Below are 57,239 nucleotides of genomic sequence, written 5' to 3'. Positions count from 1 at the left end.
AAAGATTCCAAAGATTCCAAAGATTCCAAAGATTCCAAAGATTCCAAAGATTCCAAAGATTCCAAAGATTCCAAAGATTCCAAAGATTCCAAAGATTCCAAAGATTCCAAAGATTCCAAAGATTCCAAAGAAACAATAGAGTAAATACTCTATTTCAACCTATATTTCTTCTTATTTTTAAATTACTTCTTTTATCATTAATTATGTTTAGTGGGTTCCACGTGGAACGTTTAATTGATTTTATGATCCAGAAATAAAAAAAGCAGGATTACTCCTGCTTTTTATCACTACACAACATTCTTAGTCAGTGAATGTTACTCGTGCAATTGCTTTTTTTCCTGACTGAATAATGAAAGTACCGTTTTCTTTTACAGAGAAACCTGCATCAACAGCATTCCAGTCAACTTTTACTGCACCGCGAGCTACCGCATCTTTTGCAGCTGCTGCATTTGGATTTAGGCCTGCTACACGTAAAATCGTGGCAATAAAGATTTCTCCACCAAACTCACCACGCGAAATAGTCACTTCAGGTGTATCTTCAGGTACTTCACCTTCTGTAATACGGTTACCAGCACTTTTATGAGCATTAGCAGCTGCTTCTGCATCATGGAAGCGTTCAACTAGCTCAAGCGCGAGAATACGTTTTACTTCCTGCGGATTACGACCTGCAGCAATTTCATCTAATAAAGCTTTGATCTCATCGAGAGATTTAAAACTTAATAAATCGAAATAGCGTTCGATTAAAGAGTCAGGCATTGATAATACTTTTTGGTACATTGCCCCTGGTGTATCAAATACACCAATATAGTTACCTAAAGATTTAGACATTTTATTTACGCCATCTAGACCTTCTAGAATCGGCACAGTGATACATACTTGTGATTCTTGGCCATAACGGCTTTGTAAGGTACGACCCATAAGTAAGTTAAAGGTCTGGTCTGTTCCGCCTAACTCAACGTCAGCTTCAAGTGCAATTGAGTCATAACCTTGAACTAGAGGATATAAAAACTCATGAATTGCAATCGGCTGATGGTTGCTATAACGCTTAGTAAAGTCATCACGCTCTAACATACGAGATACAGTTTGCTGGCTTGCTAATTGAATAAGGTCAGCAGCAGACTTTTGATTAAACCATTCTGAGTTAAAACGTACTTTTGTTTTATTTGGATCTAATATTTTGAAAACTTGTTCTTGATAAGTTTTAGCGTTAGCTTCTACTTGTTCACGTGACAACGGCGGACGAGTTGCACTTTTACCAGTTGGGTCACCGATCATCGCTGTATAGTCACCAATTAAGAAGGTAACTTCATGGCCCAAGTCTTGGAACGTTTTTAGTTTATTAATAAGAACCGTATGTCCTAAATGTAAATCTGGTGCTGTAGGGTCAAAACCAGCTTTAATTTTAAGAGGACGATTCTCTTTAAGCTTTTTCAGTAAATCTTCTTCTGAAATAATTTCGTGCGTGCCTCGTTGGATGAGGGCAAGCTGTTCTTCGGCGGGCAAGAAATTTGACATCACAAAACCTAAACACATCAGTTATTCAATTTGTGCGATATACTAACATTTTTCAGCGTCTTGCAGGGGAAGTTGCATATGAGCGCAATCTATATCGGCGTAATGACTGGCACTAGTATGGATGGTGTAGATATTGTTGCGGCTTCATTTGAGCCACTACAGCTTCATGCCACTCTTACAGTTCCATTCGAACCCGAGTTACGTGATGAGCTTATGGCATTAACTTTACCCGATGACAATGAAATTGACCGTATGGGTAAAGCTGATGTTGCTCTAGCCAAAATGATTGGTCACGGGATTAATAGCTTAATTGAAAAGCACCAATTAGACCGTAGTCAGATTAAAGCGATTGGTTCGCATGGGCAAACTATTCGTCATCGTCCAGAGCATGGCTTTACGTTACAAATTGGCGATCCAAACATCATTACTGAAATTACTCAGATTCCAGTTGTTTCAGATTTCCGTCGTAGAGATATGGCTGCAGGCGGACAAGGTGCTCCATTAGTTCCAGCTTTTCATCAGGCATTATTTCAACATCCAAGCATTCATCGTGTGATTTTGAATTTAGGTGGCATTGCCAATGTAAGTATGTTGCCTGCCAATAATCCTGACGGCGTATTTGGGTTTGATACTGGGCCTGCGAATATTTTGATGGATGCATGGTGTCATCGCCACACGGGTCATCCATATGATGAAAATGGTGATTGGGCTGCTTATGGTCATCCTATCCGCTCTTTACTCGATCGTCTCCATGCGCATGAGTATTTTTCTAAAGAACCACCTAAGAGCACAGGACGTGAAGACTTCAATATTGACTGGCTAGATGATCAGTTAATTGATTGGCGTAATGATTTAACTTACGATGAGTTAGAAGATACACCTGAAAATATCCAAGCAACTTTATTAAAGCTTACTGTGCGTGCCATTCAAAAAGCGATTTATCGCTCTGAGATGGAAACAGGTGAAGTATATGTATGTGGTGGTGGTGCTTATAACTCTTATTTGTTAGAGCAATTACGTTGGCGTTTACGTAAACATAATTGGTCTGTTCAACCTACAGATGTTTTAGGGCTCTCCCCTACTTGGGTGGAGGCTACCGCATTTGCATGGTTAGCTATGCGTTTTGTAAATGGTTTAAGTGGTAATTTGCCAGCGGTAACAGGTGCTTCGAATTTTAGAATTCTAGGTACGATCACGGCGGTATAAAACTATTAATTGATTTGATTCGTCAGATTCGACCTCATAGCACATTTACTGACCCGAAATGCTGTTATGTAAATGGACATAAAAACTCATGATAAATGCCGACAAAAATAATTTAAGGCATGTTGTTATGGATTTGACCAATCGTATTCATCAATACACTCGTGGGGCTTGGACATTCGATGTGATTGATTCAGGCCCTATAGATGGTCCACTCATTGTTTTATTGCATGGTTTTCCAGAAACTGCCCATAGTTGGGAGCAAACTTCTGAACTATTGCATCAGCATGGATTTAGAACGCTTGCGATTCATCAACGTGGTTATAGTTTAAATGCTAGGCCTCAAAGCCGATTTGAGTATTCTCTGAGTGAACTTGTAGAAGATGTGGCAAGCTTTATTAAGCAGATTGGTCAACCAGTTTATTTAATTGGGCACGACTGGGGTTCTGTAATTGCGTCTAGTGTAGCCATGAAGTATCCACAATATATTCAACATCTCACTTTAGTTTCTGTACCTCATCAAGCCGCATTTTTAAAAGCTTGTTTAAGCAGTAGACAACTTTTTAAATCTTATTATTTTGCAATTTTTCAGCTACCGATTCTGCCCGAACTTTTATTTAAAAAGATACCGAAATTAGGCCGTAAGTTTCTAAAGTCATCAGGCATGACTGAACAACAAATTGAAATATTCGAAACTGAATTTATAAAAGAAAATAGATTAACAACGGCGTTAAATTGGTATCGAGGATTTTTCTGGGATAAAGCTCGGAATTCGCTTAAAGCCATAGATGTTCCAACGTTGTTTATTTGGGGTAAGCATGATATTGCCGTTACAGAAAAAAGTGCGGAGCTAAACTCACATTATTTTAAAAATAGTTATGACGCAGTTTTTATGGATGCATCGCATTGGATTCCATATCAAAATGCACCAGAACTCGTGCAATATTTTTTAGAATCTGTCCGTGAAGAGTAAGGATATAGGCAATAAAAAAACCTCTCAAAATAGAGAGGTTTTTTAAATTTTAAATTTCTTTTAAATCGAGAATGAAGAACCACAACCACATGTTGTTGTTGCATTCGGGTTTTGTACGATAAAACGCGAACCTTCAAGGCCTTCTACATAGTCAACTACTGAACCAATAAGGTATTGGTAGCTAAGTGAGTCAACCAGCATTTTTACATCGCCATTTACGAATTCTGCGTCATCTTCATTTACGCTTTCAGCAAAATTGAAGCCATACGAAAACCCTGAACATCCACCACCTGTTACATATACACGTAACATGAGATCGTCATTCCCTTCACTATCACGGAGTTGGCGTACCTTATTGGCAGCATTATCTGTCAAAACTAGAGCTTGGGCATTCATGATGATGGTTCCTCGGATTTTGCTGTGCCTTTCAAAATAAAAAAGACCCTATATTGAGTATAGCATAATCAATATAGGGTCTGTCTTCGAAGTTTAAAGCGAATCTTGAGTATTTTTATCAAGATTATTTGTAATTCTCATCTTGTAAGCCGCATTCGAAGTTTTTCGCATCTTGTTTACAACGGAATTGCCATAATAGTTTCATCATCCGTTTATCATAAACACCACGCTTTGTAAGATTAATTCGTGATTCACGCATAAGCTTTTGATAGCCCGGTTTATCTGCAGCAGGAACATCCATCCAGTACTTTTGTGGAATATCCGCTTTCATTTTTCCTAAAATAGTAAAGGCACGTGGTAACTGGCCTGCCACCCATTCTCTAGACTTCTGACCAAATCCAGCTGGGAATTTATCTGGACGGATAATAATATTTCCAGTTACCTGTAAGATTGGATAGTTAACGATTGCTCCTTTCGTGCCTAAGCCTTTTTGTAGCTCTAAAGGTTTAAACGCTGCTGCTGGTGCACCAATAATATCGACCTGATGGTTATTAAATTTAGCGCCAAAGTTCGTCACATCTGCACTCACAGCCTGTGCTCCTACCTGCTGAACCATAATCTTTTGCGCTTCATCGTAATCTAGTACAGCAATTTTTTTACCTGCAGCTTTCGCTACTGTATTAATGCTGCGGTCGTTTACTAAAAGGTAAGCATCTCCTACGGGAATAACACCAACAACCTCATAGCGGCCATTAACCATATATTTACTAAAAGTAGGACTCGCTAAACCTTGCATGACTTTAACAGCAAGCTTGAGGTCAGGAATTGCACCAATAGCATCTAATGAACCAGTAAATGAGTTAAATTGGCGACCACGCATCCCTGATACGCTAATGCCGTCACATTTACCCGCTTTAAAATCTTCAGCAATTACTGCTTCATTCTGGTTTACTTTTAGTTCGATATCAGCTCCCCAGTTTTTAGCGGCAAGTTGATAATCTTTCATGAGTGCATAAACGTCGCCATTTTTTCCAACGAAGTCAAAAACACATAACGTTTGTTTAGCCTGAACTGCAAAAGAAACTGTGGTAAGTCCCATAGCAAGTAATAGCGTTTTGGAAAATTGCATATTCTTTGTTCCTTTCCTTGTGGAGTTTTTGTTTTTCGATACCAAGAAATTTCATACCGATCAGGTATGAGTCGGATAGGCTTCATATAAAAATCATGTTGGAATATTTTTATAGACCGAATTTGCTTTTATGATTTTACTTCCATGAAAAATAGATAGTGATTGACCTACCTATTAGCAATTATTTTTAATCACTCAAGTCCTTGATCCATTTTTATACCTTCATGTTTCCTTATGAAGTTTTTATCTAATTTAGCTTAACGTCTTTCTAACTATCCACAATGGCTGAATTGACAGCCTATATAAAGCAAAAAAGCCTAGAACTCAGTCTAGGCTTTTAAGATCAATATGAATTATTCACCAGCCATTGAACATTCAAAGTTAGCTTTGTCTACAGAACAACGTGCTTTTTTCAATACAGACATCATACCGGCATCGTAAATACCACGTTTCGTTAAGTCCATACGACCATCACGTAACATTTTTTGGTACTTAAGTTTGTCTTCAGCACTTAGGTTCATTTTGTATTTACCCGGAATCTGTGCTTCTAGGCGGTTAATCATTGCAAAGTTTTTAGGTAATTGTTTTACGAACCAATCACGAGATTTTTGACCAAAGCCCGCTGGGAATTTATCTGCACGTAATACAAGGTCAGCAGTTACGTGTAAAACTGGGAAGTTCCACATTACACCGTTTGCACCTAAACCTTTGTTTAGTTCTAATGGTTTGTATGCATAAGCAGGCGCACCTACCATATCTACCTGACCATTATTAAATTTAGCAGCAAAGTTTGAAATATCAGAAAGAACTGCCTGAGCACCTACACGCTGCACCATAATTTTTTGTGCATCGTCATAGCCTAATACGGCGAATTTTTTACCCGCAGCTTTTTCAACAGAGTTGATGTTTTTGTCACGTACGAAAATAAATGCTGAACCTAGCGGAGAGATACCAGCAACTTCGTATTTTTTACCACCAAGGTTAGTTGTCATTTTTGCAGCATTACGTGCATCTAATACATAGGTAATAGCACGCTGTGCGATTTGGTTGTTAGGAACACCACCAAGCGAGTCGATTGATCCTGCGAATTTGTTATATTGGCGTGCACGCATAGCAGTCATTGCTACAGCATCACATTTACCAGCTTTAAAATCATTATCTGCAACAGCCTCGTCCTGACGAGGAACTAAGTTAATTTCAGTACCCCAGCCTTTTGCAGCTAGAGCCCATTCTTCCATCATTTTATATGAGTCGCCTGCTTTTCCTAACAGGTCGAATACACACACGGTACTCGCTGCTTGTGCTGAAGCAGAAAAACCAACAACAGAAGCGGCAGCCATAGCAAGTACGATTTTTTTCATTTTCTTCATCCTTCCACGGAATAGATTTTTTGTTTGAAGTTTCCTTTCAAACACAGATATTAATCATGTTTTTTAGAAAAAAATAGAGCTTTTACTCAAATATTTTTATCTGATTGGATCATTGTTTGTTCTATTTAAATTATTTATTAGAAGTAAAAATCTCTAATTTTCCGTAAGTTACTTTTTATATTCACAATTTTCATACCCATATTCAGCTTTGAAATATGTGTAGCGATTTTGTGATTAAAAAACAAACTACTCATCATTGAGCGTACATTCAAAATTAGTCCGTTCAATCGTACAACGTGCACGTTTCAGCACACTCATCATGGTCGCATCATAGACACCATGCTTGGTTAATTTGAGCCGTCCTTCACGTAATATTTTTTGGTATTTCAACTTATCCTCAACTGAAAAATTTAATTTAATTCTAGGCGGTACCCCTGCTTCCAACTGTTTTACCATATTGAAGTTTTGCGGTAACTGTTTAATAAACCATTCACGCGACTTGATTCCAAAGTTGGCTGGAAATCTATCATTTCTTGTTATTAAATCCCCTGTAACGTTAACAACAGGAAAAGTGAACATCGCTCCATTCGTTCCTACGCCTTTACCAATTTCTAAGGGTTTATAAGCATAAGCAGGTGCAGCAATTGCTTCGACTTGGCCACTATTAAACTTTTTCACAAAATCGGTAATTTCCGATGGAATAGGATGTGCACCGACACTTTCAACCATAATTTTTTGAGCTGCGTCATACTGTAAAATAGCAAATTTAGTACCACGTACTTTTTCAATTGAGTTCAGGCTTTTATCTCTTACAAACAGATAAGCCAAACCAATCTGTACAATACCCACAACCTCGTAGTTTGTTCCATTTTGTGTAGTTACCATGCGATGTCTATTACGCTGATCTAAAACGTAACTAATCGCCTTTTGAGCAATTGCATTACTGGTCACACCACCAATCGCATCAATCGAACCTGCAAATTTATTATAATTTCTTGCTCGCATAGAGGTCATATAAGCTGCGTCACATTTTCCCTCTCGCAGTCTACGATCTACCAAAGCTTCATCTTGAAATGGAATTAAAGTAATGTCAGCTTGCCAACTTTTGGCTGCAAGCGCCCACTCTTCCATCATTTTGTAGGATTCACCTGATTTTCCCAATAAATCGAATACACATACATTTTGCCCAGCATGTGCTGTTCCCATAGCACAGCAAAATACTGTACCAATTATCCCCAATCCTTTTTTCATTTGACTTTCCTTAGTCTAGTTTTATTAGGAGTTCATTTATCAACCAAGTTTTAAATTGTTTTTATTTTAGCCATATTTTTTTAAAAGTGGTCTATCTCGTTAAAAATTTAGATATTTTCAGACGAATAGCTTAAATAGAGATAGGTTAAGCCATGCAATCCCAGCATTTATAAACTAAAACTGCTAAAACTTTGTCTTCACGGTCAGTTCTCTTTAAAATACAGCATCCCTAACTCACCTCGATAAAACAAGATGATTCAATTTGACCAAGTTTCTTTACGCCGCGGTGGACGTGTTCTATTTCAAAAAGCGTCTATGCAATTACACCCAGGTTGGAAGATTGGTCTGACTGGGGTCAATGGAGCAGGTAAATCAACTTTATTTGCAGCGTTACTTGGAAGTTTAAGCGCAGATGAAGGTTCACTTACCCGTCCTACAGGCTGGACTGTTGCGCATATGGCACAAGAAGTAAAAGCTTTGGATATGCCAGCAATTGATTTTGTTCTTTCAGGTGATGAAGAGTTTTGGGATATTCAAAATAAGCTTGCTCATCCAGATCAACTAAGTGACTTTGAGTTAGCTAAATTACATGGTCGTTTTGATGAGATTCATGGTTATTCAGCACCATCTAAAGCTGCGCAGCTCATGGCGGGCTTAGGTTTCCTAGAAAATCAATTGCGTTTAAACGTTGAGAGCTTCTCTGGTGGATGGCGTATGCGCTTAAACTTGGCACGTACCCTTATGAGCCGTTCCGATTTATTATTACTAGACGAACCAACCAACCACTTAGACTTAGATGCAATTTTGTGGTTAGAAGACTGGCTTAAAGCCTATGAAGGTACACTCATCCTCATTTCGCATGATCGCGACTTTTTAGATGCGATTACAGATCATATTCTCCATATTGAGAATCAGGAACTCACGCTTTATACGGGTAACTACTCAACATTTGAAACAACTCGAAGTGAACGTTTAGCACAACAACAACAAGCTTTTGAGAAGCAGCAAGAAACACGTGCTCACCTACAAAAATTTATTGACCGTTTCAAAGCAAAAGCCACTAAAGCTCGTCAGGCACAAAGTCGTATTAAACAACTTGAACGTATGCAACAACTCGCACCCGCTCATGTCGATACGCCGTTTACTTTTAGTTTCCGTGAACCGACAAAAATGAGTTCACCGTTGCTGACCTTAGACAATGCCAGCATAGGTTATGGCGATAAACAAATCGCTGAAAAAATTAGACTTCAAATTACACCAAACTCGCGTATTGGTTTACTCGGTATGAACGGCGCAGGTAAATCAACATTAATTAAGAGCTTGGTGGGTGATTTACCACTTTTAGCAGGTGAACGTAAAGCTTCCGAGCTGCTTAATATTGGTTACTTTGCACAGCACCAGATGGATGCTTTAGATGGTCACGCTAGCCCAATGTTACAGCTTGCCCGTATAGCAGATAAACAAATTAGTGAAGCCACTCTACGCTCTTTCTTAGGTAGTTTCGGCTTCAGTGGTGAACGCATGGATACACCATGTGAAAGCTTTTCTGGTGGAGAACGCGCTCGTTTGGCTCTGGCACTGATTGTATGGCAGCGTCCAAATGTTTTAATTCTCGATGAACCAACGAACCATTTAGATCTTGATATGCGACATGCACTGAGCATGGCTTTACAAGATTTTGAAGGTGCTGTCGTACTGGTTTCCCATGAACGTCAACTTATTGCCAGTGTGTGTGATGAGCTTCTTTTAGTACACGGCGGTAAATGTACCGAGTTTGAAGGTGATTTGCAGGATTATGCTAAATGGCTACGTGAAGCCCGTCAGCAACAAATTAATGCTCAAACTGCCGTAGCACAAAATAACTCGTCCTCTACCACTTCTGCCCCAGCTAAAATCGATAAAGAAGCACAGCGTAAAGAAGCCGCGCGTCGTCGTGAACAAACTCGACCTATTCGTAAAAATATTGAAAAAGCTGAATCTCAAATTGAAAAGCTACAGCCACAGCTTGCTAAGATTGAAGAAGCTTTAGCGGATAGCTCATTATATGAAGCTGCACATAAAGATGATTTGCTTAAGCTGATGAATGAACAAACTGAACTCAAAGCTAAACTTGAGCAATATGAAGAGCAACTTTTAGAACTCATGATGGAACTTGAGGAAATGGAAGCCTCTTTCGAGAACTAAGTTCTTGCCTGTGCTGGTATTTTTAAATAGCAGTACAGGCTTTTAGTTCAAATAACAGCTTTATTTGCGCTACTATATAAAAATGTGAATGACTTCGAATAATATTTCATTCAGCTGTTAAATTTTTGAGATAGATTCAAATTTGATAACATATAAAACTTAAGCTGCATCTTAAGGGTTGCCATACACAGATAATTTAACTAAATTCTGTAACTTCGTTTTTACCCTTGTTTAGTAGGTATTTAATTCGGGATCAGACAAACTGAATGAATTTTATTGATTTTATTACTAATTTTGAACATTTTTTACCTATTTTAATTCAGGAGTATGGCGCATGGGTCTATGCCATCCTCTTTTTGATTATTTTTTCTGAAACAGCTTTTGTATTTATGTTCTTTTTACCTGGGGACAGTTTACTTCTAACCGTTGGTGCTTTGTGTTCAGTGATTGAAATGATGCATCTAGGTTACATGATTACTTTGCTAACCGTAGCTGCAACGCTTGGCTATATTGTGAACTATTCTATCGGTCGTCATTTTGGTAATAGAATTTTTGAAGCAAAATCACGTTTTATTAAGAAAGAGTATTTAAATAAAACCAACCGTTATTTCTTACAACACGGCGGCAAAACTATTCTTCTGGCACGTTTTATTCCTTTTGCACGTTCTTTCGCACCATTAGCTGCGGGCTCTAGCAATATGAGTTATGGAAAATTTTTAATCTATAATGTCGCTGGAGCTATTTTGTGGATTTGTATTCTCTTAACAGCAGGATATTTATTTGGCCACGCGCTCATTCAGGTTACAGACTTAGTAGAAAATTAATCTTTTTAAATTTAGTACTTTAAATGAATAAAGGGAATGATTGAATCATTCCCTTTATTTTATTTAGATAAAAATGAAGTTATCTAAATTTCTTATGATTTTCATTACGGATATTAACTAAATTGATTGCTTCCGTTTTTGCTTGGTCTAATTGACCCTTATTTACCAAAACTGTAACACGATCAATCTCAGCAACTAACTGATCTAAACCTGCTTGATATTGCTTTACCTGTACATTTTCAGGCGGTAAACCCTCCAACTTATGAGGTAAAGATTTTTTTGAAGATAATGCTGCCTGACGCATAATCACAAGCTGCTGTTTTGCGTTATTGAGATCTTTCGCTTCAGCAAAGGCTTTTGTGCTCTTTGCTAAAGTTTTCATGTCGGCTTCCAAGTCAGCTGCAAATGCAGAATGACTCACTAAAGCCGCACATGAAATCAGCATACTTGCTAAAATTTTTTGACTCATCATCTTCTCTCCCTAGACTGATTTAGAATCTAGCTATCAATTAAGCATCAATATCTGCATTTAATGCATTTTCTTCAATGAAAGCACGACGTGGTTCAACGTCATCACCCATTAAGCATGAGAACATACGATCTGCTTCGATTGCATCATCAATAGTCACCTGTAACATATTACGGTTTTCAGGGTCCATTGTGGTTTCCCAAAGCTGTTCAGCATTCATCTCGCCCAGACCTTTATAGCGCTGAATCATCATTCCACGACGTGAGTCTTGCAAAATGTGCTGCCATACTTGATGGAAGTTAGCCACTTGAATACGACGATCACCTTTCTGTAAATATGCACCGTCTTCAATCAATTTGAACCAACTCTTCGAGTTCTTCAATAAACGAGCATATTCTGCTGAATTTAGTAAGCCAGCATCAAGTAAGTAAGCATGTGGTAAGTTATGAACATACACTGTCACACGTGGCCAATAATGCGCAGTTTTCTCACCCTGAGCATTTTCACGCTCAAAGGTTTCCAGTGTAATTTCTGGACGCAAACTTGGCTGTAGTCGTTGAATAGCTTCACGTACTTGATCAGCCCATTGTTGTACATAAGCTTGATCATGATTCTGGTCAGCTTTAAACGCTTCCATTTCAAGTAATGCATCAAGCAAGCTCGCTGGATAACGCAATGTTAAACGCTGTAGGCTCTTTTGTGAAACTTGATAGTCCTGAATCACTTTTGCTAATGCTTCGCCTGTAATCGCAGGTGCTTCAGCACTAATATGTAAAGCAAGCTCATCAATCGCATTTGAAATTAAGTATGTTTCTAATGCATCGTTATCTTTGATGTATTGTTCTTGCTTACCTTTTTTCAGCTTATACAAAGGTGGCTGTGCAATATAGATATGACCACGCTCAACCAACTCAGGCATTTGACGGAAGAAGAACGTTAACAACAAGGTACGGATGTGAGAACCATCGACATCGGCATCGGTCATGATGATAATTTTATGATAACGAAGCTTGTCAGGGTTATATTCTTCACGGCCAATACCACAGCCAAGTGCTGTAATTAATGTACCTACTTCCTGACTCGAAATCATTTTGTCAAAGCGAGCACGTTCAACGTTCAAGATCTTACCTTTCAAAGGTAAAATAGCCTGCATTTTACGGTTACGACCTTGCTTGGCACTACCACCCGCAGAGTCACCCTCGACAAGATATAATTCAGAAAGTGCTGGGTCTTTTTCCTGACAGTCAGCTAATTTACCTGGTAAACCAGCGATATCTAACGCGCTCTTACGGCGTGTCATTTCACGTGCCTTACGCGCTGCATCACGTGCACGAGCAGCGTCAATAATCTTTCCAGCAATCGATTTTGCAGCTTGCGGGTTTTCTAATAAGTAAGCAGAGAACTCTTTGTTCATTGCTTGCTCAACCGCTGGTTTTACTTCACTTGATACCAATTTTTCTTTCGTTTGAGACGAGAATTTTGGATCAGGAACTTTAACTGAAATAATCGCCGTTAAACCTTCACGCGCATCGTCACCAGTCACATTGACTTTCTCTTTCTTGAGAATGTTTTCATTTTCAAGATACTGGTTTAAGCCACGCGTTAAAGCTGCACGGAAACCTGCTAAGTGCGTACCACCATCTTTTTGCGGAATATTGTTTGTGAAACAACGAACATTTTCTTGATAACTTTCATTCCACTGCAATGCAACTTCTACACCAATACCACTTTCGGTATCTGCGGTGAAATGGAAGATCTCATTGAGATGAGTTTTACCTTCGTTAATGTATTTTACAAACTCAGATAAACCACCTTCGTAGTCATATACATGCTCAAGATTAATACGCTCATCACGTAAAACAATGCGCACACCCGCATTTAAGAAAGAAAGCTCACGTAAACGGCGCGCTAAAATCTCAACGTTAAAAATGGTTTGACTAAAAGTTAGTTCACTTGGCCAGAAACGTACAGTTGTACCACTACTATCCGTTTCACCAATCACACGTAAAGGATATTGCGGATCGCCGTGTTGATATTCTTGTTCATGAATTTGGCCAGCACGATTAATAATTAAATGCAATTTACTTGAAAGTGCGTTTACAACTGAAACACCTACCCCGTGTAAACCGCCTGAAACTTTATAGCTGTTGTCATCGAACTTACCACCTGCGTGCAGAATAGTAAGAATTACTTCGGCTGCAGAAACACCTTCTTCAGGGTGAATATCAGTTGGAATACCACGACCATTGTCTGAAACACTCACAGATTCATCTTCGTGAATCGTAACAATGATTTCATCACAGTGGCCAGCTAAGGCTTCATCGATTGCGTTATCGACAACCTCGAATACCATATGGTGTAAACCGGTACCGTCGTCTGTATCCCCAATATACATGCCCGGACGTTTACGAACTGCATCTAATCCACGTAATACTTTAATACTAGAGGAATCATAAGCCTTTTCATTGGTTTGTTCTGTTTGAGAGGCTGATTGAGACTCTGAACTCATGGTTTCTCCCTAGCAAATATAGGTTTATTCAAAGATGGGTAACATCAAAAAATTATGGTGAAGCAAGACTAACTTGACCGGATTCAACATTGAATAATTGATATGAAATGGACAGATCATGTAAGTGTTTTTTTACCGAAGCATGATCTAAAGTTGTCATAAAAACCTGGCTACCAAGTTGGCTTAATCGTTCAATTAAACGTTGTTGTGCGGTTAAGTCTAATTCTGCTGTCAGATCATCTAATAATACCACAGTTTCCTTATTACTCGCATGCAACATTGCAATTTGTGACAGTTTTAAAGCAATAATCAGGAGTTTTTTCTGACCTCTTGATAAAACATCATCTGCGTGTCCAAAGGGTGTTTTTAAGCGCAAATCAGCTCGATGTGGACCATACTCTGTATAACGTCTTTCAATGTCTTTTTGATGCTGATTTAACAAATCTTGCATGAGTCCCTGCTCAGTATGAAAACCTGGGCTATATTCCAGTTCAATCTCTAAATCAGGCAGCAATTGACTTAAGTCATTTTGAAAATAGACATTCCATTGTTCTACGATGCTTAAACGCTGAGAGTGTAAAATTTCACCATAATCACTCAACATTTTGTTCCACGGCTCTAAATCAGCCAAAGAAAGATTGCGTCTTGTTTTGAGTAAGGTATTTCGCTGTTTTAATGCACGGGAGTAGTATTGCCATGCAAAATAAAATTCAGGTTCCACGTGGAACATCAGCCAATCTAGAAGCTGACGTCTTGGCTTAGCGCCATGATCAATAATATCTGTACTTTGGGGGTCAATATGCTGTAAAGGAAGTAATTTGGCGAGCTGACCTTGTGTTGCCACCGTATCGCCATTCACTTTCATCAACTGCTCACCAGAAGCAAGTTTCTGCATACCAATTTTTTCAGTCACCGATTGGGCAAATACAATCGCGTCGTCAGCTTCATACTGAATATAATTCTTTGGAATATGTGTACGAAATGAACGACCTGTTGCAAGCAAATGAATTGCTTCCAGAATTGAAGTTTTTCCTGAACCGTTGGCGCCATAAAAAACATTAAACGGTTGCAAACCATGGAGTGCAACCGTTTTTAAATTACGCACACGTTCTATGTTTAAACGCGTAAGATGCATAGAATTAAACCAAATTAAACACGCATCGGCATAACAACGTAAGTCTGATCAGGGTGAGCTGGATCTTGTACCAATACTGATTGGTTCGCCTCAGTCATGCTCATGTTGACATCATCACCATCTAATACACCTAATACATCAAGTAAATATTGAGCATTAAATGACATTTCTAATGGTGAATTTTGATATTGGATTGCTAAATCTTCAATCGCTTCATCTTGTTCAGGGTTATTTGCACGCAGCTGCAAAGAATCTTGATTAAAGTTTAAGAAAACACCACGTAATTTTTCATTACTTAAAATTGCGACACGCTGTAATGATTGCTTAAATACATCATGACCAATCAAAACATGTTTATCACCACCACGTGGAATCACACGGCGGTAATCAGGGAATTTTCCGTCAATCAATTTCGTCGTAAAACGAACAGTAATATCACCTTGTTCTTTATCACGACTTGGCGTATTGATCGTTACATTTAATAATTCACGGCCAATAAGCAAGGTAAGTTGCTCATCTTCAATACTGAGTAAACGCTGTAATTCACCAACAGCTTTACGCGGCACAATTGCTTGTACTAATTGAGATGAACTAGAAGAAGCCAAAATTTCACAAAGAGCAAGACGGTGGCCATCAGTTGTTACTGCACGTAATTGATTTTCATCAATTTCTAACAAAGTACCTGTTAAATAAAAACGTACATCTTGTACAGCCATCGCAAAAGCAGTTTTTTCAAATAAACGCTTTAATTCACGTTGAGTCACCTGTACTTGCGTACCTTGGCTATTCTCAGTATTGAGTAACGGATAATCTTCAGCTGGCAGAGTACCTAATACAAAACGGCTATTACCAGACTTTAAAATACATCGTTGATCTTCAGTAATTTGTAAATCAATTAATGCAGCTGCAGGTAAAGATTTACAAATGTCCATCAACTTACGCGCAGGAACAGTTGTTTCACCTGCTTCAAGGCACGCCCCTTCTGATAAAGCAGTACTCGCCACCAGTTCAACTTCTAAATCCGAACCTGTAATGGTGAGTGCTTGACCATTAGTCTGAATTTTGACGTTTGAAAGAATATTCAAGGTATGACGACGTTCTACAGCACCGACAACATGCGATAAAACATTGAGTAAACTTTCTTTAGCGATTTTCAAACGCACGATTCATTCCTCTAGCAACTTGGAGCAAACATTTCATTTTTTAGCTGTGTACTATGCTGCACTTATGGAGACTTTGCAACAACGTCTTATGATTTCATTAACTCTGAAGAAGACGTAACAAGTTCTTATAATCTTCGTCAAAGATAGGATCTTCTTCCCGCAAACTAACCACTTTTTCACACGCATGCATTACGGTGCTATGGTCTCGTCCACCAAAAGCCATTCCAATTTCCGGAAAACTATCACCTGTCAATTCACGAGCAAGGCCCATCGCCAATTGACGTGGTCGTGCATAAATTCGTGTTCGCTTTGGACCAACTAATTCTTTTAACGGGATACGGAAATATTCACTCACCACGCGTTGTATATTTTCTACACTAATTGTACGTGCACGAATCGCCAATACATCTTTTAAAGACTCTCGTACGACATCAAGGTCAATCGGAGCACCTTTAAAACGTGAAATTGCAACCACTTTATTCAATGCACCTTCAAGTTCACGTACGTTCGCTACCACTTGTTGAGCAATAAATAATGCACAGTTTCTAGGTAAATCAACGCCACTATTTTCAGCTTTTTTAAGTAAAATTTCGATTCGTGTTTCAATATCTGGCGGTTCAACACCGACTGATAGTCCCCAAGAAAAACGAGAAACCAATCGAGGGTCAAGTTCTGTTAATTCTTTAGGATATCGGTCAGACGTTAAAATAATTTGTTTAGATTCATCAAGTAAGGCGTTAAATGTATAAAAGAATTCAACAAGACTAGCTTCTTTACCAGCCAAAAGGTGAATATCATCAACTAATAATAAATCTAGAGAACGACAATTTTTCTTAAATTCTTCAACCTTTCCTTTTTGTAAGGAACTCACAAAATCCTGTACAAAACTTTCCGAAGTCATATACATGACTCTCGCATTCGGCTTAGCTTGTAGCAATGCATTACCAACTGCTTGCATTAAGTGAGTTTTACCAAGGCCCGTTGGACCATATAAAAACAAAGGATTGTGTTGAGATGCACCTAATTGCGTTAAAACCTTCCTGCATGTTTCAGCAGCCATCTGGTTAGAACGGCCTTCAACAAATAAAGAAAATGTAAATTGTGGATTTAAAAGCTTCTTTTTTGATGTTTTAGGATTAACAACATTATTAGCAACAGCTTCTACTTCCTTTTTAACCTTAACAGGTTGAGCTACAGGAGCAGTCTGTAAAGCTGCTGTAGTAGTTGCAGGTTGCTCATTAGAAGACAAAATACTACCAGGACGGGAATCGACCAAGATTTCAACTTGACGTACTCGCCCTTCTGACAATTGTTCTGCCAATATAGAAATTAACTCTAAATGATTCTCTTGAATATAACGCGTCCAATAAGGATTAGGAGCATATAGACGTAGTATACCCTCCACTTCTTCAGCTACTAAAGGGCGAATCCACATCGCAAAGACGTTATCAGAGAGCTCTTGTCGCAAGCGAGTTAAGCAGTCTGTCCAAAGCATGTGTATCCCCTATGTCTGCGTTTTAAATTCAAATCATTTAAAGATTAACCCTTCCTGATAAGAAGGGGTCGCCATTCTACCCAAGTTATCCACATCTGTCATGACGATTTCAGTTGATTTTGTCTAAAAAGAAAACTCTTGTGAATAAATTTAAATTCAAAACCAATTGTGAATAACTTTTTGTATATCCTGTGGATAAATTAACACATAAACTTATCCACAATCTATGAAGTTAATAAAAACAGAGTTATCAACAACTCAAATATATGTTTTTTAAATTTAAAAATACGAAATCCACAGAAAAAGTCCACACTAATAAGAATAAATTTAAATTTTAAAATTTGAATTTATTTAATAGGGTCACATCAAATTGTGGATAACTAAAAAATGAATTTAAATTCAAATATACCAAACCAGAACCACTTTGACATCTTGGTTTGTTGATAAGTATGTAAATAAGGAGTGTATATCTTAAAAGTCTCAATAAAAATAAACAATTACTTTGTGCATAACTCTTAAGTAAGAAAAAGTAGCTAAATATAAACAGAAGGTAGGAAAGTAAAAATTTGACTTAAATACAAAACTTTCTCGGTTTTTCATTGACAGCGTAAACATTGCACAATAAAATCGCGGACCTTTATAGAAAGATCATTTTTGGGAGTTTCAATATGAAACGTACTTTCCAACCATCTGAATTAAAGCGTAAGCGCGTTCATGGTTTCCGTGCTCGTATGGCAACTAAAGCTGGTCGTCAAGTTTTAGCTCGTCGTCGTGCAAAAGGTCGTCATAGCTTAACTGTTTAATTACTGTTAGCTGACCAGACTTGGGTGTGATGGCACTTTACAGTTTTAGCACAGATCGTCGTGTACGCTGTGCTGCAGATTATAAAAGTGTATTTGATGGTGCGCTTTTTAAAGTGCATCAGCCCCATTTTTTATTTCTTGCAAAATTCACCGAACAGCCTAATAGCCGTTTGGGTATTGTCGTTGCTAAGAAAAAAGTGCGCCGTGCGCATGAAAGAAATCGAATAAAGCGTCTTGCCCGTGAGAGCTTTCGTCTTAATCAGCCGAAATTTGGGTTAGACATAGATGTTGTTGTAATGCCTAAAGTTGGTATTGAAACGATTACGAATGCTGAGCTATATCAACAATTAGATTTTGCTTGGCAAAAATTACAACGCTTGGCAAAAAAACATTCTAAAGTTGTCCCAACCTCGCAGAACTAAGAGATGACCAATGGTTCGTATTTTGCGTTGGTTGATTCGTCTGTATCAAATTGCGATTAGTCCGCTTCTTGGACCCCGTTGTCGTTATATTCCAACTTGTTCCCAATATGCGATAGAAGCATTACAAACTCATGGTGCAATTAAAGGCGTTTGGCTATCTTCTAAACGTATTTGCCGTTGTCATCCATGGGGAGGCTCCGGATATGATCCGGTACCGCCAAAAGCAATTCGTTTTATTTCGTTTCATCAAATAGATTCTCAAACGCATCATGTTGCTGTACCCTTTCGTGATCGTTTAATGAAGCAAAATCTCTCTAACCATTTGGGGTAATAGATATGCAACAATGGGCCAGGTTTGCAATTCTCGGGGCCATGTTTGTCACCGCATATTTGCTCATTTTGGCTTGGCAAAAAGATTATGGAAATGCTGCAACTGCACCGCAACAACAAGCGGCGGCTGTAAGTTCGCATGAAGTATCTGCTGATTTGCCAAATGCCAAAACTGCAACAGTGGCTTCCGATGTGCCACAAGCAAATATTGCGCAGTCACAAACCACAGATGCAACTGCACCTGTGAATCAACAGCTTATTTCAGTACAAACTGACCTTTACCATATTTGGATTAATCCAAAAGGTGGTGATATTGTTCGTATTGAATTACTCTCTCACGACAAAAGCAAAGACAGTAATCAACCTTTTGTTATGCTTGAAAATGATGCCAAGCGTACATATGTTGCTCAATCTGGCTTAATTGGTTTGAATGGACCAGACAGTAGTCGTGGTGGTCGTCCGTTATATGCGGTTGAAAAAACATCATATACTTTGGCTGATGCTAAAGGTGTACAAGATCAAAAGGGGCAAGCTGAAAAAGTTTTAAACGTTCCTATGGTATTTAAAACACCAGAAGGCGTTGAAATTATTAAAACTTTCACCTTTACTCAAGGTCAGTATCCGATTGTTGTAAGCCATCAAGTCATTAACCGTAGCCAACAAAATTGGCAAGGTCAGATGTTTGGACAATTAAAGCGCGATAACTCTGAGGATCCTGGTAAGTCTTCTCAAGGTATTTTCACACTAGGAACTTTCTTAGGTGGAGCATGGGGTACGCCTGATTCACACTATAACAAGCTTAAATTTGCTAATTTCTCAGAAGAAAAAGTAAATACTGAAGCTAAAGGTGGATGGGTTGCGATTGTTCAGCATTATTTCGTTAGTGCTTGGATTCCTGGAAATCTTAAACTGACCCAAGCAAATGGTCAGCCTTATGTTGCGAAGCTTGAATCTCGTCAGTCTGCGGATCATATGAATATTATTGGCTTTACGTCGCCAGTAATTAATGTTCCAGCTGGCACTTCAATGGAAGTAGATGCGAAGCTTTATTCAGGTCCAAAAGTACAATCTGAATTAAAAGATTTGGCTGTAGGTTTAAACCAGACTGTTGACTATGGTTGGTTATGGCCAATTGCCAAGTTGTTGTTCTTAGGTCTTCAATTCTTCCATAGCATTGTAGGCAACTGGGGATGGTCGATCATCTTGCTTACCATTATGGTGAAGATGATTTTGTGGCCTTTATCTTCAAAAAGTTATCGTTCTATGGCGAAAATGCGTGTGATTGCACCAGAAATGCAACGCATGAAAGAAGAGTTCGGTGAAGACCGTATGCGCTTCTCGCAAGAAATGATGGCACTTTATAAACGTGAACAAGTTAACCCCCTATCAGGTTGCTTACCATTATTGCTACAAATGCCAATTTTCCTTGCTTTGTACTGGGTACTCATGGAAAGTGTGGAATTGCGTCATGCGCCATGGTTAGGCTGGATTCAAGACTTGTCAGCAATGGATCCTTGGTTTATCTTGCCATTAATTATGGGTGCGACAATGTTTGCTCAGCAAATGTTGAACCCGCAACCTGCTGATCCAATGCAAGCGAAAGTATTCCGCATTATGCCGATTATGTTCACGGTATTTATGTTGTTCTTCCCTGCGGGTCTGGTGTTGTACTGGATTGTGAACAACAGTATTACTATTTTACAGCAGTCGTTTATTAACAAGAGTGTTGCGAAAAGTCGTCTAAACAAGACTGAATCAGCATCTTAAACGTTGAACTTTTGCTGAATCAATCCGCTTAAGATGGTAATCTTAAGCGGATTTTTCTTTGGCTGTATTTTTGGTTTTTTAGGTGAGTAATATGCAAAGTCAAACCACAATTGCCGCAATTGCAACGCCACCAGGGCGTGGTGGAGTGGGCGTGATTCGCTTATCTGGACCTAAGGCCTATGAAATTGCTCAAAAGTTGACGCAAAAAAACTTGCCTGAAGCACGTATGGCTGGTTTCAGTAAGTTTTATGATGTAGATGGAAGCATCATGGATGAAGGGATAGTGTTGTGCTTTCCAAATCCGCACTCCTTTACTGGTGAAGATGTTGTCGAGTTACAAGGTCACGGCGGTCCAGTTATTCAAAATGCTTTGCTTGGTCGTTTATTTGAGCTTGGTGCAATTGCTGCAAAAGCTGGTGAATTCTCCATGCGAGCTTTTGAAAATGGCAAAATGGACTTGGTACAAGCTGAAGCGATTGCGGATTTGATTGATGCGACTTCGCAAGCTGCGGCTCGTTCGGCAGTCCGTTCTTTACAAGGCGCATTTTCAACAAAAATTAATACAGTTTTAGAAAAACTGATCCATTTACGATTGCATGTAGAAGCTGCAATTGATTTTCCTGAAGAGGAAATTGATTTCCTAGCAGATGGTAAGATTTTAGCTTTACTGGAAGATGTTCAGCAGTCAGTACATGCAGTTCAAACATCTGCACGACAAGGACAACTTTTGCGTGAAGGTTTGCAAGTTGTGATTGCGGGTAAACCGAATGCGGGTAAATCGAGCTTGTTAAATGCACTTGCTGGTGTAGAGCGGGCTATTGTGACCGATATTGCTGGTACTACTCGCGATGTTTTGCATGAAAAAATTAGCTTAAATGGCTTACCAATCACTTTAACAGACACGGCTGGGCTTCGTGAAACGGGTGATGTGGTCGAAAAAGAAGGGATTCGCAGAGCAATCAAGGAAATTGAACAAGCCGATTTATTGTTGTTAGTTTACGACTTGAATCAAGGTGATGACCCATTACAACTCGCTCAAGAATATTTTGCTGAGCATATTGAACCGCGACGTTTAATGCTAATTGGTAATAAATGCGACTTAACCGGTCAATTAGCCGAAATCACTGATTTTCAGGGGTTCCGTCATATTACAGTTTCTGCAAAACAAGAGATGGGTGTACAAGGCCTCGTAGATGCGATTACAGCGCATGCAGGTTTTCACCCTGAGGAAGATACGTTTATTGCAAGAACACGCCATTTAGACGCAATGAAGCGCACACAGCTCTATCTTTCAGAAGCACGTGAGCAACTTGTTGTATTTAACGCTGGTGAGCTTGTTGCCGAGTCATTACGCCTTGCTCAAAATGCTTTAGGTGAAATTACAGGCGACTTTAGCGCTGACGACCTATTAGGCAAAATCTTTGGTTCTTTCTGTATTGGAAAATAATCCCAACTTTTAGTCATATTCAATTAGTTCTAATAGATTCTAAAGATAATATATAAAGCATTAAGTTATAGTGACTTAGTGCTTTTTTAATGCCTGTGAGTTATTCAATAGTGTCCAATGTGTTCATACAGTGCTATGATTTTTTTAGTCTCAATTTAGTCTTTTTTTGATTGAGACTAGGATTTATAAAAATTGAGACTAATTTTATGCCCATAGAAAACGGTTATACCTTTGGTACAGATCGAGAAGCTCTAAACCTGAAACCACAGGAAAAAGTCTACACAGCAAAGGACAAGACGAATAATGGATTATTCCTAGAGATTAGACCTACTGGGCGGAAAACATGGATATATCGCTACACATTCAACGGTAAACAAGAAAAGCTCACACTGGGACGCTATCCCGATTTATCGTTAAAAGATGCAAGACAGGTAAGAGATGAAGCAGCAAGCCAAGCTGCTAAAGGGATTTCCCCACATCAACAAAAAATCAAAGAAAAACAAGGGTATCTTGAAACAATACTATTTCGAGATTACGGCGAACGGTACACCAAAGAAGTGATACTAAAAGACCGTGCAAATCCTGAATCAATGCTGATGTATCTCAATAATGATATTTATCCCATGCTTGGGCATATCGCCATGAAAGACATTGGTATAGAGGGTATACGGCGCACAATATGGCGTAAAAAAGAACAGGGCTATGATGCAGCAGCCAATCAAGTACGGGGACTACTTAAACGAATGTTTGACTATGCTGTAACACTTGGATTAGTTCCACATAATCCAGTAATGGCAATTCCAACACGTCATGTATTCAAAGCCAAACCTAGAGACCGCTATTTGTCTACTGGAGAAATTCGAGCCTATTACACTACCCTACTCGATTCACGTATCTATAAGTCACGTAAATTAGGCTTGTTGCTGTCATTGCTAACCTTGTTGCGTAAATCTGAATTACTTGCAGCGAAATGGGAACACATTAACTTTGACACAAAGATATGGCTAATTCCTGAAACAAAAGCGGACAGTAAAACAGGTCATAGCCGTGAAATGCTTGTATATATGTCCACTCAAGTTGTTGAGATTCTTAAGGAACTCAAGACCATTGCAGGCGATGAGCCTTATGTTTTTGTTGGGCGTAAACGTGGTACACATATCAGCCACAATGCTTTTAATACAGCTCAAAAGGCAGCGTTAGCATTAACCGATATTCCTAACTTCACCATTCACGACCTACGCCGTACAGCAAGCACACATTTAAATGAACAAGGCTTTAACCGTGATGCCATAGAGAAATGTTTAAACCATACTGCAACTGGAGTACGTAGCGTATACAACAAGGCAGAGTATGCCAATGAACGAATCAAGATGATGCAGAAATGGAGTGACTTTATTTTTAGTCTGATCTATGAGCCGAATCTCATATTTTTTAATGAAGTAAAGCAGCGTAAAAGCAGTTAAAAATTTGATCAAAATTCAACTATTTGGAATTTTCGAATAGTTCAACAGTATATAGAACTGGAGTCATCAACGTGGCACAAAGTAAGAATAGAAAAATATCAGTTAATGAAATCAGCATCACCGTATCAACGGTAAATAATGATGATTATATCAACCTTACAGATATGGTTAAGGGTTTTGATGGTGGTGACCAGTTAATCTATAACTGGATGCGTAATCGAAATACTATAGAGTTTTTAGGTATTTGGGAGCAAATCAATAACTCTGATTTTAAAGGTATCGAATTCGAAACCTTTAAATCTCAGGCTGGGTTAAATAGCTTTAGTCTCACGCCTAAAAAGTGGATTGATGCAACAAATGCTATCGGCTTAGTTTCTAGGGCAGGACGTTACAACGGTGGCACATACGCCCATAAAGACATAGCTTTCGAGTTTGGTTCATGGCTAAGTCCTGAATTTAAACTGTACCTGATTAAAGAGTTTCAACGTCTTAAAGAACAGGAAGCCCAGCAGAATTCGATTGAATGGCAAGTTAAAAGAGAATTGGCAAAGGTCAATTATCATGTTCATACCGATGCCGTGCAGATGAACCTATTAACCAATGTACCAGCATCACAGCATGGTTTTATTTATGCGAGTGAAGCTGATTTATTTAATGTGGTGATGTTTGGGAAAACACATAAGGAATGGCAGCAACAGAACCCCAGTTTAAAAGGAAATCAGAGAGACCATGCCACAGTATTGGATAACGCCATTATTGCCAACTTGGAGCTACAGAACTCTTTGTTGATCAATCAAGGCTACCCACAGAGTGAACGCCTGACCATGTTAAAAGAATTAGAGAAAACTTTAAGAGAAAGTATGAGTAAATCCCCAGCCATGAAGCGTTTAGAGCAACAAGCAGAGTCGCCACAGATTGAGAAAAAGCCCTAAAAACTGGATGAATTTACAATTCTTTACAATTAGTTGAATGATCAAGATACATTAACTTTGATTAATAAAATGTTCAACAAAGTGAACAACTTATGTAAGCTAACTTACATTTTTTTGTTATACCTTATTTAATGAAGTCAAAGAGATAGGATGTGTCCGTTTACGTTCGCATTAATCCGTTTACGTCCGTTTTAAAACAGTGCGTTGATGATCTTGGACGACAAGATTTAACGCGATTGGCGTTACAAATTACTGCGAAGAAGTAGACATTTTTACTCAATTCTTGCATAGTTAACTTGTTCATTGAGTTGTAACAAATTCAAGACAGATCAATGAGTAATAAAAAAGAGCTGATGTACTGGAAATACATTAGCCCTTTGGTGACATAGATTAACTGGAAATTAATTCATGTCGATATTTTTAAACCGTCGTGACAGGCACAAACCTAAAGGAACTTTAGAAATGTAAACAGCTTAAAAACAAGTTTTATCGGAACTCCGATATAGGTAAGCGAACTTACCCTATAGGTAGAACTATAATGAACCAAAGGTTCAAAGTAAACAGTTTGTGTTAGTTTTTCCTAATTGATTGTATTTCTTTGAATGCATTGAACGCTAATAAAAGCCTATATCTATCTGATAAAACTTAGTTTAAAAACTTAAACATTCCTACCTTTCTATTTTTGTGTCTAGGCGAATCTCTAACGAGGTCGTTTAGATGACTACATCTAAAAATCAACAAATTGAAAATAACCGCTTAATCCGCCGTAAAGAGGTGCAAACCAAAACAGGATTAGGTGCTTCATCTATTTACGCCATGATGAAAAATGGTGAATTTCCCCAGTGCTTAAATTTATCTGAACGCCGTGTCGCTTGGATTGAGTCAGAGATTGATCAGTGGATTGCCAATCGTATTGCACAGCATAAAGCTACTAATGCAGTGATGGAGGCTTAACCATGAACCATCAAACCGCCGTACTAAATCACCTCAAGCAAGGCAAAACGCTTAGCCAAGCCGAAGCCATAGAGTTATGCGACTGTTACCGCCTTTCGGCTGTAATTGACCGATTAAGAAAGCAAGGTTATGACATCATGACCCATCACGAACCAAACCTGAACCATAGAGGCACACATGCACGTTATGAATTAAAAGAGGTGGCAGCATGAACGCCATAACCCATTTCGATTTTAAATCCAGTTCCGTTCGTATTGTTTTAGATGACAACGGCGAACCTTTGTTTTGTTTCCCTGATGTGTGCAAAGCATTAGATATTAAAAATACCCATACAAGCCGATTCAGCCTAAATGAAAAGGGTATACATTTCATGTACACCCCTACCAATGGCGGTATGCAAAAACTCACTTTTATCAGTGAAGAAAACCTTTACCGCATTGTATTCAGATCAACCAAACCCGAAGCCCTCAATTTCCAAAACTGGGTATTTGCAGAGGTATTGCCGTCACTCAGAAAGACAGGCACATATTCAGCAAGACAGACCGCTTATGAAGAACTGAACCGCCTTTGCATGGAAGAAAAAGTATCAAAGGATAAAGGCACGTTTCACAGCTTAGGTATGCACCGCCGTAAACGTGAAAAGCACTTAAATGCTATGCGTATCCAGACATGCAAAACAAACTTGCAGCTTACTTTTGAAGGGGTAAGTCATGAATAAACATGTAAACCCTGAGTTTTTCAAAGCGTTTGACCACTACAAAGCAATGCTGGCCCAGTATGGGGAACACCACCCCATTACAGAACAGGCATTCATTTTGACAATGCACTACACGCCTGAGCATATCAAAGAAGAAATGCACCAAAAGGCCAAAGAGCTAAACCTATTGCCACCAGTAAGCGGTTACACGGATGACGGCGAACCAATGTACCGCCTAGAGGATATTGCAAAGCATTTCGGCATTAGCTTTGAAGAAGCAGAACAGCAGTTATTAAAAATGATGGATAACCGCCAGCAAGTCGGATTATCAAATGACGGCGTTTTGATTGATTCAAATATCCATATTAACCGTGTGCAATGAGGGCTTTAACATGACCTTTGATAATCAAGAATACGCCTACGTTGTAGCAGAATTACGCCCTTGTACCGATACAGATGAATATACCGATCTAGTTATTGATAACGAGCATTATGCCATCCACCGCCTTGACCCTTGCAAGGATATGCAAACGGCGATGTACACCGCCATTGATATTGAGCGTACAGAGCCAAACCATAAGCACATCACTTTGCACCATGAAAGCCTGATGAAGCTAATACATGGCATACACGGCGAATATGAGCCACAGCCACAACGTGAAGTATTCAAGCTGCTGGAACAGGCTAAGGCACAGGGGTTAAAGCCATGCAAATGATTAAGTTGATGTCAGAAAAACCTTGTATTACCCCTATACAGATTCCAATAAAGTCTTGGGGTAATCTTGTGGCATTGTCATGTTTAGTAACGTTTTCACCGTCACCCCTTGCACTACGAAACTTTCGTAGTTATAGTTCCCTTGCTTTGAGCAAAATCTCAAAGTTAGCTTTGGTCGGCTATATTCTAAATGGCGCATACGGTCCGCTTCGGGCTTTTTTTATGCGTAATATCTCTATGCGTTCGCATGTTATGGCGAAGCTGGAGAGGGACACTTTCGAGTGTGCAGGTAACCATTTAGGCCTGTCGACCAACCCTTTTCAGCTTTGCCACCCTCACTTGGTCGTGAATGGTAAAGCTCCTCAACTAAATGGAGCGCATTCTCATGCCTAATCAAATCAAAAAAGCTTATAACCCATCTCTAGGCAGCACTAGTACCTTTTTTGTACCCCATCCAGAGGCAAATCATTTAAATGCTCAAGACGTTGCTTATGAATTGGTAGCAAGTGCAAAGGATATTTCGATTGCTACTTTCCAATGTTTTGAAGGTGGCAATAAATTAATGATAAAAGCGGAAATCGTAGCCAATCTTATTATTGAAATTCATACGAAATTGGAAATGATTGAAGCTATCTTGCCGATGGCATTTGATGGTGAAGAAGGTGGCCACAATGCTTGATTATGACCACCCCAAAGAACTAATAACACCCAAAGCCATTTTAAACGAATGCACACAGCTTGTATCGTTTAATGATGCCTATTCATCACATCCATTAATACAGCGTTTTGGCAGTCCATCACAGCCGATTTATGTTGATGATGGCAATGTGGATATAAACGGCGTTACCTATGCACAGCCTTTGATTGTGCCTATCTATGATGGGCAAATGGAGCTTGTTCAATGTGCAGTCATGCAAGATGGGCAGCGTGTGGCCGTCATACCTGATGGACTGGCTAGAGGCTTTGCAAGGTATGGCGATTTTGACCATGACAAGCCAGTCATTATCACGTACAGCCTAGAGGCATTCTTTAAGGTCGCACAGACTGGCTACGCCGTTGTTTTGGTTGTATTGCCTACACTATGCAATAAACGAATGACAGCACTCAAACCGTTTGATTTTGAGCAAATACAGTTTGTTATTCAGCAATTATCAATGTCAGGTTTTGACAGGTTGTATATGCCAGTCAGACCCGAACATATACAGCTTGAGCCATTTCAACAGCTTGAGCAAAACACGGCTGTAAAGTTGTTGAATCAGTATTTAAAAATAGATGAAAGTGAATTTCTGATTGAGTTATCAAAAGATGAATCAATAGCAGAAGTGACGGCATTTATTGATGAAGCAATAGACCTATTGCCCCAAAAAGAGAGATTGCCTAAAGGACATTTAGCTAAACCTTTCCGCTATGGTGATGGCGTATTTCATCTTTTAGAAGATGGCTTGTACTACATCGAACAGACCAAAGATGACGAGTATAAGCGTTATATCTCAAGTCCGATTCGAGTATTGGCACAAACAAGAGATACCACTAATAACGCTTGGGGACGTTTATTAGAATGGCATGATGCTGATGGTGTGAAGCACACACAAGCCTTGTCTATGGAGCTATTTCAATCCGATGGCGTGGAACTTCGCAAAGCCTTAGCTTATCAAGGCGTCATCATTGCACCCGATGGCAAAGCAAGGAACTTATTGCAAAGTTATTTGATGAGCTACCCAACTGAAACAAGGGCGTTATGTGTTGACCGTGTGGGATGGCATGACAATGTTTTTGTATTGCCAAATGAGCAGATCGGACAGCATGAAAATGGTGATTTAATCGTTTATCAAACGACACAGGGTATTGATAGCAACTATCAAAGCAAGGGCACATTAGAACAATGGCAAAGTAATATTTCTAAACCTATTGCCAGTCATTCAAAATTAGTCGTTGCATTGAGTTCGGCTTTTGCAGGGCAATTACTTGCACCTTTAGAACAACAAACAGGTGCAGGCGTACACTTCAAGGGGCAATCATCCAAAGGTAAAACTACGGCGTTATATGTGGGCTGTAGTGTATGGGGCAAACCAAGTCATTATTGTAAAACATGGAAATCAACAGGTAATGCTTTAGAACATACAGCATATATTCACAACGATGGATTTTTAGCACTGGATGAAATTGGAGAAGTCGCCAATCCTAAAGAGCTAGGCAATATTGCTTATATGCTTGCCAATGGTAAAGGTAAGGCACGACTGACAAAGGAAATCAAAGCTAAGCCATCATACGCATGGAAAATCATTTTCCTTTCCACTGGTGAAAAGAGCCTTAAAGAAATCATGCAAGAGAACGGACAAAAGACCAAGCTAGGGCAAGAAATCCGTTTGATTGATATTGATATAGACCAGTCAGAATATGGCTTATTTGATCAGATCGACTTTGCCGAAGATGGTGCAAAGCAATCAAGACAGCTTGTAGAGCGTTCTAATCAAGCCTATGGCGTTGCAGGCATGGCATGGCTGAGATACTTAACTCAAGATAAGGAAAAGGTCATAAGCCAAGCTAAACAGCTATTGGAGCAATATCACCTTGAATTAATTGCAGAGCATAAACAAGGTCATATTGTACGAGTGGCAAATGCTTTTGCTTTAATCGCCGTTGCAGGCGAACTTGCTACACAAGCAGGCATTACAGCATGGCAAACAGGCACAGCGCTTAATGCTGTGAAAGCAGTATTTAATGATTGGGTGAATAGCTTTGAGTATGTCGGGGACTATCAAACCAAAGAATACATACTCCATGTTAAGGCATTCTTTGAGGCGAACGAATCAAGCCGATTCGAGGCAATTACACCCGACCCTGACCACATCGAGAAAATTATCAATCGTGTTGGCTACTGGAAAATCGAGAATGGCGAAAAGTTATTTCTTGTGCTACCTGAGCAATTCAAGAATGAAGTGTGCAAAGGGCATGATAATAGGAAAGTCGCAAAGGCTTTATTGATTGAAAAACTACTTGAACACGATACAGGCAAGACTACAAAAACCGTCCGTTTACCTAGTCGAACTAAAGCTATTCGAGTTTATGCAATCAAAGACGCTATTTTTAGTTGGGAATAGCAAAAATAGAGGGCAACAAAGGCAACAAGGGCAACAGCCTTATAAATAAAGGCTTTGAGTGTGTTGCCCTAATGAAAATGGAAAAGGCAACAAAGGCAACAATTGAGCAAAAACTAAATTTGTTGCCCATGTTGCCCAAACGAAAAAAAAGAGGCAACAGCCTAAAACCCTTATATAGCAAGCATGTTGCCCATGTTGCCCATGTTGCCCCTTAAAAATAGACATTCTGAGAAAATTTAAGAGATTTAGAACAATGCCAAACGTAAACAAAGTAACTGTGATGGGTGTACTAGGTCGTGACCCTGAAACTAAACAATTTCCCAACGGCGGAAGCGTTACCACATTCAGCGTTGCAACTACTGAGTTTTGGAAAGACAAGACTACAGGCGAGCGTAAAGAAGCTACAGAGTGGCATAGAATCACCACCAGCAACCGTTTAGCCGAGATTGCCAGTAAGTACCTCAAGAAAGGCGGAAAGGTGTATATCGAAGGCTCATTGCGTACAAGGAAGTGGAAGGACAGCAAAGGGGCGGAAAAGGAAATAACCGAGATTCGAGCAGATGAGATGCAATTGCTTTAAAAATATAGCTCCTCTTTTTTGAGGAGCTTTTATTATCTGAATGGTCATAATCACCATGCAGGTTCAACTATCATGGAAATCGTGATAACTGAATAAGCAGCTTTAGATCGGTGCAGTCTAATTAGATAAAAGTATCTCTTTCATAGGATTGTTTCACAAATCGTATAAATGGAGTGATTACACCCCCTATTTTGTCTAGGTACGTCTAGCAAAATCCGTATCAGTACGTATCAGTAAATGGCCTTAAATCTTGCATGACAGACCTTTTGCACTTGTTTGACAAGGTACTGATAAAAGCACCTATAAAAATGCACTCAATGCCAAGCAATACAAGGCATACGCCGTTTTAAGTAGATATGCAGTTCGTCAAACTACGTCAACGTAAAAAGGTGCATTTCGTATAGCTACGTATAGCAAAATCTTGATAGACAAGACCCAAATCAATGCACCCATAGAAACGTACTCAAAGCAAAGCCATGCAAAGGTGTAACGATAATAATGACCCCCTTGTTCTGTCTAACTACGTCTAACAAATCCGTATCAGTACGTATCAGTAAATGGCAAAAAATTAAAGCAAAAAACGCCGTGTAGCTTTAACATCCCTTTAACTTTTTTAACATCAAATTTTAACTTTTAACTTGTCCCTAGCTGCTTATAAGTCCTTGAATATAAATATTTATAAGGTTTTGGTACTTTAACTTTATTTTAACTTTGTGCTTTAACTTTCTCTGAAATGGGAAATTTTTTTATGCGTGGGATAGAGGGCGGTGTCCTATCAACTAGCCACTAAAAACTTTTACCCTCCCCCTATAGTCTTTTTTATAGGACGGGAAATTAAATGTTTCAAAAAAGGATAATTTTAAATATTGATCGTAAGTACAATAAAAGGCGTGGGCGTGCGAAGCAGACTACGATAAGAGAAAGGCGATGAAAGGCACTTTAATTGCCCTAGTATCAGCAAAATTAGTCTCATATTAGTCTCAGTTGATAAGTTAAAAATATAAGTTGTTGTTATTAAAATATTTTATTAATTAAATTATGTTCTGTATTGGAAAATAATAAAAAAACTGGATGATGTAGAGTGCTATGTCATCCAGTAATTTCCTTAGCCGTATCTCTTTAAAACTTTTAAAAATTCCTCTAACTCATTTTGATCAACTTCTGCACCTTGAAGTACATGGTGGTGTAAGTGTTGTTCCATCAATTCACTCATTAAACCGTTTATTGCACCTTTGATCGCTGCAACTTGCTGCAAAATATCGATGCATAAGGATTCTGGTTGTTCTATCGCATTTTCGATGCTGTTGATTTGCCCTTTTAGTCGTTTTACACGATTAAGAATTTTTTTATCCTGACCAATGTGACTCATCTGTTTTCTCTTAATAATTCAATATACTGGTAGGGAGTATATTGGGTTTAAATGTTATGCACGGCTATAGTGTATCACGTCATGATCAAAATCAGATTGAGAAAGCTTTTAAAAGCTGTTTATGTTCCACGTGAAACATTGGATTAACTAAGTGGGAATTTGGTTATAACTCGTAATCAGCTCTGTTTTGATAAGATGAAGAGATTAAAATAATATTCTTTCCTTTCTATGAGTCGGTTTTATGCTTAAAAAATTAGGAATATTGGCATTATTTAGCTTAACTACAAGTTTGAGTTTCGCTAATGTGGATACTGTTAGGGAAAATATTAAAAAACAATATCCTAATTTGAAAATTAGCAATATTCAGAAAACCGAAATGCCTGGACTATATAGCGCTAATCTGGATCAACAAATCATTTACCTTGGTGAAGATGGTCAGCATATGTTGGTAGGTTCTATGATTCGCTTAAAAGATCAGAAGAATTTAACCAAAGACTTAGTTTTAGGGCAAAACTCAATTGATTGGAAACAATTGCCTTTAAAAGATGCCATTAAAACAGTTAAAGGTAATGGCCAGCATGTTTTAGCGGTATTTTCTGACCCAAATTGTCCTTACTGTAAAAAGCTCGAACCTGAGCTAGATAAGCTTAAAGACGTAACAATTTACACGTTTATCTATCCTTTAAAACCTCAGTCTATTGTCGTTTCCAGACAAGTTTGGTGTGCACCAAACCAATCATACTCTTGGAAAAAGCTAATTGAACAAGGTGTTAAACCAACGGTTGCGAGCTGCACAAACCCAATTGACCGAAACTTGGAGCTTGGAAGAAAATTAGGTTTTAATGCTACTCCTACTCTGATTTTTGCAAACGGTTTTAAATTATTAGGTGCGAGGTCTGCTGAAGAAATTCAGGAAGTCTGGAAAGAGTTAGGTCTATAAAGATATTAAAAAAAGCACCATAGGGTGCTTTTTTTATGAATGAACTAATGTTTAGCTTTTTCGTGCAATCAAATTGTAAATAAACAAAATAATGACTGCACCAATTACGGAAGCGATAAAGCCCGCAGCTGAATTTTCTCCGTAAAAGCCAAGTAAGCGACCACCATAAGTGGCTAGAAGTGAACCTGCAATACCAATTAAAGTGGTAACGATAAAGCCTGCCTTGTCATCACCTGGATGCAAAGCACGAGCGATTAAGCCAGCGAAGAAACCAACCACAATAGCAACAATAAGTGACCACATATTTGTTCTCCAGTTGTTTTTTTGATGAAGTTAATGATTTTGCTTCATATTCTATCGTGCGACAGAGCTGTCTATTTTGTCTGTAGCAGATTGCGACTTTTTGTGTCTTTTTTGTTCAAAGATAAAACCTTATATAAAAAAATAGCACCTTATGGTGCTATTTTTATGAAATTTATAGGCCAATTTCACCAATAAAAGGCAGATGACGATATTTTTGATCGTAATCTAGGCCATAGCCCACAATAAACTTATCTTCAACTTCAAAACCTAAAAATTTAACTTCGAGATCAATTTCACGGCGAGACGGTTTGCTTACTAATGTGCACAATTGAATCGAATTTGGCTCGCGAGTTTGCAACATTTCCACAACTTTGCTTAAGGTGTTGCCTGAGTCGATGATGTCTTCAACCACTAGTACATCTTTACCGCGAATTTCACCGTCAAGATCTTTTAAGATTTTAACATCTCGGCTTGAAGTGGTACCACCGCCGTAGCTAGACACTGTCATAAAGTCGAGTTCGTGTGGTTTGGTAATGGTACGGCATAAGTCTGCCATAAAAATAACAGAACCACGAAGTAGACCAATCAGAACCAATTCTTTGTCACTATTTGCATAGTGAGAATTGATTTGCTCGCCGAGCTCTTTGACTTTTGCTTGAATTTCTTCGGTTGAAATCATGATGCTCATTGCAACAGTCATGGCAGATTCCTACAAGATATAAAAGAAAAAATAAAAAAGGTGTTGACCTGCAACACCTCGAAAATTTGAGTTAATGGTAAAATTTTAAAGCAAAATGACGTTTCATGCACCCTTTGAAGGAGCTGAAATTTTATGATTTTGCTGAATATGTCGATCACGCTTTAATACAAGAGCACATATTCCAAATAATAACAAAAACTTAACAATGCCTTTTTTACTGGGCTGTTTCTTTTTGATAAGCACGTTTTCCATAAACATAAGTTACCTCAATATTACGGTCATCACCTAAAGTGAATAATGCAAATAGTGAATCTTCAACAGTCTTAGATTTAGACTGGCGAAGTTGCTGGAGTGCTGTTGGCTTTAAGTTTAGTACCACAAAGTCTGCTTCTTTACCGACGTTGAAGTTGCCTAACTGATCTTGTAGATCAAGTGCTTTTGCTCCGCCTAGCGTGGCATGATAAAGCGCTTCATAAGCTGAAAGTTTATCACCTTGTAACTGCTGAACCTTATAAGCCTCGTTAACAGTTTGTAGCAAACTAAATGATGTACCCGCACCGATATCTGTCCCTAAACCTACTTTCACTTGTTTTTCCCATGTCTTTTTCAATGGGAATAAACCACTGCCTAAGAACAGGTTTGAGGTTGGACAAAATGCGATAGCTGACTGCGTATCATGCATACATTGCCATTCTTGATCTTCTAAGTGAACGCAATGCGCAAATACAGAACGTTTACCAGTTAGGCCATAATGTTGATAAACATCTAAATAGCCCGCTTGTTCTGGAAATAAAGATTTCACCCAAGCAATTTCATCTTTGTTTTCACTTAAATGAGTATGTACATAAACATCCGGAAACTCTTGTTTTAACTGCCCTGCTCTTTCTAACTGTTCAGGTGTAGATGTTGGTGCAAAACGTGGCGTAATTGCATATAGAGCACGGCCTTTACCATGCCATTTTTCAATGAGTGCTTTAGTGTCGCTGTAAGCCGTTTCTGGTGTGTCACACAGCGCTTCAGGGGCATTACGGTCCATGAGTACCTTACCGGCGATTAAACGCATCTGAACGTGCTCTGCGGCTTCAAATAAGGCATCCACAGACTCAGGATGAACTGTACAGAAAACGAGGGCTGTGGTTGTACCGTGTTTTAATAGCTCTTGAACAAAGAACTGGGCAATTTCACTTGCGTATGCTTTGTCTTGAAACTGGATTTCGGTTGGAAATGTATAGGTATTAAGCCAGCTTAAAAGTTGCTCGCCGTAAGCTCCCACCATTTCAGTTTGCGGAAAATGAATATGGGTATCAATAAAGCCGGGTACAATCAATTGTTCTGGGTAATGTTGAACCTCAACTCCAGCAGGAAGATGCTGTTGAGCGTCTTCCCATGCACCAAACCATTTGATTTTTCCATGTTCACTAATCAATAGACCATCTTCTAGATAACGCACTTGATTTGGAATATCAGTTGGCTCAGAGACAGTTTGTTGAATATCTAAAAAACGACCACGCACAACGGTGGTATTTGCGATCAATGACATGGAAAGCCTTTATATTTTCACTTTTTTCGATTGATTGTACCCCACTTAGCCAAGATTTAAACGGTATAACGTTTACTTAGTCCCCATTCTGCCAAAATCCGTCGATAAGTCGTTGATGAACGGTCTGCTTCAAAATGTGCCTCCATCATTAAATCAAGCGGAAGGTCTTCCGGCTTTTGTGATTCGACCATGTCTTGGTCTTCTGCAAAAATTTGCGCATTAAATGCATATACCTTTTCTAAATCCCCTGTTTGGTCAAAGTTACGTGTAAGTGGAACAAATAAACGGGTTTTATTGCTTGAGATAGGACAGCAGGCATTTAAGATTTTTAAGACCCCACCTTCTGGGAAATCGACCGTAAGCACAGCTGAAAAAGGCGGATAGACATCAAAGGTACGCTTCCATAAAAAACCTTCTGGTTCGAGATGTTTTAGCTCATGCGGATAATTACTGACATTGCTGATATAGACCGTTTTTAAGCCATATTCGGTACGTTCAGTATGGTATTTAGGGACAATGGGATTATCGCGACTGGCAAAGGCATTGTGATGTACCCAGGCAAAATGTGCGACATCGATAAATCCTTCGAGTTGACGTCCGCTAGAGCCACCAATATCAACAAATGGCGGTAAAATTGATTGATGCTCTGCATGGTCCCAAGTATCTAATACAGGAATATTGGCTTTAGCAACATCACGACCATGAATACTGGTCCAAATCAGGCCATAACGTTCAACAACCGGAAATTTGGTCAGAGAAAAACGATCCGAAATTTTAGTTAACTCGGGTTGAGCTGGTATTTGGGTACATTTCCCTTCAGTGTTATAGCGTAGACCATGATAAGGACACACAATTTCTTCACCATCGACCCAACCTTTGGTTAAAGGAACGCCACGATGTGGGCAAATGTCTCGCACCAGATGAATTTCACCACTTTCTGTCTTATATAAAGCCATGTTGACGTCTAGTAATGTAACTCGTTGAGGTGCTGTGGAGACATCTTGAATACGCGCAACTGGATACCAATGAGTAGATAAAATTTCCCAATCTTTTGCTTCAAAGCTGCTGTTACACGGCATTGCAAGTGGCGTTAAAGTTGGAATCGCATTCATGGCATCTCTCCTTAAAAAAATCAGGGCTCTTTCGAGCCCCTAAAATCTAGGCTTTTTTCTTTTTAGGAGATGCAAAGAGCTTGCCAATATTGATTTTTAATAAAGAAATTAAGAGTAAAATTATTAAAATACATAATTTTATGGAATTTTATTTTTGAATTTTTGTTCTAAATTAGATTTGAAAATGAAAGTTCATTATGCGTTTTATACTTAAAGTGCACTGATTGATTGCAAGAAAGACCCAATAAAAAAGCACTTTAAAAGTGCTTTTTTATGTAGATCCCTTGATAGGATGAATTAAGACTGCAATTGCTTTTTGTTGTGTCGTAAAGAGAGGTAAGCGGTAATTGCTAACACGATTACGATAAAGCTTAACGAGATCCAGATTGGCATGTGGAATACATCAAGCAACAACATTTTTGCACCAATGAACAATAAGATGATGCCTAAACCATACGGTAAGTAATGCAGTTTAGACGCAGCGCCAGCAAGCAAGAAGAACATTGCGCGTAAGCCTAAAATTGCCATTAAGTTCGCTGTTAAAACAATAAACGGGTCGCTCGTTACCGCGAAAATAGCAGGAATAGAATCTACCGCGAAAATCACATCTGAAGCTTCAACCAAAATCAAAACTAGAAATAACGGCGTTGCCCACAATAAACCATTTTGACGAACAAAGAATTTGTCACCATCAAGCTGTGGCGTAATACGCATGTGCTTACGTAGCCATTTTAAAATTTTGATGTCTTCGATATTGGTTTCTTCTTCTTGGCCCTTTAAGAACTTAAAGCCTGTATAAACCAAGAACGCACCGAAAATATAAAGAACCCAAGAAAATTCTTGAACGAACCATGCACCAATAAAGATAAACAGAGTACGCAGTACGATTGCGCCTAATACGCCGTAGAGCAAAATTTTACGTTGTAGCGCAGCTGGAATAGCAAATGCCGCAAAAATCATTAACCAGACGAAAACGTTGTCAATTGCGAGGGACTTTTCAAGTAAGTAACCTGCAAAGTATTCCATGGTTTTTTGGTTTGCTAAGGTCACCCCAACCGTTTGTTGGAGATAAAGCCATAAACCACCACCAAATAAGACCGCGACGCTTACCCACGCCACGCTCCAGTACGCAGCTTGCTTAATTGAGACATCTTGACCTTGCTTTTGCTTAAAGCCTAAAAAGTCCACTAAAAGCATGACAATGACAATGCCAAAGAATGCTATGTACAGCCATAGATTGCCGATTGTTTCCATAAATCCTCCCTACATCCGGCAATTTGGCATAAAAAAACCTCGACCAGTTGCCAGATGAATTAAAACATCTGTATCAACATGATCAAGGTCTTGCCTACATCATGAATTTCACGATGCTCAGATACCGACTTTTTAATAAAAGTGTATTGACGATATCTGACACATAACATTGCTGTTATGTTTGGAGGAGGCTACTCCCCTTGTCAAACTAAATTCTGTATTGGATAAAACCTATCCAATTACACATAGAATGGCAGATTTTTTTGTATTACGCAACTGAACTTAATGTCGTGGTTTTAATATAAAAAAATCTACGGATTATTTAATCAAACCGCGGTCTAAAAGCGGTTTGCATATAATTTGGTAAAGGTAAATAAAGAATGCGGTCAAACTTGTACCGTAAGCATTCCAGAAGTAATAACCTGCCGTATTGACCAGAAGCGCGACAATAAAAGCCCCCAGCATGTCTAAAGGGAAATGCACACCTAAATAAATACGTGACCACGCTACCACAAATGACAAAAATAACAGAATGATTCCAATCATTTTGCGCTGAGCAAACAAATAAGACAGGGCTATGGTGCTGAAAATCAGCATATGATTACTTGGAAAAGATGCTGTTGGTGCATGTTCAATAAACGTGGTGCCCACACCCATCACAAATGGTCTTGGATGATGATAAAATAGAGAAATAACATAACCCACTAAAAGTGATATGCAGGTTAAAAAGACAGATTTAATGACCCTATTTTTTAAATCTTGATCGCCGTAGAACCATAAAAATGTAAGGATGAATAAAAGAATATAGAGGAGATCATTAGCAAAAAAGATAGCAAGGCGAATGATAAATTGACTCGCATCCTGAGCCCCATTAATCACATGGAATAAGCTAAGGTTGAGTGTTTCTAAAGACATTCATATTCCAAACAAGAACAAAAAACGTGGGCTATGATAAAGAATTAAGCATGTTGTCTTGATAAAGAATTGTCACAAAAATGAAATATAGTTTGTTTGTGATTAAACATTAAACAGCAGACCTAAATAATTTTTAATGCGTGATCTGGTGGTTAATATTAAAGTGTTAACGTGTTGGCACTTTATTCGAGAACGTTATTTTATGACTACTCAAGAAAAACAGAAAAAATTAAGTTTGAGGCCTTTATCTCCAAGAGATCCTAAACAGCCGCATAGAGCAGCAACTCCCCTCGAATTATTGTTCGATTTAATTTTTGTGGTCGCGATTGCAACAGCCGGTCAGCAGTTACACCACGCGATTATTGAAAATCATCTCTGGCATGCACTGCCAAGCTACCTAATGGTGTTTTTTGCGCTGTGGTGGGCATGGATGAATTTTTCATGGTTCGCTTCAGCTTACGATAATGATGATGCATTGTATCGGTGCCTTACCTTTGTACAGATTGTGGGTTCCTTGGTCATGGCCGCAGGTATTCCTGATGTATTTCGTAGTCAGGACTTTGACATCATTATTGTGGGTTATGTGATTATGCGCTTAGCTTTAGTCACCCAGTGGCTCCGCGCAGCAAAACATGATCCTGAACGGCGAGTTACGGCTTATCGTTATGCGATCGGTATAGTCTTGGTACAAATTGGCTGGCTTGTGGCTAACTTTGCTCATGTACTTTCAATACCTCTATTTTTATGTCTGGTTGTGCTCGAGTTATTTGTTCCGATCTATGCAGAAAAACATTCGCCTACGCCGTGGCATCCTCATCATATTGTAGAGCGCTATGCCTTACTCACGATTATTGTTTTAGGCGAATCAATCGTAGGTAGTTTTAATGCCATACGTGATGCGCTTGCGGCTCAATCTATCAATATTCCTGCCGTTTTCTTAATGATTGGCGGATTAATGTTGATGTTTGCAATGTGGTGGGCTTACTTTGATCGCAGTGAACAGCATCATCATTTTAAAGGTGTACGCCCATTTGTATGGGGTTATGGCCATTATTTTGTCTTTGTAGGTATTGCTGCCGTAGGTGCTGCGCTTGCTGCCGCCGTAGATGTCACGACCCATCATGCACATATCTCTGATTTATATATGGGCGTAATTGTCGCAGTGAGTGTAGTGCTTTATACCACTTGTATATGGATGTTATACGAGTTTGAATGTTTAACCGGAATTTCTAAATGGTTTTATCCTATTACTGCGCTTATTATTTTATGTATTCCGTTCATTTGTAATAACGTGGGATATAGCGTATTTGCGATGGGTATTGTCTATACGCTACGTTTATTCATCTCGAATAAATTTATAGAAGATATAGAGCCAAAGCAGGTTTAAAGACCATTAAACTAAAAAACGGGTTTCATATAGAAACCCGTTTTTTATTGAATTATCTAGAGTGGAAGTTAAGCAGCTTTTGCTTTTAATGCGCTTATAAGTTTTTGATGTAAGCCACCAAAGCCACCATTAGACATAATCACCACAGCATCACCCTCACCTGCTTCATTAACAATACGGTTAATAATTTCATCAAGTGAACGGCTGACTTGAGCGCGGTTTGAAGCAGCTTCAATCACTGGTTGTAAATCCCAGTCTAAACCTTCTGGCTGGTACCAGATAACGTCATCTGCTAAGCGTGCTGAATGCGCTAAGCCATCCTTATGGCTGCCCATACGCATGGTATTTGAACGCGGTTCAATAATAGCCCATAAACGGCGTTCACCTAAGCGTTTGCGTGCGCCATCTAAAGTGGTGTCAATCGCTGTTGGGTGGTGAGCAAAGTCATCATAAACTTCAATACCATTGACTGTACCGAGTAACTCCATACGGCGTTTCACACCGCCAAAGTTAGATAAAGCTTCACAAGCTGTTGCAAGTGCAACGCCCACATGTTGAGCTGCTGCAATGGTTGCCAAAGCATTCGCTACGCTATGTTGCCCTGTCATAGACCATTTCACTTCACCAACGGCATTGCCATTTTCGAGGACTTTAAAATGGCTGCCATCAATTGAAATTAATTCGGCAGATAAAGCAGCTTTTTCATTCGCTTCTAAACTTGTACGAATCACTGGCGTCCAGCAACCCATTTCAAGCACTTCATCAATATGCGTTTCGGTAATTGGCGCAATAATACGGCCTTCACTTGGAATGGTACGAACAAGATGATGGAACTGTTTTTGAATCGCTGCTAGGTCATCAAAAATATCGGCATGGTCAAATTCAAGGTTATTTAAAATCGCCGTTTTTGGATGATAATGAACAAACTTAGAACGTTTATCAAAGAAAGCTGAGTCATATTCATCAGCTTCAACGCAGAAGTATTTGCCACCACCTAAACGAGCGCTTTCACTAAAACCAAGTGGAACACCACCAATTAAAAAGCCCGGATTTAAACCAGCCTGATCAAGTACCCAAGCGAGCATAGTTGTTGTGGTTGTTTTTCCATGAGTACCCGCTACACCAAGTACATGTTTACCTTGTAAAACGTGATCTGCAAGGAACTGTGGACCAGAAATATATGGCAGGCCTTCATTAAGCATGTATTCCACGGCATCAATACCACGTTTCATGGCGTTGCCGACAATAACCAAATCTGGATGAGGCTGTAAATGGCTACGGTCATAGCCTTGCATGAGTTCAATACCTGCGTTTTCTAACTGGGTAGACATTGGCGGGTAAACGTTTGAATCGGAACCTGTTACCTTATGTCCTAAATCACGAGCTAAAAGTGCTAAAGAGCCCATAAAAGTGCCACAAATACCCAAGATATGCAGATGCATTGCTCGCCTTCTCCACTGCTTTTGTACACAGTATAAATATGATTTACTGTGGTTTCATTATTGATAAATTTGCCAGCAACGATAGCAAGGCTCAACTGGAAAAGATAGTCAAAATTCGTTGTTGTTCTATGTGTTTGAGATGCCTATAAACGGACAGCTTTATTTTTTAGATTTAAGCTGAATTACAGTTTTATCTTTTATAATATTTTTGATCCATATTAATACTTATATCATCGTAATGATGAAGGATGTGCCTTTGAGCCCAACGGTTTTAGCTTTTGTGCTATTAATTATTTCGAACTGTTTTATGACACTTGCATGGTATGGGCATCTTAAGTTTTTGCACCATGCTCCATTCTGGCAAGCGATTTTATTCGGTTGGATTATTGCCCTACTGGAATATAGTTTTATGATTCCAGCAACTCGAATCTTGAGTGATCAAAACTGGACCTTGGGTGAAATGAAAATTACCCAAGAAGTGGTTACGCTTATTGTATTTGTGCCATTTATGGTGTTGCTGTTTAAGCAGCCGTTTAAATTAGACTATGTTTGGGCCATGTTATGCCTGTTTGGCTGCGTCTATTTTGTATTTAGAAGCCAGTAAAATTATTTGAAATCGGGTTTTCAGACAGATCGTTGTTAAATCCATCGGATTCATGCTTTTTCCTCATAAACTTGGGCTTTGGGGTGAGTGAAAAAACAGCTATAATATTGGCCTCATCTTTTTCTCTCATGCTTGGCTTGGTACAAGTCGAGTTTTTACCATTTTTACGCTTTGGAAATGCCAATGAACGCGGTCGCAACAGATACCCAACCTTTAGTCGGAATTATCATGGGTTCCCAGTCCGATTGGGCAACGCTTGAACATACTGCCAATATGCTTAAACAGCTTGGTGTCCCATTTGAAGCGGAAGTGGTATCTGCTCACCGTACGCCAGACCGTTTATTTGAATATGCAGAAACTGCGCGTGATCGTGGTATTCAAGTGATTATTGCTGGTGCTGGTGGTGCTGCGCATTTACCAGGTATGTGTGCTGCAAAAACTGACTTACCTGTGTTGGGTGTACCAGTTAAATCATCAATTTTAAATGGTGTAGATTCATTACTTTCAATCGTACAAATGCCAGCAGGTATCGCAGTGGGTACTTTGGCAATTGGTCCGGCTGGTGCGACTAATGCTGCGATTATGGCTGCTCAAATCTTAGGTTTAACTCGTCCTGAAATCGCAAAAAATGTTGCTGATTTCCGTGCTGCACAAACTGATAAAGTTGCAAGCAACAACATTCCGGGACAAGTTTAAGAGGCTGAAATGGATAAAACTATCGGTATTTTTGGTGGTGGACAACTGGGCCGTATGATGGCGCAAGCAGCTTTACCATTAAATATTCAATGTACTTTTTTTGAAGCAAATACAGATTGTCCCGCAGGTGTTTTAGGTCAAGTTTTTTCTAGCCAAGATGAACAAGGTTTAAAGCAGTTTATTGAAAGTGCTGATGTTTTCAGTCTTGAATTTGAAAATACGCCCGTTGCGGACGTAGATGTTTTGACTCAAACCAAAACATTGCACCCTCCCCGTATTGCTTTAGCAACTGCACAAAATCGTTTATCTGAAAAAGCATTGTTTGATGAACTTGCGATTCCTGTTGCACCGTATCGTGCTGTAGATAGCTTAGAAAGCTTGAAAAAAGCTGTTGCTGAACTTGGTTTGCCGATTGTACTTAAGACGGCAACTGGTGGATACGACGGCAAAGGTCAGTTTGTACTTCGTTCAGAAGACCAAATTGATACTGCTTGGGCAGAGCTTGGTCCTGCAAAAAGCTTAGTTGCTGAAAGTTTTGTGAAGTTTTCTCGCGAAGTTTCGATTATTGCAGTACGTGGTCAAAATGGTGAAGTAAAAACTTGGCCATTAGCTGAAAACCACCATCACAATGGTATTTTGTCACACTCAATCGTACCTGCACCGAATAGTGAAGCTCTACAACCTGTTGCTCAAGACTACATTACACGTTTGTTAAATCATCTCAACTATGTAGGTGTGCTAACTCTCGAGCTATTTGTGACAGAACAAGGCTTGTGTGCAAATGAGATGGCACCACGTGTGCATAACTCAGGCCACTGGTCAATTGAAGGCGCCGTATGTTCGCAGTTTGAAAATCATGTTCGAGCTGTTGCAGGGTTACCATTGGGTTCAACAGACGTTGTTCGTCCAACGGTTATGATCAATATTATTGGTCAGCATCCTAAAACTGAAGATGTTTTAGCACTAAATGGCGCTCATCTGCACCTTTATAACAAATCAGAACGTGCTGGCCGTAAGTTGGGTCACATTACGTTAATGCCTGTGGATAGTAATGAATTGACGAATTTATGCCGTCAATTAGCGAAAATTTTGCCAGAACCACTCGCATTGACAGCTGATATGACTATTTAATTAAGTTAAAATTTCTAAAAAGCGATCTTCGGATCGCTTTTTTTGTCTTTTAAATTTAAAAAATCTAATGTTGTTCTGTTGTGGATAACTTTTGTTAAGCTTTTTGAATTTAAATGAGGACTTTTATTTTAAATTTAAAAAATGAAACAAGGTGTTTTAGTGGTTTTGAATTTAAAATAAGTTATCCCCAGTACCTAAAGTTTGAATTTAAATCTAGTGGATCAGCTTATGTTTGTTTTGAATTTAAAAAGATGCATGTTATCTCGGTGGTGTTTTGAATTCAAAACTATATCTAACTTTTAAATTTAAAATATCTCTCTGAGTGGTGAAGGGGTTGTAGCATATAAAGATGATGAAGAGCATAGCGAATATAGGATATAGGAGTTGAGGCAGTTTAGAGCTGTGGTTTTATAAGTTATCCACAGATGGATTGGGCTTATATTTTTAAATTTAAAGAGGCATTTTGAATTTAAACTGCAGGAGGGATTTTTGAATTTAAAAACTAATTAATCTTGTGTAAGAAGTTTTAAATTCAAAACTAGATGTAAAATTTGAATTTAAAACTCTGGAAATGAATTTAAAGAATTAATTATGAATTCAAATTTACGATTTCTCTCTGAAAATTTTGAGTCCATAATGGTATGGTAAAGACAAATTTAAATTTAAAAATTGAACTAGGATAATATGCGACGTTTTTCTTGTATTGTTGGGTCTATATTTTTGACAATGACTCAGGCTCAAGCAGAGCTGATAATTAATGGTTCTACTTCTACAATATCTAGTAATGCGACTGTTCCTGTAACGAATAGCAATACTTACACGCCTAATAATAATTTTCAGAGTTGTTTGGCAAATTTACGTTCGCAAGCGATTGCTGCAGGTGTTTCAGGTAGCACTTATGACCGCTATACACAAAATTTAACGCCGGACTACTCAGTAATTGATAAGTTAAATTATCAGCCAGAATTTTCGACACCGATTTGGGACTATTTATCTGGTCTTGTAGATGAAGAGCGTGTTGAGCTTGGTAAACAAAAATTAGCGCAATATCGAGATGTTTTAAATCGTGCATCTCAAACTTATGGCGTACCGCCAGAAACAATTGTGGCAGTGTGGGGCGTTGAAAGTAATTTTGGTGATATTTCTGGAAAATATCCTTTATTGCAAGCACTTGGAACTTTAAGTTGTGAAGGGCGCCGACAAAGTTATTTCCGTACAGAATTTTTTGCCACTATGCGTATTTTACAACGTGGTGATTTAACCGAAGATCAGCTTAAAGGCTCATGGGCAGGCGCATTCGGTCATACACAGTTTATGCCATCAACTTATGAGCGCTTAGCTGTTGATTTTGATGGTGATGGTCGTCGTGACTTAGTGTCTAGTACAGCAGATGCATTGGCATCAACAGCTAATTTCTTGAATAAAGCTGGTTGGCAAACGGGTATGCCATGGGGCTTTGAAGTCAAAATCCCAGCAGGTATGTCAATTGATGGAGAAGGGCGTCGCTCTAAAAAATCATTGAGTAGCTGGAATGCGCGTGGAGTAACTCGAATTGATGGTACACCTTTAATTCAAGGTGCGTTGTCTGATAATACGCCTGCTGGTTTAATGGCACCAGCAGGAGCAAATGGCCCAATCTTTTTAGTATTTAAAAATTTTGATGCTATTTATAGTTATAACGCAGCAGAAAGTTATGGACTTGCGATTGCACATTTATCTGATCGTTTGAAAGGTGGTAAACCATTCGTTGCTTCTTGGCCAACAGATGACCCTGGTACTTCACGAGCAGAACGTCGAGAAATTCAGCAGTTTTTGATTAATCGTGGTTATGATATTGGTGCTGTGGATGGCTTAATTGGTGATAAAACTCGCGTTGCTATCCGTCAGGAACAAACTCGTTTAGGTTTAAATCCAAATGGACGGGCAGGGCAACAGATTTTACGTGCATTTCGCCAAGAGCAAGCTCGAAAAATGATGCAGTAATAACGATACCAAATAAAAAGGTCTGCATATGCAGACCTTTTTATTTGGCAGTTAAACTATGAATTAATCTAGCTTTACAGCTTCCAAAATGTCCAAAATAACTGAAGTGACATCTTGGCTTAAATCACGATCATTGAAGATTTCATAAGCAGTAATAGTGACATCAGTGTCACTTGGCAACTGCTTTTGTTCTTCTTCGATTAAATGCTCGATAGGGAGTAAGGTTTGCTTAACTTCAAGATGTAAAATATCTTTATATTCAATATTTTCATCTTCAAGCTCAATTTCTTGCTCGTTAAAGTAAGGCAACAAAATAGAATGAAGGTACGGTTTAAGTTCAATAATATCAAATAGTTCGATATCTCGAGTTTGTTCAATCGTACTAATGTGGTCATTTACTTCAATCAGGATATGATAATAACTCATCTTGATCTCCATTCTATTTTAGTCAGCTCTTACAACCACAATAACATGACTTTGACATGAATTTCGATGTATCTACTTATAAAATAGATACATCATTGATGTTTCATATCTAATTATTGAGGTAAAGCGTTTAGTAGATCACGATCAGCGTCAGTTAAAACATTAGTTTTTTTATCACTGTCCTTGCGAACTGAGTACATTAAGGCACCAGGTTGATCGCTATGTTTCAAACCAAGCGCATGGCCTAACTCATGAGCAATCGTTAAACGTAAATCATCAATAGAGCTATATTCATAGATTGTGATTTGTTTACCGTTATAAATGCCTTTCTTAAAAACATCAGCTTGGGCATTTTGCTTAAACTGATTTAAAGATTGATTGAACTTATCATTAATCTGGTTAAAGTGATTAACCTTTTTATTTAAGTCTGCAGCTTGTTGATTATAAGCGGCAATATCTTTCTTCAAAGAAACTGTTTGTTTCTGTAAATCTTTCTGAGTTTTACCAAGCGATTTTGCTGTGTATTCAGGTGCTAATTTACCTTGATTAAACTGCATCATTTGTTGATCAAAATTTTTCAACTTCTCATTTAAGATCTGTTTTTTGTTTTCAAGATCAGATTGAGTTTGACTTAAATTTTGCTTCAACTGTTTAATTTGTTGTTGCTCATCAATGATACGTTGTTGATCTTGTTTAAACTGAGCAGAAATTTTTTGACGCTCTGCTGAACGATTTTGGCTGTCGTCATATACAAGACGAATTTCTAACTTTGCATTTGGGTCATAAGTAAAGTAATTCTTACCTGTCCCTTCTTTCCAAATATCAGCAGCTTGCTGAGTAATCTCAAGCAATTGATCTTGACTTAAACCAAAACGAGGATCAACTTCAGCAATTTTATATGTCAAATGTTGAGCATTTTTCTGCTGAACTTGAGTATTTGTAGAAGTAGCCAAGTGAGCATTGGCCTGAAAATTAGAGAAAGCAAAAGCTAAGCCTAATAACAAAGATGTTAAGCGCATAGTCGTCAGGGGGGGAGATTTAAAAAAAACGTATTATAAGAATATAAAGTGAAAAATCAATCAAAAAATGTACAATTTTAATAAATAAATGAGACTTTAGTCTCATTATTTTTAACTTTTGAAAAATGAATTATTAGCAAAATTTAATTAATTTCTATTTTATTTAAGTGTTTAGTTTTAATGATTTTCGTTATTAGAACTATAAAATGAGCTTAGTAAATCTAAATCCGAATGTGTTAATTTGAAGTTGTGAATATCTTGCTCTTTTAAACGAGGATACATTAGAGACTTTGGGTCGGCTGTATGTTTTAGACCTAATGCATGTCCAAACTCATGAGCAAGGGTTAGGCGTAAATCATCGAATGAACTAAAACCATAAATCTGAATTTGATTATGACTGAATAAGCCTTTATGAAAAGTTTCTGGACCAACAGTCGTGGTTAAATTAATTTGTTTAATAGCTTCATTAAGTAGGTTTTGCTGTTGATTTATTTGCATAATTTGAGAATTAAGACTTTCTATCTTATTGCTATGTTGAATAAATTTAGCTTTTAACTCTAATGATTGTTGATTTAACTGAGTTTGACGTTTGATTAAATCAACTTGATTGAATTTTCCCAAATTTCCTTGATTATAAAGAGTTACATCTTGCTGATATTGTTCAAATTTATTATTAAGCTGAAGTTTTTCTTCATTTAGAAGAACAGTTTCCTGATCTATTTGTTGTTTTAACAAATGAATAGCTTTATTTTTCTCCCGCCATTCTTCTTGCTGCTGTAATAACTTATTTATATCAATTTTTCTTTCATTTTGAGCAGTTTGATAATCATCAAACACTAAGTTAATTGTAAGCTCTGCTTGTGAGTCATAAATAAAATAAGTTTTTCCTGTTTCTTTCTGCCAGATTTCAGCAGCTTCTTGACCAATTTGCATAAATTGTTCTTTAGTAAGATGAAAGCGTGGATCTATAAAATCAATCTTATATTTTAAAGGCTGATTAAAAGTAACACTTGATAAGTTGCTTTGAGCAAAAGCAAATGTGTGTAAGCTCATACTTAAGTAAAAGCTCATTCCCCACCATAGAAATTTTTTCATGGCAAAATAAAAATATAAATATTAATAAATTCTTATTGTTAGTGAGTAATTTAGATTCGTCAAAGTGATAAAGGAGACCAAAGAAGGCGATCATTTTGTGATCTTGCTAAAGAAACGGAATAAATAAAACTATTTATTTGGCATTAATTTTAAAATTAATGGATTTAATAACAGTGGTTTTATTTTTTAAAAAATACAATAAATAATAAATAGTTAGTTTTTATAAGTGACTATTTTGACAATAAATTATTTCAAAAAATATATAAATTGCAATTGTTATTTTTTGTAAACAATAAAAAACCGCGCTTTCGCGCGGTCTTTTTTTAAAGAGACAAATTATTTTTTGTCGTCTTTTACTTCTGTAAATTCAGCATCTACAACGCCATCATCAGCTTTTTGTTGACCAGCTTCACCGCCTTGGAATGCATTAGGATCAAAACCTTCAGCACCACCAGCTTGTTGCGCTTGTTCATAAGCACGTTGAGTGATCGGCATCAAAATGTTTTGTAAAGCTTCAGTTTTTGCTTTAATCGCTTCAACATCATTTTCTTTAGTTGCTGCTTCAAGTTCAGAAACCGCTGCGCTTACCGCTGTTTTTTCATCTTCAGTCACTTTTTCACCAAGATCTTTAACAGCTTTGTTCGAGCTTGAAATTAATGCATCAGCTTCGTTACGAGCTTTTGCAAGTTCTTCAAACTTACGGTCTTCCTCAGCATTCGCTTCAGCATCTCTAATCATCGCTTCGATTTCAGCATCAGATAAACCTGAGTTTGCTTTAATCTGAATCGATTGCTCTTTACCAGTGCTCTTGTCTTTCGCAGATACTTTCAAGATACCGTCAGCGTTGATGTCAAACGATACTTCAATTTGCGGCACACCACGTGGAGCAGGTGGGATATCGCCTAATTGGAAGTTACCCAACAATTTGTTTTGTTGAGCCATTTTACGTTCACCTTGGTAAACCGAAATATCTACAGCTGGTTGGTTATCAGCAGCAGTAGAGAACACTTGTGATTTCTTCGCAGGAATCGTAGTGTTTTTCTCAATGATTGGTGTTAATACACCGCCCATTGTTTCAATACCTAAAGTTAATGGTGTTACGTCAAGAAGTAATACGTCATTCTTGTCACCAGACAATACAGCACCTTGAATTGCAGCACCGATTGCAACTGCTTCGTCAGGGTTCACGTCTTTACGTGGCTCTTTACCAAAGAATTCTTGTACTTTTTGTTGTACAAGTGGCATACGAGACTGACCACCAACCAAAATTACGTCAGAGATGTCAGAAGTCGAAAGACCAGCATCTTTAAGAGCAATACGGCAAGGTTCAATTGTACGAGCAACTAGGTCAGCAACTAAACCTTCAAGTTTTGCACGAGTTACGTTGATCACTAAGTGTTTAGGACCAGTCGCATCAGCCGTGATGTATGGAAGGTTGATTTCAGTTGCATTAGATGAAGAAAGCTCGATTTTTGCTTTTTCAGCAGCTTCTTTCAAACGTTGTAACGCAAGTGGATCATTTTTCAAGTTCACACTTTGTTCTTTCTTGAATTCTTCAACTAAGTATTCAATTAACGCGTTATCAAAGTCTTCACCACCAAGGAAAGTATCACCGTTAGTTGATAACACTTCGATTTGTTGGTCGCCATCAAGGTCTGCGATTTCAATGATAGATACGTCAAAAGTACCACCACCTAAGTCGTAAACTGCAACTTTACGGTCGCCTTCTTTTTTGTCCATACCGAACGCAAGAGCCGCAGCAGTTGGTTCGTTAATGATGCGTTTAACATCTAAACCAGCAATTTTACCTGCATCTTTAGTTGCTTGACGTTGAGCATCGTTAAAGTAAGCAGGAACAGTAATAACTGCTTCTGTAACTGTTTCACCTAAATAATCTTCTGCAGTTTTCTTCATCTTTTTCAAGATTTCAGCAGAGATTTGTTGAGGTGCTAATTTTTTATCGTTTACTTCAACCCAAGCATCACCATTGTCTGCTTTGATGATTTTATACGGTACAAGACCAATGTCTTTTTGTACTGCTTGATCTTCATAACGACGACCAATTAAACGCTTGATCGCGAACAATGTATTTTTAGGGTTTGTTACTGCCTGACGCTTAGCGCTTTGACCAACTAAAATCTCGCCATCTTTATAAGCAATGATCGATGGAGTTGTACGTGCGCCTTCAGCGTTTTCGATTACTTTTACTTTATCGCCTTCAAGTACAGCAACACATGAGTTGGTAGTACCTAAGTCAATACCAATAATTTTTGCCATTTGGTGTGTTCCTCTAAAATTCTGTTGCAATGTTTTGCTTGTTATTCGATATGAGAGTCAATCGGTTTTTTTCAAGCATTTTTATGAAAAAAAATCAAAAAACTCTCAAGTTCTTGTGCTTTTAGCAAAGCGATGCTTCGCTTTTGTTCGTTTTATTGACCAACCATAACCATAGCAGGGCGCAACAAACGACCATTTAAGGTATAGCCTTTTTGTAAAACGGTGCCGATTTCATTGGCTTTGGCATTTGGATCAATGCCAACAGCTTGATGTAAATCTGCGTTGAATCCATTTTGAGTATCAGCTTCTACAACGCCAAATTTCTCAAGAGTTGTTAATAGTGACTTCAAGGTTAGCTTAATACCTTCAAGTACAGGTGTTTCTTCACCACCAGCAGCCTGAATTGCACGTTCTAAATTGTCGACAGAGTCCAACAATTCTTTTGCAAATTTTTCAAGCACAGTTTCTTTATGCTTCTCAGACTCACGTTGAATACGCTCTACACTTTTTTGTGCTTCATAAACTGCATTTGCTGTACGAGCTTTTTCCAGCTTAAGATTTTCTTCTAGTTTGGTGATTTGCGCTTGTAAAGATTCAACGGTAACGTCGTTTGCTTGCTCTACACCTTCAGCTTGAGTTTGCTCGTTAGATTGCTCAGCTTGCTCATTTTGAATGTCTTGAGCTTGCTCATTTTGCTCATTAGCCATTGATGATCTCCGTTTAAATGGGTTTTTAAACATGTACAGTCCTTTTTGGCATCAGTATTTACTGCGTAAAACCTGAACTGCCATGCATATGCTGTAATTCATTAATAGGGATGAAGTATGGGCATTGCCTAAAAATTCAAGCGTACACGGCAATTTAAAGCTTTTAATTTTGCGGTTTTAAGTAAAAATCTAAATTTTCGATCATAAAAGCAATAAATTCTTGAGTAATTCGAGGTAAATGTTGTCTAGAGGCATACACGATCGACAAGCTTAGCTCAGGAGCCATAAAATTTTTAAATAAAGCGGTTAGACGTTTTTCTTTTAAATCTTTTTCAACTAATAATGACGGTAACATTGCGACTCCCTGTGCATGTAAACACATATCGTAAAGCGCATTTACATCATTACTTTTAAAAGTCACATTCAAAGGATAGTTCTGAGGTTGTTGTTCATTATCAAACAGTGTCCAGTATTGGTGCTGACTATGATGAGCAATACATTCATGCTGAATCAGTTGACGAGGATGAAGCAGGGGACTGTGTTGTTTTAAATAATCTGGATGAGCACAGAAAACGGACTCGATCTGACAAACTGGTCGTGCAATTAAACCATCGGCTACCTTTTGGGTAATACGTAACGCTAAGTCCACTTGTGCATCTATAAGATCCATAGTGTTTTCAGTCAAATAAACATCAAAATTAATATGCGGATGCTGACGTTTAAATTGGCGAATACATTCTGCTACCCCAAGTTCAAACAAAAATAAACCACAGGTAAAACGAATCGTACCGTTATGTTGCTCAGGCGCTGCGAGCTCTTGTAAAAGTTGTTGTTGTTGTAAAATATTTTCACAGTAGAGCAGAGCTTTCTCACCTGCGGGAGTGAGGGATATTTTTCGGGTATTTCTCTGAAAAAGTCGAGTTGAGAATGTATGTTCAAGGTGCTCAAGATAACGTGAAACCATGGCGCGAGAATAATTAAGATGTTCTGCGGCTTTGGTCAAATTGCCATGTTGTGCAATAGAAACAAAGACCTGAATCGCTTTTAAAGTATCCATATGTCTAGCTATTATTACAATATATGCAACAGTTTATCTTAAATTAGTGCATTTATCTTACATAAATTGCAATTTAAAGTGTTCTTCATGAAACAGGAGAATACCTAATGAAATTATTTAAATTAACCGCTTCTGCGCTTACTACTGCAACGGCATTAACTATGGCTCAGTCAGCTTTTGCTCAAGACCTAAAAATCCAGAGTTTTCTGGCTAAACCCGAACATTTTGGCGTGACGTCTACTTTAATTGAAGGCGATAAAGAAGTTCTATTGGTTAATGCGCAATTCTCAAAATCTGAAGCATTGCGCATTGCCGCAAATATTCTAGATAGCGGTAAAACGTTAAAAACAATTTTTGTAAGCTATGGCGACCCAGACTATTACTTTGGTTTAGATGTATTTAAACAGTATTTCCCGAATGTACAGATTATTGCCACTCCAGAAACAGTAAAGCATATTCAAGATACTCAAGCGCTTAAAGTTAAATATTGGGGACCACAAATGGGTGCAAATGCACCTAGCCAAATTATTGTGCCTCAAGCTTATACAGCTAAAACTTGAAAATGAATCAATCGAAATTAAAGGTAAAAAAGAACTTACCTATTTATGGGTACCGTCTGCAAAAGCAGTAGTAGGGGGAATCCCTGTGTCTTCAGGCATTCATTTATGGATGGCCGATACTCCTAAAACTAAAGATCGTGCGGAAGTTATTCAATCCTTAGAAAGTATCAAAGCCCTTCAGCCTAAAATTGTTGTGCCTGCGCATATGGTTGAGGGAGCTCCACAAGGTCTCGATGCGGTTAATTTCTCGATTAACTATTTAAATAGTTATGAAAAGGCAGCTAAAGCAACTAAAAACTCTGCTGAGTTGAGCAAAGCTATGCAAAAGCAATATCCAACTCTTCAAAGTGTTGATAGCTTAGAGTTAGGGGCTAAAGTTGTAAAAGGTGAAATGCAGTGGCCATAATTTAACGTTTAAGGCATATTCACTTTCAAAAAGTCGCGATCATTCGCGGCTTTTTTATGAGTAAACCACTTTTAAGGGTAAAAAAGCTCTGTAACAGTCTACGTGCCTTATATAGCGTTTCTATAAATGGAAAAATTTTAAATATAAGGGCTCAGCAGAATAAAAAGAAAAAATTGATAAAATTAAACAAACGTTTATCTATGGTTTAATTTATAAAATAGATTGGTCAGATTAAAAAATTGAATTTAATAAAAAATTGCAGAATTTGTACTTCTATTACTAGAAAAGACAACCAATGATACGCACGCCAGAAAAAAAAATTGTGAATTATAGGCAGCGCGAAGATGAACTTTGCATTTAAACGTTTGTCGTAATGAAAGGAAAGTGATTATGAAAAAATTAGGTCTTATCTCTGTAGTGCTTGCTGGTGTCGCTTTTACAGCTGTTGGTTGTGCATCTGAAGCTGGTTTAAACGCATCAGGTTCTGCTCAAACAAGTGCTAGCCCATCTGGGGTACAAGCAGGTGCTGGTATTGATGCAGGTGTTTCTGGTCAAGCACAACCAGGTCAAGTAGATGCTGGTGCTTCTGGTTCAGTTTCAGGTTCTGCAACTGCTCAGTAATTTGCTGCTAAAAATAAGAGATATGAGTTTATAGAACATATATGTTCAAGATGCCAATACATATATGAAATGAGCTGCTACTCATTTTTCTATAGATTAGAGAGAATTTATATTCCTCAAAAAAGCCCCAAAAGACTTATTTCTTTGGGGCTTTTTATATAGTAGTAAGTTTAGTCATCATGACGATAATCTCGGCGATCATGATCTCGATCTTCTACCCGTTTTTTATCCCAGTCACGGCGTCTTTTATCCCATTCACGACGATCTTTTTCTTGTTCACGAATATCTTTACGTTGTTGTTCGTATACTCGTTGACGCTCTTCCCAACGCTTCCGTTCCCAATCATTATATCGACGTTGATCATCACGATCATAGCGGCGATCATGGTCATTGTAAACGTATCCGCCACCACGATAATAAGGATCATCTGGGTAAGCAACACAGCCCACAGTTAAAAGACTGGTTGCTAACATAGTAACAACTAGTTTTGCTGACATAGCGGTACCTCTTTTTGTCTGTTAACAATAATTGGCAAAAAAGTCCTGTTTTAATCGACAGATTTGTTAATGACATTTGCTATAAATCAGATTAGCGTAGATTGGTTTTTACCTTTGTATCTTGATTGCATGAGTTGTATGCGAATATAGTCAAACAACAAAGAATTCTGTAGAAAATATGAAGGATAAGAGTGATTCAAGGAGACAGGCATGACAGCATTTAATCAAAAAATTCAAACATTGCTAGATAAAGGGCAAGGCCCTGCCGCTCGAGCACTCGATAGGTTGCCTCGACTAGCCCAAGAGTCTCTTGCGAAAATTTTAGGATATTCTTATCAATATCCAGATCTTGATTCATTTACTAAATGCATGATGGCTGTGCAAATTAAACAGGGGAAAGAGGGCTTTATTGGCTCTGACCCCATTCAATCAAGAAGAATGTTTGATGCACAAATGCAGGCTATACGCCAAAAACCAACTTATATTGATTCAGTAGAGAATATTCGCCTACCACTACAAAGCGGTACAATCTTTGCCAGACATTATCATCCTGCTTCTAACAAGAAACTGCCATTAATTGTGTTTTATCACGGAGGTGGTTTTGTCGTAGGCGGTTTAGATACTCATGATGAGGTTTGTCGTTTATTAGCTAAATATGCAAAAGTACAGGTACTCAGTATCGACTATCCTCTTGCTCCAGAAGTTTCACCACAACATTTAATTCAGTCATGTGAAGATGCATTAGCATGGGTTTATCAAAACCGCAGACAATTAAAAATTTTAAAAAATAGAATAGCGGTCGCAGGGGATAGTGCTGGTGGAAATATTAGTACTGTTGTAGCGCAAAGATCAGTAAATAAAGCTTATGCTCCGCAAGCACAATTACTTATTTATCCAACAGTGGATTTCAAAAGCAGACATCCTTCTTTTTATGCTTATAACGAAGGGTTGGTTTTAACAAATACCGATATTGATTACGTCACACAATATTATGCAACTCAGCATAATGTAGAACTTGACGATCCAATTATTTCACCTACCTATGGCAACCTAAAGAAAAATCCACCAGCTTTTGTGATTACAGCCGGACATGATGTCTTACATGACGAAGCAAAAATATATAGTCATAAGTTAAGACAAAATGGCGTGAAAATGCATTACGAAGAATTTCCGGAACAGACTCATGGTTTTATTAATCTGACACCAATTTCTAGAAAAGCGAAACGCCATACTATCGAAATTAGTAAAAACTTTAGAAAATTCTGGGATAAAAATAGTTAAACAAACACAATAATCCATGTTTCACGTGGAACATGGATTACTTAGAAAATAGAATTAAAATTCTTAATAAATACTCACTAGAATTCTTTGCTGTAGACGATTAGATTTAATGATTATCTTTTTATAAATTTTATTGTAGGAAAATATGAAAAAGCTATTGATGTTGTTTTGTCTAGGTCTAAGTAGTCACTCAGTATGGGCTAATAGCTTAGTTGAGATGCAAACAAATTTAGGCAACATCGAAATAGAGTTATATGATGACAAAGCACCGATTAGTGTGAATAACTTTAAAAGCTATATAAAGTCTGGTTTTTATAAAGAGACAATCTTTCATCGTGTGATTCCAGGTTTCATGGCACAAGGTGGTGGCATGACTGCAAATATGCAGGAAAAGACAACACGAGCGCCTATTAAGAATGAAGCAGGAAATGGTATTGCAAATACGCGTGGTACTTTAGCCATGGCTCGTACATCAGATCCAGATTCAGCTACTAGCCAGTTTTTTATAAATGTTGCAGATAATAAATTTCTTAACCGTTCACCAGGAAATCCAGGATACGCCGTTTTTGGTAAAGTGGTAAAAGGAATGGATGTGGTTGACCGTATTGTTCAGGTTCCTACATCAAACTATGGCATGCATCAAAACGTGCCAAAACAGCCTATAAAGATTGTAGATATAAAGATCAAAACATTAAAAAAATAAATTAATGATATAAAACAGACATTTAATAATTTTATAAGCCTTATTTGGGTGAAAAAGAACCGGTCGAACACAGATATTTATAAAAGTGCTTGCGTACCGGTTTTTTTTCCCTATAATGCACTCATCCCGACGCGATACATGAGAATATCTTAGCTTACAGGGTTAAGATAAAAGCTTAGTATTGTGTCGAATCTGTCTCTGACGAAGAGCAGAAAAATCATTAAGAGAATTGAAGAACAACTTGTGTGGATTTTTACTGATTGATTAATCGAAATAATTTTCATTGATTGATTGGTTTAAATTACTCGAAGTTTATTTGAGCGAAATTTAAGTCAGTAATTGATGAGCCAGAATTGGCACCTTGTCTTTAAATAAGGTGCAAAATGA

General features: G+C 38.3%; 52 protein-coding genes and 3 pseudogenes. 30 read left to right on the top strand and 25 right to left on the bottom strand.

Translation table 11 applies throughout. The features are described 5' to 3' along the window. Positions 1–300 precede the first annotated feature (300 nt). Entirely contained in the window at positions 301–1,533 is a 1,233-nt protein-coding gene (gene tyrS, locus MSG95_RS15025; protein WP_019456688.1) for a tyrosine--tRNA ligase, read from the bottom strand. 60 nt (positions 1,534–1,593) lie between these two features. Between tyrS and MSG95_RS15020 the strand changes: the two genes are divergently transcribed. Both MSG95_RS15020 and MSG95_RS15015 read left to right on the top strand, forming a co-directional pair. Further along, on the top strand, positions 1,594–2,721 hold the full coding sequence (locus MSG95_RS15020) for an anhydro-N-acetylmuramic acid kinase (RefSeq protein WP_004698186.1): 1,128 nt from the start codon (positions 1,594–1,596) through the stop codon (positions 2,719–2,721). 127 nt (positions 2,722–2,848) lie between these two features. Then, entirely contained in the window at positions 2,849–3,691 is an 843-nt protein-coding gene (locus MSG95_RS15015; protein WP_077165802.1) for an alpha/beta fold hydrolase, read from the top strand. Positions 3,692–3,751: 60 nt separating this feature from the next. On the opposite strand, the gene erpA is transcribed toward MSG95_RS15015, so the two are convergent. From erpA to MSG95_RS14995, 4 genes are all read right to left on the bottom strand, one after another. Then, positions 3,752–4,087: an iron-sulfur cluster insertion protein ErpA gene (erpA, locus tag MSG95_RS15010; protein WP_002115421.1), complete on the bottom strand. Its 336-nt coding sequence runs from the start codon at positions 4,085–4,087 to the stop codon at positions 3,752–3,754. 124 nt (positions 4,088–4,211) lie between these two features. Then, complete coding sequence (locus MSG95_RS15005; RefSeq protein WP_039250095.1) at positions 4,212–5,216, bottom strand: putative solute-binding protein; 1,005 nt, start codon at positions 5,214–5,216, stop codon at positions 4,212–4,214. A 353-nt stretch (positions 5,217–5,569) separates the two neighbouring features. Further along, positions 5,570–6,577, bottom strand: coding sequence for a putative solute-binding protein (locus tag MSG95_RS15000; protein ID WP_004698179.1), 1,008 nt, complete (start codon positions 6,575–6,577; stop codon positions 5,570–5,572). Between the two features lie 255 nt (positions 6,578–6,832). After that, positions 6,833–7,837 carry a putative solute-binding protein gene (locus MSG95_RS14995; RefSeq protein ID WP_077165801.1) on the bottom strand — a complete coding sequence of 335 codons (1,005 nt, stop codon included), beginning with the start codon at positions 7,835–7,837 and terminating at the stop codon, positions 6,833–6,835. Positions 7,838–8,089: 252 nt separating this feature from the next. Here MSG95_RS14995 and MSG95_RS14990 point away from each other — a divergent pair, with 252 nt between their 5' ends. Beyond that, a complete protein-coding gene (locus tag MSG95_RS14990) occupies positions 8,090–10,021 on the top strand; it encodes an ATP-binding cassette domain-containing protein (protein WP_077165800.1) in 1,932 nt (643 codons plus the stop codon). Positions 10,022–10,287: 266 nt separating this feature from the next. Further along, the gene (locus MSG95_RS14985; protein ID WP_002051888.1) at positions 10,288–10,845 is read left to right on the top strand and encodes a VTT domain-containing protein; all 558 of its coding nucleotides are present in this window, start codon (positions 10,288–10,290) and stop codon (positions 10,843–10,845) included. 79 nt (positions 10,846–10,924) lie between these two features. On the opposite strand, the gene cybC is transcribed toward MSG95_RS14985, so the two are convergent. The 5 genes from cybC to dnaA all read right to left on the bottom strand — a co-directional run bounded on the left by cybC (position 10,925) and on the right by dnaA (position 17,616). Then, entirely contained in the window at positions 10,925–11,317 is a 393-nt protein-coding gene (gene cybC / locus MSG95_RS14980) for a cytochrome b562 (RefSeq protein ID WP_004698167.1), read from the bottom strand. A gap of 37 nt (positions 11,318–11,354) precedes the next feature. Continuing rightward, positions 11,355–13,823, bottom strand: a complete 2,469-nt coding sequence (gene gyrB, locus MSG95_RS14975; RefSeq protein WP_068934753.1) for a DNA topoisomerase (ATP-hydrolyzing) subunit B — start codon at positions 13,821–13,823, stop codon at positions 11,355–11,357. A 52-nt stretch (positions 13,824–13,875) separates the two neighbouring features. Continuing rightward, positions 13,876–14,958, bottom strand: coding sequence for a DNA replication/repair protein RecF (recF, locus tag MSG95_RS14970; protein WP_019456681.1), 1,083 nt, complete (start codon positions 14,956–14,958; stop codon positions 13,876–13,878). Positions 14,959–14,972: 14 nt separating this feature from the next. Further along, positions 14,973–16,121 carry a DNA polymerase III subunit beta gene (dnaN, locus tag MSG95_RS14965; RefSeq protein ID WP_004698161.1) on the bottom strand — a complete coding sequence of 383 codons (1,149 nt, stop codon included), beginning with the start codon at positions 16,119–16,121 and terminating at the stop codon, positions 14,973–14,975. Positions 16,122–16,218: 97 nt separating this feature from the next. Next, positions 16,219–17,616, bottom strand: a complete 1,398-nt coding sequence (dnaA, locus tag MSG95_RS14960) for a chromosomal replication initiator protein DnaA (protein WP_049065436.1) — start codon at positions 17,614–17,616, stop codon at positions 16,219–16,221. A 668-nt stretch (positions 17,617–18,284) separates the two neighbouring features. On the opposite strand from dnaA, the gene rpmH reads away from it, so the two are divergent. The 16 genes from rpmH (at position 18,285) to ssb (ending at position 30,827) form a co-directional block, all read left to right on the top strand. Continuing rightward, positions 18,285–18,419, top strand: coding sequence for a 50S ribosomal protein L34 (gene rpmH, locus MSG95_RS14955; RefSeq protein ID WP_000831329.1), 135 nt, complete (start codon positions 18,285–18,287; stop codon positions 18,417–18,419). Positions 18,420–18,448: 29 nt separating this feature from the next. Next, positions 18,449–18,841 (top strand): ribonuclease P protein component, encoded by a 393-nt coding sequence (rnpA, locus tag MSG95_RS14950; protein ID WP_004706196.1) that lies wholly within the window; start codon positions 18,449–18,451, stop codon positions 18,839–18,841. A 10-nt stretch (positions 18,842–18,851) separates the two neighbouring features. Beyond that, positions 18,852–19,172, top strand: a complete 321-nt coding sequence (gene yidD, locus MSG95_RS14945) for a membrane protein insertion efficiency factor YidD (RefSeq protein ID WP_004706194.1) — start codon at positions 18,852–18,854, stop codon at positions 19,170–19,172. Positions 19,173–19,177: 5 nt separating this feature from the next. Further along, positions 19,178–20,938 carry a membrane protein insertase YidC gene (gene yidC / locus MSG95_RS14940; RefSeq protein WP_004706192.1) on the top strand — a complete coding sequence of 587 codons (1,761 nt, stop codon included), beginning with the start codon at positions 19,178–19,180 and terminating at the stop codon, positions 20,936–20,938. Positions 20,939–21,029: 91 nt separating this feature from the next. After that, entirely contained in the window at positions 21,030–22,385 is a 1,356-nt protein-coding gene (gene mnmE / locus MSG95_RS14935) for a tRNA uridine-5-carboxymethylaminomethyl(34) synthesis GTPase MnmE (protein WP_077165799.1), read from the top strand. Positions 22,386–22,591: 206 nt separating this feature from the next. Next, positions 22,592–23,848: a tyrosine-type recombinase/integrase gene (locus MSG95_RS14930; protein WP_004745119.1), complete on the top strand. Its 1,257-nt coding sequence runs from the start codon at positions 22,592–22,594 to the stop codon at positions 23,846–23,848. 71 nt (positions 23,849–23,919) lie between these two features. After that, the gene (locus MSG95_RS14925) at positions 23,920–24,780 is read left to right on the top strand and encodes a KilA-N domain-containing protein (protein ID WP_004745122.1); all 861 of its coding nucleotides are present in this window, start codon (positions 23,920–23,922) and stop codon (positions 24,778–24,780) included. Between the two features lie 717 nt (positions 24,781–25,497). Continuing rightward, on the top strand, positions 25,498–25,734 hold the full coding sequence (locus tag MSG95_RS14920) for a helix-turn-helix transcriptional regulator (RefSeq protein ID WP_004745124.1): 237 nt from the start codon (positions 25,498–25,500) through the stop codon (positions 25,732–25,734). 2 nt (positions 25,735–25,736) lie between these two features. Then, a complete protein-coding gene (locus MSG95_RS14915) occupies positions 25,737–25,946 on the top strand; it encodes a helix-turn-helix domain-containing protein (RefSeq protein WP_004745125.1) in 210 nt (69 codons plus the stop codon). Then, positions 25,943–26,452, top strand: coding sequence for a BRO-N domain-containing protein (locus MSG95_RS14910; protein WP_004745126.1), 510 nt, complete (start codon positions 25,943–25,945; stop codon positions 26,450–26,452). Before MSG95_RS14915 ends, MSG95_RS14910 begins: the two co-directional genes overlap by 4 nt. Next, a complete protein-coding gene (locus tag MSG95_RS14905; RefSeq protein WP_004745127.1) occupies positions 26,445–26,813 on the top strand; it encodes a hypothetical protein in 369 nt (122 codons plus the stop codon). The genes MSG95_RS14910 and MSG95_RS14905 overlap by 8 nt, the downstream gene beginning before the upstream one ends. 10 nt (positions 26,814–26,823) lie before the next feature. Beyond that, positions 26,824–27,147 (top strand): hypothetical protein, encoded by a 324-nt coding sequence (locus MSG95_RS14900; RefSeq protein WP_004745129.1) that lies wholly within the window; start codon positions 26,824–26,826, stop codon positions 27,145–27,147. 146 nt (positions 27,148–27,293) lie between these two features. Beyond that, positions 27,294–27,539 carry a hypothetical protein gene (locus tag MSG95_RS18940; RefSeq protein WP_046693185.1) on the top strand — a complete coding sequence of 82 codons (246 nt, stop codon included), beginning with the start codon at positions 27,294–27,296 and terminating at the stop codon, positions 27,537–27,539. Then, positions 27,532–27,825: a hypothetical protein gene (locus tag MSG95_RS14890; protein WP_004745131.1), complete on the top strand. Its 294-nt coding sequence runs from the start codon at positions 27,532–27,534 to the stop codon at positions 27,823–27,825. The genes MSG95_RS18940 and MSG95_RS14890 overlap by 8 nt, the downstream gene beginning before the upstream one ends. Further along, positions 27,818–30,247: a DUF927 domain-containing protein gene (locus tag MSG95_RS14885; RefSeq protein WP_004745132.1), complete on the top strand. Its 2,430-nt coding sequence runs from the start codon at positions 27,818–27,820 to the stop codon at positions 30,245–30,247. The genes MSG95_RS14890 and MSG95_RS14885 overlap by 8 nt, the downstream gene beginning before the upstream one ends. 253 nt (positions 30,248–30,500) lie before the next feature. After that, a complete protein-coding gene (gene ssb / locus MSG95_RS14880) occupies positions 30,501–30,827 on the top strand; it encodes a single-stranded DNA-binding protein (RefSeq protein ID WP_002126519.1) in 327 nt (108 codons plus the stop codon). A 1,105-nt stretch (positions 30,828–31,932) separates the two neighbouring features. On the opposite strand, the gene MSG95_RS14875 is transcribed toward ssb, so the two are convergent. After that, positions 31,933–32,196: a metal/formaldehyde-sensitive transcriptional repressor gene (locus MSG95_RS14875; protein WP_077165798.1), complete on the bottom strand. Its 264-nt coding sequence runs from the start codon at positions 32,194–32,196 to the stop codon at positions 31,933–31,935. 241 nt (positions 32,197–32,437) lie between these two features. Between MSG95_RS14875 and MSG95_RS14870 the strand changes: the two genes are divergently transcribed. Then, positions 32,438–33,136 (top strand): DsbC family protein, encoded by a 699-nt coding sequence (locus tag MSG95_RS14870; RefSeq protein WP_077165797.1) that lies wholly within the window; start codon positions 32,438–32,440, stop codon positions 33,134–33,136. Between the two features lie 51 nt (positions 33,137–33,187). On the opposite strand, the gene MSG95_RS14865 is transcribed toward MSG95_RS14870, so the two are convergent. From MSG95_RS14865 to MSG95_RS14840, 6 genes are all read right to left on the bottom strand, one after another. Further along, positions 33,188–33,439 (bottom strand): GlsB/YeaQ/YmgE family stress response membrane protein, encoded by a 252-nt coding sequence (locus MSG95_RS14865; protein ID WP_004706183.1) that lies wholly within the window; start codon positions 33,437–33,439, stop codon positions 33,188–33,190. 172 nt (positions 33,440–33,611) lie between these two features. After that, a complete protein-coding gene (hpt, locus tag MSG95_RS14860) occupies positions 33,612–34,139 on the bottom strand; it encodes a hypoxanthine phosphoribosyltransferase (protein WP_000214980.1) in 528 nt (175 codons plus the stop codon). A 214-nt stretch (positions 34,140–34,353) separates the two neighbouring features. Continuing rightward, positions 34,354–35,679, bottom strand: a complete 1,326-nt coding sequence (gene guaD / locus MSG95_RS14855) for a guanine deaminase (protein WP_077165796.1) — start codon at positions 35,677–35,679, stop codon at positions 34,354–34,356. Between the two features lie 56 nt (positions 35,680–35,735). Beyond that, the gene (locus MSG95_RS14850) at positions 35,736–36,791 is read right to left on the bottom strand and encodes an aromatic ring-hydroxylating oxygenase subunit alpha (protein WP_077165795.1); all 1,056 of its coding nucleotides are present in this window, start codon (positions 36,789–36,791) and stop codon (positions 35,736–35,738) included. 297 nt (positions 36,792–37,088) lie between these two features. Further along, the gene (locus MSG95_RS14845; RefSeq protein WP_077165794.1) at positions 37,089–38,045 is read right to left on the bottom strand and encodes a TerC family protein; all 957 of its coding nucleotides are present in this window, start codon (positions 38,043–38,045) and stop codon (positions 37,089–37,091) included. 318 nt (positions 38,046–38,363) lie between these two features. After that, positions 38,364–38,960 carry an undecaprenyl-diphosphatase gene (locus tag MSG95_RS14840; protein WP_077165793.1) on the bottom strand — a complete coding sequence of 199 codons (597 nt, stop codon included), beginning with the start codon at positions 38,958–38,960 and terminating at the stop codon, positions 38,364–38,366. 136 nt (positions 38,961–39,096) lie between these two features. Here MSG95_RS14840 and MSG95_RS14835 point away from each other — a divergent pair, with 136 nt between their 5' ends. Further along, the gene (locus tag MSG95_RS14835) at positions 39,097–40,347 is read left to right on the top strand and encodes a low temperature requirement protein A (RefSeq protein WP_077165792.1); all 1,251 of its coding nucleotides are present in this window, start codon (positions 39,097–39,099) and stop codon (positions 40,345–40,347) included. Between the two features lie 68 nt (positions 40,348–40,415). Here MSG95_RS14835 and mpl read toward each other — a convergent pair whose 3' ends face one another. Then, the gene (gene mpl / locus MSG95_RS14830) at positions 40,416–41,789 is read right to left on the bottom strand and encodes a UDP-N-acetylmuramate:L-alanyl-gamma-D-glutamyl-meso-diaminopimelate ligase (protein WP_019456671.1); all 1,374 of its coding nucleotides are present in this window, start codon (positions 41,787–41,789) and stop codon (positions 40,416–40,418) included. Between the two features lie 241 nt (positions 41,790–42,030). Between mpl and MSG95_RS14825 the strand changes: the two genes are divergently transcribed. From MSG95_RS14825 to MSG95_RS14810, 4 genes are all read left to right on the top strand, one after another. Then, positions 42,031–42,393 carry a DMT family protein gene (locus MSG95_RS14825; RefSeq protein ID WP_004711246.1) on the top strand — a complete coding sequence of 121 codons (363 nt, stop codon included), beginning with the start codon at positions 42,031–42,033 and terminating at the stop codon, positions 42,391–42,393. Between the two features lie 183 nt (positions 42,394–42,576). Continuing rightward, entirely contained in the window at positions 42,577–43,089 is a 513-nt protein-coding gene (purE, locus tag MSG95_RS14820) for a 5-(carboxyamino)imidazole ribonucleotide mutase (RefSeq protein WP_000994663.1), read from the top strand. A gap of 9 nt (positions 43,090–43,098) precedes the next feature. Further along, a complete protein-coding gene (locus MSG95_RS14815; RefSeq protein WP_004884239.1) occupies positions 43,099–44,220 on the top strand; it encodes a 5-(carboxyamino)imidazole ribonucleotide synthase in 1,122 nt (373 codons plus the stop codon). Positions 44,221–44,904: 684 nt separating this feature from the next. Then, positions 44,905–46,203, top strand: a complete 1,299-nt coding sequence (locus MSG95_RS14810) for a lytic murein transglycosylase (RefSeq protein ID WP_004706164.1) — start codon at positions 44,905–44,907, stop codon at positions 46,201–46,203. A gap of 63 nt (positions 46,204–46,266) precedes the next feature. On the opposite strand, the gene MSG95_RS14805 is transcribed toward MSG95_RS14810, so the two are convergent. The 6 genes and pseudogenes from MSG95_RS14805 to MSG95_RS14780 form a co-directional block, all read right to left on the bottom strand. Continuing rightward, positions 46,267–46,641, bottom strand: a complete 375-nt coding sequence (locus MSG95_RS14805) for a hypothetical protein (RefSeq protein WP_077164428.1) — start codon at positions 46,639–46,641, stop codon at positions 46,267–46,269. 101 nt (positions 46,642–46,742) lie between these two features. Beyond that, positions 46,743–47,754 (bottom strand): annotated as a pseudogene (locus tag MSG95_RS14800) (M57 family metalloprotease). A 71-nt stretch (positions 47,755–47,825) separates the two neighbouring features. Continuing rightward, a complete protein-coding gene (locus MSG95_RS14795; protein WP_077165790.1) occupies positions 47,826–48,743 on the bottom strand; it encodes a matrixin family metalloprotease in 918 nt (305 codons plus the stop codon). Positions 48,744–49,079: 336 nt separating this feature from the next. Continuing rightward, positions 49,080–51,020, bottom strand: coding sequence for a molecular chaperone DnaK (gene dnaK / locus MSG95_RS14790; protein WP_324624872.1), 1,941 nt, complete (start codon positions 51,018–51,020; stop codon positions 49,080–49,082). Positions 51,021–51,172: 152 nt separating this feature from the next. Beyond that, positions 51,173–51,727 (bottom strand): nucleotide exchange factor GrpE, encoded by a 555-nt coding sequence (gene grpE / locus MSG95_RS14785; protein WP_039250138.1) that lies wholly within the window; start codon positions 51,725–51,727, stop codon positions 51,173–51,175. Between the two features lie 128 nt (positions 51,728–51,855). After that, a pseudogene (locus MSG95_RS14780) lies at positions 51,856–52,784 on the bottom strand (LysR family transcriptional regulator). Between the two features lie 107 nt (positions 52,785–52,891). Between MSG95_RS14780 and MSG95_RS14775 the strand changes: the two are divergent. Both MSG95_RS14775 and MSG95_RS14770 read left to right on the top strand, forming a co-directional pair. Further along, positions 52,892–53,750: pseudogene (locus MSG95_RS14775) on the top strand (MBL fold metallo-hydrolase). Between the two features lie 390 nt (positions 53,751–54,140). Beyond that, positions 54,141–54,371, top strand: a complete 231-nt coding sequence (locus MSG95_RS14770; RefSeq protein ID WP_004706148.1) for a hypothetical protein — start codon at positions 54,141–54,143, stop codon at positions 54,369–54,371. 170 nt (positions 54,372–54,541) lie between these two features. On the opposite strand, the gene MSG95_RS14765 is transcribed toward MSG95_RS14770, so the two are convergent. After that, positions 54,542–54,868, bottom strand: coding sequence for a hypothetical protein (locus tag MSG95_RS14765; RefSeq protein WP_077165788.1), 327 nt, complete (start codon positions 54,866–54,868; stop codon positions 54,542–54,544). 210 nt (positions 54,869–55,078) lie between these two features. Here MSG95_RS14765 and MSG95_RS14760 point away from each other — a divergent pair, with 210 nt between their 5' ends. Both MSG95_RS14760 and MSG95_RS14755 read left to right on the top strand, forming a co-directional pair. After that, positions 55,079–56,149, top strand: coding sequence for an alpha/beta hydrolase (locus MSG95_RS14760; RefSeq protein WP_077165787.1), 1,071 nt, complete (start codon positions 55,079–55,081; stop codon positions 56,147–56,149). Between the two features lie 145 nt (positions 56,150–56,294). Further along, positions 56,295–56,852 (top strand): peptidylprolyl isomerase, encoded by a 558-nt coding sequence (locus MSG95_RS14755; RefSeq protein WP_139344797.1) that lies wholly within the window; start codon positions 56,295–56,297, stop codon positions 56,850–56,852. The last annotated feature ends 387 nt before the right edge of the window (positions 56,853–57,239 follow it).

Origin of the sequence: Acinetobacter sp. IK23 (assembly GCF_035615275.1) — a bacterium.
Classification (GTDB): domain Bacteria; phylum Pseudomonadota; class Gammaproteobacteria; order Pseudomonadales; family Moraxellaceae; genus Acinetobacter; species Acinetobacter seifertii.
Note: the sequence above shows the minus strand (reverse complement) of the source record. Positions and strands in the feature narration are given on the sequence as shown.

Excerpts from the sequence above, each read along its gene's own strand:
- guaD (WP_077165796.1), bottom strand. The coding sequence starts at position 35,679 with ATGTCATTGATCGCAAATACCACCGTTGTGCGTGGTCGTTTTTTAGAT.
- MSG95_RS14760 (WP_077165787.1), top strand. The coding sequence starts at position 55,079 with ATGACAGCATTTAATCAAAAAATTCAAACATTGCTAGATAAAGGGCAA.
- rpmH (WP_000831329.1), top strand. The coding sequence starts at position 18,285 with ATGAAACGTACTTTCCAACCATCTGAATTAAAGCGTAAGCGCGTTCAT.
- MSG95_RS14995 (WP_077165801.1), bottom strand. The coding sequence starts at position 7,837 with ATGAAAAAAGGATTGGGGATAATTGGTACAGTATTTTGCTGTGCTATG.
- MSG95_RS14825 (WP_004711246.1), top strand. The coding sequence starts at position 42,031 with ATGAAGGATGTGCCTTTGAGCCCAACGGTTTTAGCTTTTGTGCTATTA.
- recF (WP_019456681.1), bottom strand. The coding sequence starts at position 14,958 with ATGCATCTTACGCGTTTAAACATAGAACGTGTGCGTAATTTAAAAACG.
- MSG95_RS14985 (WP_002051888.1), top strand. The coding sequence starts at position 10,288 with ATGAATTTTATTGATTTTATTACTAATTTTGAACATTTTTTACCTATT.
- MSG95_RS14815 (WP_004884239.1), top strand. The coding sequence starts at position 43,099 with ATGGATAAAACTATCGGTATTTTTGGTGGTGGACAACTGGGCCGTATG.
- MSG95_RS14840 (WP_077165793.1), bottom strand. The coding sequence starts at position 38,960 with ATGTCTTTAGAAACACTCAACCTTAGCTTATTCCATGTGATTAATGGG.
- rnpA (WP_004706196.1), top strand. The coding sequence starts at position 18,449 with ATGGCACTTTACAGTTTTAGCACAGATCGTCGTGTACGCTGTGCTGCA.
- MSG95_RS14870 (WP_077165797.1), top strand. The coding sequence starts at position 32,438 with ATGCTTAAAAAATTAGGAATATTGGCATTATTTAGCTTAACTACAAGT.
- MSG95_RS14875 (WP_077165798.1), bottom strand. The coding sequence starts at position 32,196 with ATGAGTCACATTGGTCAGGATAAAAAAATTCTTAATCGTGTAAAACGA.
- tyrS (WP_019456688.1), bottom strand. The coding sequence starts at position 1,533 with ATGTGTTTAGGTTTTGTGATGTCAAATTTCTTGCCCGCCGAAGAACAG.
- MSG95_RS14770 (WP_004706148.1), top strand. The coding sequence starts at position 54,141 with ATGAAAAAATTAGGTCTTATCTCTGTAGTGCTTGCTGGTGTCGCTTTT.
- MSG95_RS14805 (WP_077164428.1), bottom strand. The coding sequence starts at position 46,641 with ATGGAGATCAAGATGAGTTATTATCATATCCTGATTGAAGTAAATGAC.
- yidD (WP_004706194.1), top strand. The coding sequence starts at position 18,852 with ATGGTTCGTATTTTGCGTTGGTTGATTCGTCTGTATCAAATTGCGATT.
- MSG95_RS15015 (WP_077165802.1), top strand. The coding sequence starts at position 2,849 with ATGGATTTGACCAATCGTATTCATCAATACACTCGTGGGGCTTGGACA.
- MSG95_RS14990 (WP_077165800.1), top strand. The coding sequence starts at position 8,090 with ATGATTCAATTTGACCAAGTTTCTTTACGCCGCGGTGGACGTGTTCTA.
- purE (WP_000994663.1), top strand. The coding sequence starts at position 42,577 with ATGAACGCGGTCGCAACAGATACCCAACCTTTAGTCGGAATTATCATG.
- MSG95_RS15000 (WP_004698179.1), bottom strand. The coding sequence starts at position 6,577 with ATGAAAAAAATCGTACTTGCTATGGCTGCCGCTTCTGTTGTTGGTTTT.
- MSG95_RS14835 (WP_077165792.1), top strand. The coding sequence starts at position 39,097 with ATGCGTGATCTGGTGGTTAATATTAAAGTGTTAACGTGTTGGCACTTT.
- MSG95_RS14900 (WP_004745129.1), top strand. The coding sequence starts at position 26,824 with ATGACCTTTGATAATCAAGAATACGCCTACGTTGTAGCAGAATTACGC.
- MSG95_RS14755 (WP_139344797.1), top strand. The coding sequence starts at position 56,295 with ATGAAAAAGCTATTGATGTTGTTTTGTCTAGGTCTAAGTAGTCACTCA.
- gyrB (WP_068934753.1), bottom strand. The coding sequence starts at position 13,823 with ATGAGTTCAGAGTCTCAATCAGCCTCTCAAACAGAACAAACCAATGAA.
- MSG95_RS15005 (WP_039250095.1), bottom strand. The coding sequence starts at position 5,216 with ATGCAATTTTCCAAAACGCTATTACTTGCTATGGGACTTACCACAGTT.
- MSG95_RS14920 (WP_004745124.1), top strand. The coding sequence starts at position 25,498 with ATGACTACATCTAAAAATCAACAAATTGAAAATAACCGCTTAATCCGC.
- MSG95_RS14850 (WP_077165795.1), bottom strand. The coding sequence starts at position 36,791 with ATGAATGCGATTCCAACTTTAACGCCACTTGCAATGCCGTGTAACAGC.
- MSG95_RS14810 (WP_004706164.1), top strand. The coding sequence starts at position 44,905 with ATGCGACGTTTTTCTTGTATTGTTGGGTCTATATTTTTGACAATGACT.
- MSG95_RS15020 (WP_004698186.1), top strand. The coding sequence starts at position 1,594 with ATGAGCGCAATCTATATCGGCGTAATGACTGGCACTAGTATGGATGGT.
- ssb (WP_002126519.1), top strand. The coding sequence starts at position 30,501 with ATGCCAAACGTAAACAAAGTAACTGTGATGGGTGTACTAGGTCGTGAC.
- erpA (WP_002115421.1), bottom strand. The coding sequence starts at position 4,087 with ATGAATGCCCAAGCTCTAGTTTTGACAGATAATGCTGCCAATAAGGTA.
- cybC (WP_004698167.1), bottom strand. The coding sequence starts at position 11,317 with ATGATGAGTCAAAAAATTTTAGCAAGTATGCTGATTTCATGTGCGGCT.
- hpt (WP_000214980.1), bottom strand. The coding sequence starts at position 34,139 with ATGACTGTTGCAATGAGCATCATGATTTCAACCGAAGAAATTCAAGCA.
- MSG95_RS14765 (WP_077165788.1), bottom strand. The coding sequence starts at position 54,868 with ATGTCAGCAAAACTAGTTGTTACTATGTTAGCAACCAGTCTTTTAACT.
- MSG95_RS14905 (WP_004745127.1), top strand. The coding sequence starts at position 26,445 with ATGAATAAACATGTAAACCCTGAGTTTTTCAAAGCGTTTGACCACTAC.
- grpE (WP_039250138.1), bottom strand. The coding sequence starts at position 51,727 with ATGGCTAATGAGCAAAATGAGCAAGCTCAAGACATTCAAAATGAGCAA.
- mpl (WP_019456671.1), bottom strand. The coding sequence starts at position 41,789 with ATGCATCTGCATATCTTGGGTATTTGTGGCACTTTTATGGGCTCTTTA.
- MSG95_RS14795 (WP_077165790.1), bottom strand. The coding sequence starts at position 48,743 with ATGAAAAAATTTCTATGGTGGGGAATGAGCTTTTACTTAAGTATGAGC.
- MSG95_RS14930 (WP_004745119.1), top strand. The coding sequence starts at position 22,592 with ATGCCCATAGAAAACGGTTATACCTTTGGTACAGATCGAGAAGCTCTA.
- MSG95_RS14845 (WP_077165794.1), bottom strand. The coding sequence starts at position 38,045 with ATGGAAACAATCGGCAATCTATGGCTGTACATAGCATTCTTTGGCATT.
- yidC (WP_004706192.1), top strand. The coding sequence starts at position 19,178 with ATGCAACAATGGGCCAGGTTTGCAATTCTCGGGGCCATGTTTGTCACC.
- MSG95_RS14865 (WP_004706183.1), bottom strand. The coding sequence starts at position 33,439 with ATGTGGTCACTTATTGTTGCTATTGTGGTTGGTTTCTTCGCTGGCTTA.
- MSG95_RS14890 (WP_004745131.1), top strand. The coding sequence starts at position 27,532 with ATGCCTAATCAAATCAAAAAAGCTTATAACCCATCTCTAGGCAGCACT.
- MSG95_RS14910 (WP_004745126.1), top strand. The coding sequence starts at position 25,943 with ATGAACGCCATAACCCATTTCGATTTTAAATCCAGTTCCGTTCGTATT.
- MSG95_RS14915 (WP_004745125.1), top strand. The coding sequence starts at position 25,737 with ATGAACCATCAAACCGCCGTACTAAATCACCTCAAGCAAGGCAAAACG.
- MSG95_RS14885 (WP_004745132.1), top strand. The coding sequence starts at position 27,818 with ATGCTTGATTATGACCACCCCAAAGAACTAATAACACCCAAAGCCATT.
- dnaK (WP_324624872.1), bottom strand. The coding sequence starts at position 51,020 with ATGGCAAAAATTATTGGTATTGACTTAGGTACTACCAACTCATGTGTT.
- dnaA (WP_049065436.1), bottom strand. The coding sequence starts at position 17,616 with ATGCTTTGGACAGACTGCTTAACTCGCTTGCGACAAGAGCTCTCTGAT.
- mnmE (WP_077165799.1), top strand. The coding sequence starts at position 21,030 with ATGCAAAGTCAAACCACAATTGCCGCAATTGCAACGCCACCAGGGCGT.